The following is a 57671-nucleotide window of genomic DNA, read 5'->3' as shown; positions in this document are numbered from 1 at the left end:
ACGTGCGTGGCGCTGATGCGTTCCGTCGTCATGGACAGGTGGACCAGCGACGACGAGCGGACTCATCGGTCGTGGGCGCGACTGACAGGGTGAGGGCGTGCCCGACCCGATCCGTCGCCTGCTCGAGAACCCGCCGGACCTACCGGTCGCGGCGGGCCTCAGCGAGGTCGCCGCTGCGCTGGGCGAACGCGGCGCGGTCGTGCTGCAGGCACCTCCGGGAAGCGGCAAGACGACGCTCGTTCCGCCGGCCGTCGCGGACGGGGTCGGCGGTCGGGTCGTCGTCACGGCACCGCGTCGCATCGCCGCGCGCGCTGCCGCGTCACGGCTCGCCTCGCTGATGGGTGAGCACGTGGGTGAGACGGTCGGGTACACCGTGCGCGACGACCGTCGCGTCAGTCGTTCCACCCGCATCGAGGTCGTCACCGACGGGATCCTCCTGCGGCGTCTCCAGCATGACCCCGAACTCCCCGGGGTCGACGCGGTCGTGCTCGACGAGGTGCACGAGCGCCACCTCGACGGTGACCTCGCCCTCGCGTTCACCCTCGACGTACGGGCGCACCTGCGCCCCGACCTGCAGGTCGTGGCGATGTCGGCGACGATCGAGGCCGAGCGCACGGCCGCCCTGCTCGGCTCCCCAGCCGACCCCGCGCCGGTGGTCACCGTGCCCGGGTCGCTCCACCCCGTCGAGCGCGTGTGGGCTCCCCCGCCGACCTCGGTGCTGCGGACCGACGAGCGTGGTGTGACGCCGGCGTTCCTGGACCACGTCGCCGTCGTCGTCCGCCGTGCACTCGCCGAGCAGGCCGGCGACGTGCTCGTGTTCGTGCCCGGTATCGGCGAAGTCGGCGGGGTCGTGCACCGGCTCACGGGTCTTCCCGACACCGAGGTGCTCCCGCTGCACGGCCGGCTCAGCTCCACCGAGCAGGACCGGGTGCTGCAACCCGTCCGCGGACGTCGGCGAGTCGTGGTCTCCACCGCCGTCGCCGAGAGCTCGCTGACGGTGCCGGGCGTACGCGTCGTGGTCGACGCCGGGCTCGCTCGGCGACCCGAGACCGATCACCGGCGAGGCCTGTCGGGACTCGTCACCGTGCGCGCCAGCCGGGCCGCCGCTGACCAGCGCGCCGGTCGGGCGGGTCGCGAGGCACCGGGGGCGGCGTACCGGTGCTGGGGGGAGGCCGACCACGCCCACCTGCCCGCCCACCCGGAGCCCGAGGTCGCGACCGCGGACCTGACCGCGTACGCGCTGGAGCTCGCGGCGTGGGGTGAGCCGGACGGCTCCGGACTCGCGCTGCCCGACGCCCCTCCGCCGGCTGCCTTCACCGCCGCGCGGGAGGCACTCGTGGACCTCGGGGCGGTGGACGCCGACGGGGCCCTGACCGACCGTGGGCGGGCGATGGTGGGGATGCCGGTCGACCCGAGGCTCGCGCGTGCGCTGCTCGAGGGCGCACCGCTGGTGGGATCGCGTCGGGCGGCCGAGGTCGTGGCGATGCTCGCCGAGGAGGTGCGGGTGCCGGGTGGGGACCTCGTGGCGGGTCTGCGGAGGTCGCGTGGTGACCGTGCCGGTGGTGCGTGGCGACGGACGAGGGTCCGGCTCGAGCGTATGGTCGGCAACGCGGAGTCGGCAGAGCCGGCAGAGCGGCTGCCCGACGACCTCACGGTCGGTCTCGTCGCGGCGCTCGTCCACCCCGGACGTGTCGCCCGGCGTCGCGCCGGCACGGACTCGACGACCTATCTCATGGCGTCCGGCACCGGGGCGGTGCTTCCGCGAGGGTCGGAGCTGGCGGGTGCCCCGTGGCTGGTCGTCGCCGACGCCGATCGTCGTCCCGGGGCCAGGGACGCGACCATCCGGCTCGCCGCGGCCATCAGCGAGGAAGTCGCCCTCGAGGCCGCGGCGACGCTGTGGACCGAGACCGACGAGGTGACCTGGGCCGACGGTCGCCTGGTGGCGCGCACGGTGGTGCGGCTCGGAGCGATCGAGCTCTCGTCCTCTCCGCTGCCCGACCCACCCGTCGAGGCCGTCACCGCGGCCCTGCGCAGCGGCTTTCGTCGCGACGGGCTCGACGTGCTGCCGTGGTCCTCGGCGGCACGGGCGCTGCGACAGCGGCTCGCGTTCCTCCGCCGCGCGCTCGGCGACCCGTGGCCCGATGTCTCGGACGACGCGCTCCTCGACGACCTGGAGGGATGGCTCGGCCACGAGCTCGGGCGCGTACGCAGCGCCACCGACCTGCGCCGCATCGACGTCCTCGCCGCTCTGCGCGGACTGCTTCCCTGGCCCGAGGCGACCCGGCTGGACGAGCTCGCCCCCGAGCGGCTCACGGTGCCGAGCGGCTCCTCGGTGGCCCTGGACTACGCACCTGACTCCGGCGGCGATCCGGTGCTCGCGGTGCGGGTGCAGGAGGTGTTCGGGCTCTCGGAGACCCCGCGGCTGGCCGACGGGCGGGTGCCGGTGGTGATGCACCTGCTCTCACCGGCACGGCGGCCGGCCGCGGTCACGAGCGACCTGGCGTCGTTCTGGGTCAACGGCTACCCGGGCGTACGCGCCGACCTGCGGGGGCGGTACCCGAAGCACGCCTGGCCCGAGGACCCGACGACGGCCGAGCCGGCCCGGGGCGTACGCCGGCGCGGTTGACGACGCCGTCGTCGTCGGCAGCACCGCCCACGCTCGTGCGCCTCAGGCGACGAAGCCCTTCCACCCCTCGTCGAGGTAGTCGATGAAGCTCTCGCTCACCGCCTCCGCACGCAGGTGCTCGCGAGTGATCGGCGGCTGCTCGGCCACGAAGTCGTCGTCGGCGATGGCGCGCTTGGCGAAGTCGTGGTGGATGATCGCGCCGAACCCGAGGGAGACGAAGTCGGCACCCTCCGCACCCCGCTCGAGGCACCAGGTCGCGGCCTCGGCCGAGCGGACCGAGCCGGTCACCCCGAGCTGCGTCCCACCCCGGGGCAGGTCGAGGAAGTGGTCGATCAGCAGGCCCTCGCCCGCGGGGTCCGCCTCGACCACCTCGGGCACCGCATCGCCGCGGGGCTGCATGAAGACGTCCCAGAGCGAGAGGTCGACGTAGTCGAGGTGACCGTCGTCGAGCACGGTGCGCGTGGTCTCGCGCGCCTCGGCGACGGGGATGCCGAAGCCCTCCGGCGACAGGCGTACGCCCAGCTGGAACTGCGGTCCGGTCGACTCGCGGATACCGGCGAGGATCTCGCGCAGGAACCGCATGCGGTCCTCGAGCGAGCCGCCGTACCCGTCCTCGCGCAGGTTCGATCGACCGTCGAGGAACTGACCCACGAGGTAGCCGTGCGCCCCGTGCACCTCGGCACCGTCGAAGCCCGCCTTCTCCGCTCGGACGGCGGCGTCGACGAAGTCCTCGACGCTCTGCTTCACCTCGTCGGTGCTCAGGGCCACGGCGCCCTTGTCGGGGTCGTACCAGGGGCACCGGTTCGGACCGCCGTGCAGCGCCGGGTCCGAGCGGCGGCCGCCGTGGTGCAGCTGCACCGAGGAGCGGGCGCCCGTGGCGCGCAGGGAGTCCGCGAGGCGTACGAGGCCCTCGTCGTGGCGGTCCGCGGCGACGCCGAGCTGCCCGCTCCACGCCTGGCCGGCCGGCGCGACGTACGCGGCGCAGGTCATCACGAGGCCGAAGCCGCCGTGGCCGCGCGCAACGAGCCAGTCGTGCTCGTCGTCGCTGAGCGTGCCGTCGGCGTGCGACTGCTTGTTGGTCAGCGGTGCGAGCGCGAAGCGGTTGCGCCAGTCGGGGCCGTGGGGGAAGGAGATCGGGTCGGCGAGGGAGGTCATCCGACGATCCTCTCGCGCCACCTCTCAGACCTTCACGCGGCCTTCACGCGGCGTTCGCGACCGGCAACGTGAAGGTGAAGGCGCACCCGCCGAGCGGCGAGTCGGTGACCTCGATGGTGCCGCCGTGCTGCTGCACGATGCGGCGGCACAGGTGGAGGCCGAGGCCCGAGGTGCCGCCGGCGGAGGTGCTGAAGCCGCGCTCGAAGACCGTGGCTCGCGCGTCCTCGGGGATGCCCGGACCGTCGTCGGCGACGCTGACGGTGCAGACGTCCGAGGCCTCGACGACGCTGACCAGGACGTGCGCGGGGTCGGGTCCCGTGCGGTGCTTCGCGGAGTTCTGCACTAGGTTCAGGAGCAGCTGACGCACGGGTTGCTCCGCGACCCGGACGGTCGGCAGGTCGTCCTCGTGGCGCACCACCACGGCGCGCTCGTCGACCATCGACCGGACCCACGCGAGCAGGTCGACCAGGCACACGTCCTGGTGGTTGTCGCGCGCGCGGGTCCTGGCCTCGGTCAGCAGCGTCTCCACCAGCTCCGCGGCGTCCAGGGCCGCCTGTTCTATCCGCCCGAGCATCGCGGCGCTCGCCGGGTCCAGATCGGCGGAGTCGGCGACGAGCTCGGCGAAGCCGGAGATCCTCGCGAGGGGGGACCGCAGGTCGTGTGCGGCGGTCTCGGCGAACTCGCTGAGCGCGGCGTTGGAGCGCTGCAGGCTCAGGACGGTCGTGTTCAGCACGCGACTGAGCTCCTCCTCGACGTCCTGTCGGCGCGCGATCTCGGCGTTGAGCCTGTCGAGGGTGGCCGTGAGCTCCCCGAAGCCCCCGCGCTCGCTGCGTACGCGCAGGAGCACGCGCGCGTCCAGGGCGGACAGACGGGCTCCGGAGACGCCTCCGAGCTGGCCGGTCCTGCCTGTCACCCTCATGGTCAGCGGCACCTGACTGGTCGACCTGCGCGCGTCGGAGAGCAGCGCGGCGACCGGCTCGGCCGGCATGCCGATGACGTCGGACCAGAGCCGGCCCTCGCAGCCCGGGTCGATCAGCTCCAGGGCGGCGGCGTTGGCCCAGACGACGCGGCCTCGTCGGTCCACGAGGACGTGGGGGTCCTCCGACCCCGTCGCCTCGCCGAGGGCGGCAGGAGTCGTCGCGTCCGGCGAGGTGGGGACCGTGCTCACGACTCGAAGTACTCGCGCCCCGGCCGTGCTGCGGCGTCGTGCGGGTCGAGGTGGACCAGGACGCGGCACCGACCGTCACCGCGGGCGATGGTCTCCGCCAGCTCGACCTTGGCGTAGCCGAGGTTGTCGGCGGCGATGGATCCGAAGACGTTGCTCGTCATCATGCACATCGACTCGCGCCCGAGCACCTTGTCCTCGAAGGGGCACCGGGTGTTGAGGTACTCCAGACGGTCGTCGGTCGAGGCGGTCAGCACGAACCGACCGTCGATGCGCGCCTTGAGGTCGACCAGCACCTGTGCCACCTGGTCCCGCGTGAGCCGGTCCGCGTCGAGCACACCGCGGTAGGCGCCATCGATCCAGGTGCCGATGCGGCGGCCCACCACGGAGATGAAGCCCTCGGCGTCACCGATGCCGACCGTGGACTCGAGCACGCCCGCGAGCTCGCGCACGAGCGTACGGAGGAACAGGTCCCGCTCGAGTCCCGGGTCCGGCAGTGCTGCCTCGGGTCCGGCGGGGGCGTCCTCACGCTCGACCGCAGTGCTCATCTCGCTCAGCTCCCTCGTCGCCTCAGCCGAGTATCCGCGTCGCCACGCCCAGGGATCCAGGGTCCGGACGAACTGGTCCAACCGGACCACACCGGGGCCCCGGCCGGGTCCGCAGCGGGTCCCGATCGGGTGAGCCATCACGGGACCTTCGGCCCGGCGCGTCTCACCCGAGAACGGGTCGACGCGCGGCGGTGAGCTCGTCGAGCCGGGCCTGCATCGTGACACCGACCCGTGACGCGAACATCGACACGGACTCGTGCTCGTGCGGCCGCATCGGCGGCAGCACCGCCGTGCTCAGCTTCGTAGGGAGCGGAAGGTAGGGCAGCAGTCCGACCAGGCCGACGTTCAGACCCCACGGCACGGAGAGCGTCACCGGCAGTGTCTCCATGCGGAGTCGTCGCGGCAGGTCCAGCGCCGCAGCCAGCCGACGGCCGTCGCTCAGCACCAGGAGGGACTCCCCGGCTCCGGCGGTCACCACCGGCACGACCGGCACGCCGTGGTCGACGGCCACCTGCGCGAAGCCGTCGCGCCCGTCGAGCTTGATGCGGTGCCGCTCACCCACCGGCTTGGCGGCCTCGACGTCGCCGCCGGGGAAGACCGCGACGTGCCGCCCGGCACCGAACGCCTCGGCAACGGACTCCCGGCTGCCGGGTGCGCAACCCAGGCGTTCGAGCACCGGACCGACGCGCAGGGTCCAGGCGAGGTCGTGCACGAGGAACGTGGTGCGGTCGGCCTCGTCGAGCTCGGTGAGCGTACGCAGCAGCGCGAGCACGTTGAGGTCGAAGACACCACCGAAGCCGTGGTTGGCGACGACCAGGCACGGCTCGCCCGGCATCGCCGCGTCGAGGGCCACGTCGTGGCGGTGCCACCGGCGTACGTACTCCCCCGCCGACCCCGCGATCACGGACCGGGCGAGAAGCGCGAGCGGCCCACGTGCTGCCTGCTCGTGGCTCATCGGGCCTCCGGCTCAGGTGGCGGGCTCGCCGAGGCGTACGGGCAGCGTGGCGTACCCACGGAGGATCCGCGTCGGCCTCCTGGTGGCGCCGGGCAGCACCTCCAGGTCGGGGTAGCGCGCGAGGAGTCGTGAGAGACCGACCTCGCCCTCCATGCGCGCCAACGCCGCACCGAGGCAGTAGTGGCGTCCGCCGGAGAAGGAGAGGTGGTCGCCCGCGTTCTCGCGGGTGACGTCGAACTCCTGCGGCCGGTCGAAGACCTCGGGGTCGCGGTTGGCGGCGGCCAGCACGACGGTGACCATCGTCTGCGCGGGCAGCGACCGGCCGTCGAGCTCGGTGTCCGTCGCCGTCGAGCGGCCGGTGAGCAGCACCGGCGGGTCGAAGCGGAGCACCTCGTCGACGGCGTTGGTCCAGCGCTCCACCGCTGGCTTCGCTCCGCCCCCCTCGTCACCCCCCGGGTCGGCGGCGAGGAGGCCGTCGAGCTGGTCGCGGTGCCGCGTGAGCAGCGCGACGCCGTTGCCGAGCAGATTGACGGTGGTCTCGAACCCGGCGGCGAGCACCAGGCCCGCGGTGGCGCGCAGCTCGTGGTCGTCGAGACCGCGACCGTCCTCGGTGGCCGCGACCAGCTGGCTCATGAGGTCGTCCGACGGATTGGCCCGGAGGCGGGCGATGTGCTCGCCGAGCCACTCCTCGAAGGCCGCGAGCGACGCCTCGACGTCGCGGAACGTCGCCCAGTCCAGGCCGAGGTCGAGGCTCGGCGCGGCGCCCTCGCCGAACTCGAGCACCTTCTGACGCTCCTCGGGCGGCACCCCGAGGATCTCGGCGATCATCGTCATCGGCAGGCGGCTGCAGTAGCGCTCGACCAGGTCCACCTCGCTCTCACCGGCCAGGTCGTCGAGCAGCTCGTCGGCCACGGTGATCGCGCGCTCGCGCAGCTGCTGCACGGCACGGACGGAGAAGACCCGGGTGACGAGCTTCCGGTAGCGGGTGTGGTCCGGCGGCTCCACCGCGAGCAGCGACGGGGGTGTGAGCGGACCGATCGGTCCGCCGGCCTGCGCCCACAGCGCAGCCTTCCCGAGCACGCCGGGCAGCCGTCCCCGGGCGAAGCCGACATGGAAGTCGCCGCCGGCGAGCACCTCCTTGCAGACCTGGTGGGAGGTGGTGACGTAGCCGAGGGAGCCTCGGTAGACGCGGCCCTCGTCGCGGATCTGCTCGAAGATCTCGTGCAGGCGACCGGTTCCGTGCTCCATGAGCATGGTCCCCTGCAGGTCTCCCGTCGCGGCCATGCGGCGCATGACCAGGCGGGGGGCCGCGTGCTGGGCCGACCACCGGGCCGCGGTGCGAGCGGTGCCGGGCAGCTCGCGCAGGGGTGCGGGCACGGTGACGGTCATCGGCTTCCTTCGGCGTGGGCGCAGGGTGGGCACCACTCATCGTGGCCGGGGGCGTACGCGGCTCCAAGCACACATCGCCCCCGACGGCGCCATGGAGTGTGTCACTCTGACACCGTGGCAGCTGACGGTCCGAGCCCTCGCGTACGCCAGCTCATCCGCGACGGCGCCGAGCGGGCGCTCGACCCGCCCGCGCACTGGCACGCCGAGCTGGAGGAGGCCATCTTCCGCGGGCCGGCGGGCGCGCGCATCGCCGCGGACCCCGAGCTCGCGGCCTCGACCCGGCGGGCGATCCTGTCGAACCTGACGAGCTGGATCGCGGCGAACGTACGCGCCCCGGGCGAGCCGGTGCCCGCGGACGTCTCCGACGTGCCGCTGACCCTGGCTCGCGACCTCGTACGCCGGGGGCTCGACGAGACCGCGCTCGACGCCTACCGCGCCGGGCAGGCGGTGGCGTGGCAGCACTGGATGGAGATCGCCTTCGACCTCACCGACGACCCGGCCGAGCTGCGCGCGCTGCTCGCGGTCACCGCCACCTCGATCGCGGACTTCGTCGAGGCGACCGTCGCGGAGGTGGCCGTGCGGATGGCCGCCACCCGGGAGGAGCTGAGCCGCGACCTGCAGGCCGAGCGCCGCACGTTGGTGTCCCTGGTGCTGCGCGGTGCGCCGGTCAGCGCGTCCCGGATCCGTGCGGGACTGGGCTACACGGTCGACGGCGACCACCACGCGTACGTCGTCTGGAGCGACGCCGCCGAGCCCGACGTCGAAGGCATCGACCGGGTCGCCGAGGCGCTCGCACCCGCGACGAGGTCCGGTCGTGCGGTGAGCGTCGTCGCCAGCACCGGTACGCGGTGGGTGTGGACCTCCGACGCCGTCGACCTCGTGACGCTGAAGCGCCTCGTCGGGCCGGGCGTACGCGTCGCCGCGGCCGGACCCCATGCCGGCGTGGAGGGATTCCGGCGGGCGCACCTGGACGCGCTGGCGGTGCAACGGTTGCTCGGTGGCCCGGCGGGCGCCGGTGGCGCACGGGCGGCGGTGCACCACGACGAGGTCGCCGTCGCCCTGCTCGCCTCGGCCGACCGCGAGGTGGCGGCCCGCTTCGTCATCGCGACCCTCGGCGACCTCGTGAGCGCCGACACGGACCTGCAGGAGACCCTGCGCAGCTTCGTGCGGCACCACTGCAACGCCACCGAGGCGTCTGCGGCGACGTACACCCACCGCAACACGTTCCTGCGGCGCCTGCGTCGGGCCGAGGCGCTGCTGCCTGACGGCGCCGTCGATCGTCCCGTCGAGCTGGGGGTGGCGCTGGAGGTGCTGAGGTGGAGAGGGGGTGGCGACCTCCGCTGACCGGGCGTGCCGCTCAGCGCACGACGAGCTCGGGTGGTCGCGCTGCGTGCCCGCCGGCGGGTCCGGTGACGAGTGCTTCCAGCGCCGCGATCTCGGCATGGAACGCCGTCAGGAGGCACTCGGGGTCGATGACGACGTCCGCGTCGGACTTGAAGCCGATCCGCACGGTGCCGGCGTAGGTGAAGATGCAGGTGCCGAACGTCTGGCCACCGGCCCCGGGCACCCAGCCGAGCACGCCGTCGATGCGGGTGCCTGCGAGGTAGCGCGCCTCCCGAGGACCCGGCACGTTGGTGGTCACCCCGGTGACCTTGGCGGCGAAGAAGGAGACGACCAGTCGTCGCAGCCGGCCGCCCAGCAGTCCGATGCCCTGGAGCAGCACGAAGGTGACGGCAGGCTCCGGCGAGGCCTTGACGGCGTCCATGCGTCGCTTGGTCTCGGTGAGGCGCGCGACCGCCGAGCCGGGCCCGGACGGCAGCCCCAGCAGCACCAGGGCGAACCGATTCCCCAGCTCGCGGGGCAACGGCTGGTCGAGCGGGCGCACGTTGACCGGGATCATGGTCGGCAGGTCGATGGGCCGGGAGCCGCGGTCGACCTGGTAGGTCTCCAGCGCCCCGGACAGTGCCGAGAGCAGCACGTCGTTGACAGTGGCGTCGGCGTGCTGGGCGATGTCCTTGATGCGGCGCAGGTCGATCGGCTGCGACCACACCGCACGCTTCGCTGCACCGGCCCGGCCCCTGACCGGCGAGGCGGGGTTGCGGGTCACCAGCAGCTTCAGCAGCACCGCGAGGACGCCGAGGACCGTGCCGCCGGCCCGGGCGAGCCGTACGCCCAGCGGGGTCCTGGTCGGGGGCGCCGGTGGTGTCGAGGACACCGACCGGGGGGCGGTCGCGGCCGCCACCTGGTTGTTGGGGTCGTCGGGATCGAAGGACCCGTCGCGGTCGCCCTCGGGCACCAGGTCCGTCAGCGAGAAGAGCACCTGTGTCAGCGCGATGCCGTCGGCCATCGCGTGGTGGAGCCGCACGAAGATCGCCGACCCCTCGGACAGTCCGTCGACCAGGTGCACCTCCCACAGCGGCCGGTCGCGTGGCAGCGGGGCGGACATGAAGCCGTCGACGTACCGCTGCAGGGTCGCGTCGTCACCCGGCGCGGACAGCGTGACGCTGCGGATGTGGTCGTCGAGGTCGACCTCGACGTCCTGCCACCGCTGGCGCCGACGCAGGCCGCGGGCCGGCACGGGGCGCCGGGAGAAGACGGGATAGAGGTCGAGCAGACGCGTACGCAGGAGGTCCTCGAGCCGCGCCCTGTCGACTGGGGCGTCGAGGAACATCACCGCGTCGATCACCATCAGGTTCTCGGGTCGGTCCATGTTGAGCCAGATGGCGTCGACCGCATCGACCCGATGTTCTCCCATCGAGCGAGACTGTCACCCGGGGAGCGGAAACCCACCCTGGTCCAGCACAGTGCGGTCTGCTGGGCGAACCCTGATGTCACGCGAGCTCGACGCTCAACCCCTCCACCGAGTCGTCGAAGCACAGGTGGGCCTGGGCTCGCAGCACGTCGGGCAGCGGGGTCTCGTAGCTCCAGGCGGCGTCGGTGAGCGGGCCGACGTCCCAGTAGGTCGCCTCACCCTTGTACGGGCAGAGCGTTCGCTTGCCCGACCCAGCGGAGATCGCGCCAGGGCGTACGTCGGCCGGCGGCACGTACACCTTGACCGGCAGCCCGGTCTCGAAGACGAGCACGGGCCGCTCGGACTCGGCGATCACCTCGCCGTCGCGGCGCACCACCGCTCGGCGGGAGCTGGGGTGGGCGTCGACCCGGTGGTACGGGTCGCGCAGGTGCCCGACCACCCGGTCGTCCTCGACGAACCACACGTCGACCTTGCTCGCGTCCAACGCTGCGTGGCCGGCTAGCCACGGCGCGCGCTCCAGCGGGTCGGGATAGCGCCACTGCAGGTCGTGCACCGTGCCGCCGCCTCCGTCGATCTGGAGGCTGCGGTACGCCGCGTCGCCCTTGAACGGGCAGTGCGTGCTCGTGCTCGACTCGACCCACAGCTCGTCGGTGAAGTCCTCCTCGGGGGCGTACACGACCGGCAGCAGGGCGGACTCGTGCAGCAGGTGCGCGCGCGTCGTGTCGAGCACGACGGTGTCTCCCACCAGCGCCCGGATGCGACGCGGGTCCGGCTGGAACACCAGCTTGTGCGCGGGCGCGTCCTCGAGGCTGAAGTTGAGTCGCGCGGTCGAGGAGGAGCCGGGGGCGAGCGGACCGGAGCCGAGGGTCAGGGTCATGCAGCGAGGCTATCCAGCCCTTACAGCGTGGTGTCTGCTCCCGGGTCTTCGTTCGTGCTGCGTCGACCGACCAGCTCCGCCACACCGTCCGCCAGGGCGGTGCCGGCACCGTCGTACAGGCCGAAGACGGAGTCGACGCGTACGCGGAGCTCGGCCGCCTCGTCGTCGTACTGGGCGACCGCCGCGACCATGCCGGCGAACTCCCCCGCCTCGAGCTGCTCGATCGCCTCGAGGTTGCTGCCGTGGAAGGGCATCGCCAGGACGGCGATGTCGACCGTGTGCGCCCGTGTGAGCCGGTGCCACAGGTCGGCATCGGTGGCGTCGCCCTCGACGACGTCGAGGCCCCGCCCGCGCAGCTCGGCGGCCCGCTCCTCACTGCTCTCGATGCCGACCACACGCATGCCGTGGGTGTGGGTCAGCTGGGCGTACGCCGCCTGGCCGACGCGACCCATGCCGAACACCACCGCGTCGGCGTGACCGATGTCGATGGGCCTGTCGTCGGGGTGGAGACGTTCGATGTCCTGTGCCGGCAGCCATCGCTCGGCGAGGGCGACCAGGTGGTCCTTCTGGCGGTCGATGACCACCGAGAGCACGAAGCTCAGCGCGACTGCAGTGGCCAGCACCGGCAGCCACGCGTCGGAGACGAGGCCGGCCGATGCCCCGACGACGACCACGATGAGGCCGAACTCGGAGTAGTTGCCCAGCACCGAGCCGGCGAGCACCGAGGTGCGGTGCCGCATCCCGCGCCACCACAGCAGGGCGACGAACCCCAGGGACTTCAGCGGGATCAGCGCGAGCAGCAGCACGGCGACCAGCAGGTCGCTCGCGGAGGGCAGGCCGGTGTAACCGATCGAGAGGAAGAAGCCGACGAGCAGCAGCTCTTTGATCGAGAACAACGCCCGGGAGAGCTCTCCGGACCGTGGATCCGGGGCGAGGAGCAGCCCCATCACCAGCGCGCCCAGATCGCCCTTGAGGCCGACGGCCTCGAAGAGGGCGTACCCGGGGGCCAGCGCGAGGGCGACGCCGTACAGCGGCATCAGCTCGTCGTGCCCGAGCCGGCCGAGCAGCCGACGCAGCAGCCAGGCCGCCGGGAGCAGGAGGGGGAGGAGGACCGCCCAGGGGCTGGGCGGAGAGCCCTCGGCGAGAGTCAGGAACAGGACGGCAGCGATGTCCTGGATGACCAGGATGCCGACCGCGGTGCGACCGTAGCGTGAACGCGACGAGCTCTGGTCCTCCAGCACCGTGACCACCAGCACGGTGCTCGAGAACGCCAGCGCGAACCCGATCACGAGCAGCGTCCGCCAGTCCTGGCCGCCGAGCAGGCCGATGCCGATCAGGGCGAGCACGGACAGGTACGCCAGAGCCAGCGCCGAGGTGAGGCTCAGGTGCACGACCGCGGTCAGCCACACCTCGCGGCGTACGAGGACCCGCACGTCGAGCTTCAGCCCGATGCCGAAGAGCAGCAGCGCCACGCCCAGGTCGGCGAGCGTGTCGAGCGCGGGCACCTCGGGCACGCCGAGCCCGGAGAGGATGAACCCGGCGGCCAGGAATCCCACCAGCGGTGGGAGGCGTACGGCCGAGGCCGCCAGCCCAGCCGCCAGCGCGACCAGCAGGGCGGGGGCGAGGTCGGTCATGCTCGGCGCACCTTCATCGCGCCTCGGAGCGGAGCGATCACGTGGGCCTCCCGTGCCGGTGGGTCACTGCCTGCGCAGGGCCATTCTGCCCGCTCAGCGCGCCCGGTCGGGCTCGTACGGCTGCCACTCCCCCTCGGGCTGCGCAAGCCGGTCCGCGATGACGCCGAGAGTGCGGCGGTGGTGACCGAAGCCGAGGTGGGTGCTGGTGACCTCGACGTTCTCGGTCTGCGGCGCGAGCAGGCTGGTGCACAGCTCCCAGGCCACGATGCCGTCGTAGCGGCTGTAGATGCAGGTGGTGGGCACCGGCAGCGGCTCGGCGCGGGCGGCCAGCACGTCCGGTGAGAGGTCGACAGCGTTGCGGCCGCGGTTGAGCAGGGAGTACGCCGGCCACGCCGACGTCGCGCGGGGGTTGCCCCGCATGGGCGTGCCCATCGTGATGACGGAGCGGATGCGGTCGGGCTGCTCGCGTGCGATCTCGCGGGCGTAGATGCCGCCGGCGCTCCAGCCGATGATGCTGATCGTGCGGTCGTTGCGCTGGCTGATGTGGTCGAGCCGGGCCGACAGCCGTCCGCGCAACCCCTGGCGTACGCCCATGTTGCGGCCCTGGCCCCAGTCGTAGACCCGGTAGCCCTTGGACCGGAGGAACCCGCGCAGGAACCCGGTCGATCGCGCGCCGGCGAGGAAGCCGGGCAGCACCAGCACCGGGTGGCCGTCACCGTCGGGGAGGCCCGCCAGGTAACCGCGCGAGAGCGCGGAGTGCGCGAGCTCGACGCCGGTCAGGCCTTCTCGTAGCAGCATGTGCGGGCCGGGAGCCGAGGCGTGGTCGGCGTCCGGGAGGTCGCCGGCACCCGGCGAATCGGTCGATCGAGTCATCACACGCCGTTGATCCCACGGTCGACGATGGCGAACACCCGTGCCGGGAAGCCGGAGCCGTCCTGCGGCTTGGGCCAGGTCGCCACGACCAGGGCCCCGGTCGGCGGCACCCGGTCGAGGCCGGCGAGCATCTCGATCTGCCACTTGTCGGCGCCGAGGATGTAGGTCTCGGCGGGCGCGGAGCCGCCGCCCACGACGGCGCCCGCGTCGGTGTCGGTGGTGTCGTGCCCGACCGCGGTGACGTCTCGCTTCTCGACCAGGAAGCGCAGCGCGTCCACGCCCCAGCCGGGGTAGTGGGCGAGCCCGTCGGCGTCCCGGTTGGCCATCGCCTCACCGTCGGGCCAGCGCTCGGCCCACCCGGTGAGCAGGGCGACGAACGTACCGGTCGGGATCGTGCCGTGCTCGGCCTCGTGGGCCTCGAGGTCGGCGACGGTGACGATGTGGTCGACGTCGGCCGCGACCTGGCGGCGTACGTCGACGACCACCAGCGGCAGGATCATGTCGGTGACGGGGAGCTCGTCGAGGAAGCGGCCTCCTCGCGCGAAGTGCGCGGGCGGGTCGACGTGGGTGCCCCACTGCCCGATGTGGGTGAAGCGGTGCGCGAGGAAGCCCGTGCCGGCCGAGCCGACGCCCTCGTCGAAGTGGAACAGCGTCTCGCGCTCCTCGTCGGGGAACGCGAAGTAGTGCGGGATCCCCGGCCCGAACGAATGAGTCAGGTCGATCCACTCGCACGAGCGGAGGCGGGTGAGGACGTCGGCAAGGGATGCGATCTCGGCCATCTCACCAACCTAGATCCAGAAGGGTCGGTCAGGTCACTCCGAGCGCCGACCGAGAGCTTCGATCCTCACGCACCGTGCGGAGAGGTCGCGGGTGCACTGCCTGACCACGTGGGTCCGTCGGTCAACGCCGCCCGCAGTCGTTCAGTGAGAAGACTGCCTCGTCGGTCACGACAGTCTCGGCCTGCGCGACGAGGCGACCCTCGTCGTCACGTTCGAGACGCGCCGACCGCTCACGGGGAGTGATCTGCAGTCCTTCGCCGTTCGCGGATACGTCCACTGTTGATCCAGCCGTCAAGCCCAGGCATCACGCAAGCTGTTCGGCACCAGCAGGCGCCCGGCGGCCGAATCGATGGTCGCCTTCATGGGGGCAGGCTACTTATCAGTTCCGAGATGGACTGCCTCAAGCGGTCGTCTTGTGCACGCCTCACTCAGACGTTGAAGCGGAACGAAAACCGGGTGTTTCGGGTGTTGACGGTCACCGTTGATGGAGGCCGGAAAATGCGGTCTGATCTGCACAAACGCAATCCTGAGAACGTTGGACGTCGTCGGCGAGGATCGGCCTCCGCCGGACTTCTTGCGGACTATTTGCGGACCGCTGGCGTCACTGCCCGACCCCTCGGGCGGCTGCGGCATCGAACAGCGTCCGAGCGACCTGCTCGGCCTTATCGGTGGCCGCCGCACCCACCGGCTTCGCTTCGTACTGGGCTTGGTTGCGCTGGCGTCGCAGGCGGTCGAACTCCCGTGCCGCCTTGTCCGCCGGAGGCTTGTCGAGGACCGCTCGCAGGTAGCGGCCCAGAGCCTCGTGCTGGCCGGGCCCGTTGGCCGTGCGGAAGCCGTAGGCGCGAGCAGCGCCTCGCCGACGTCATGGCACGCGTCGTAGGCGATGCCGTACCGGACGGCAACGCTGGTGAGGAGCGGCAGCTGGCTCAGGCGGTCCTCGGCCTGCCGGAGGAACGAGGCCGCCCGCGCAGGGTCCGCGGGCACCGCGTCGAGTCGTCGCGCCTCGACCAGCGCGATCACTGTCGCTTGCTGGACGCGGGTCAGGGGTGTCAGCGCCACGGCAGCTCCCCGATCACCGCAACCGCCGGACCGTTGCGCACGGTCTCCAGGAAACCGGAGGGCTCGGCGAGCTCGGCTGAGGTCAGGATCGTTGGGTTGATGGGGCGGCGCACTGACTCCTCGACGCGAGTACACGCCTCGTATACCGCGTCGACATCGGGCCGGCCGACCACCATGAGGTCGATGTCGTGCGGCGCCGGCCCGGGTTCCCCCTGCAGCCGCGCGGCGAAGGAGCCGTAGAGGAACGCCGACTCGATGCCATCGACGTCGGCCAGCTCCCGCGCCAGCATCACCACGGGGCCTGTCGCGACCGTGAGGATCTCACGCAGGGGCTCGACCAGGGGGCTCTGATCGTTGGCTCGGATCAGCCTCGTGCGGCCCACCTCTCGCTGGGTGAGGATGCCGGCCTCCAGCAGCCGCGAGACCTCGCGATGTGCAGTCGGATAGGCCAGCCCGGCGTGTTCAGCCAGGTCGGTGATGCTCAGCTCCTCGTCGGTGAGCAAGATCGCCGAGAGTAGGCGCGCCTGACCGTCCGACCTGAAGATCGGAGCGAGGAGCGGCGACTCTGTTCTCATATAATTGACGTTATCCTCTGTTATATCGACAATCAGTCAAGCCGCTCACCAGCCCCCGGGGACGGTCAGGCTAGCCCGAGCGCCGACGCAGAGCTTCGACCTTCGCGCATCGTGCAGAGAGATCGCGGATGCTCTGCCAGACGACTGCTCGGGGCGCGTCGATCTTGAGTGCTCGGAGGTAGTCGTCGAGACGTTGCGGGCGATCTTGGAGGTGGGTGACGGCCTTGTTGAGGCTCTCGTCGATTGTCGTGCCGTACGCATCGACTGCCTTGCGCGCGCCGGCCTTCAGGGCGCTGATGTCGGGTTTCATCATGGCCAGGTCGATCAGGTCGCGGCTGAACGTCGACGTGTCTGCCCAACGGTCGTCGTTGGCGAGCAGCTTGGTTGCGACCTGGTCGGTGCGCGTCAGGATCCGCAACCCACAGATCTCATCGTCCGGGGAGGGAGTGTCGAGGGCGATGCGGCCTTCATGAATGATCTCGAACTTGATCGCCATCCCCGCAACGAGCACCGAAGCCCTGATGCCGTAACCGTCGACAGCGGGTGTCCGACCCAAGTCCAGTTCGCGGGTAGCCAGAGCTGCGAGCCCATGGTCCCTGACGATCTGGCGCAGCTCGCGGTAGGACTTCGGGTCGGAGACCAGGAAGTCGATATCGACCGACTCGCGGAACTCACCGTTGACAAGGACGATCGCGGTGCCGCCTCCGAACCAGCAGTTGTGCTCGGCCAGGAGTGGTGCATTGAGCATCGACAGCACCTCAGCCACCTGTTGGTGATGCAGCCGCCTAAACAAGCAGCCTCCCGTTGCTGTAGGTGTCAGCCAGGTGCTGGATGAACGCCTTCTCCTGGTCGGTCAGCGTCTCCTGGTCGAGGTGTCGCCAGCCGCGCTCGTAGAGGTTGAGGGCCTCCGTCTCGGTGACGGTGGTGCCGGCGTCTGTCTGCCAGGCCAGGGTGCGCAGGCCGGGGTAGTCGCCGACCGTGACCGTCGCGGGTTCTGCTGCGGGCGCGTCGAGGACCGGGACGACGAGGTGAAGTCCGAGCGCGGCGGCAACGTTGCCGTAGGCGCCGATAGTGACCGAGGGGTTGCCTGCCTCGATCCTGTGCAGGGTGACACGCGAAACGCCAGCGGCTTCGGCGCAGGCGATTGCCGTGACACCGAGGGCCTTTCGGCGTTCGCGCAGCCGGGCGCCGAGGCGCTCGAGGTCCGCCTCTTGCTCGGGGCTCGTGTACGGACTAGTGGCTGGCACGTTTCTCATTCTAGTCACTCAATCTGCGCATGCAACAATGAGAAACGTTTCGCCTGACCCCCATTGCGTAGACGGTTGCCGAGGGGCTCGCGGAGCGTCCCGGTTGCCGATCCGCTCGCGGCCGTCGGAGCCAGCTGCCACCGCGGCGTCGTAGGGCCCGCAGGAGGTTGGGCTCGCGGAACCGACTGTGTTCGCTGAGCGTCTGGTTGGTGGCATCGCCGGTCCACGGTTCCTGGAGGCTTCGATGAACACTCTGCGCGGCGTGGTCGTCGGCTGGCTCTACACGCTAGGGGTGCTGATCTCCTGCCTGGCCCTTTCCGGGTGTAGCGGTTCGGGGTCGCGGCCGGATCAGTCCGGGGCCGAGATCCCGCAAGTCGACGAGATGGGCAGGCCCGGCGGTCGCGTCTGTCCTGAGTGGTTAGCGCAGCGTTCCGAGCCGGGGTACGACTTCGGCGTGCAGAGGCCGGCCGATAGCTCCCCAGAACTGTCCGTGCCCGAGGAAGCATGGGGTCTGCCGCTACGCCCCTGTCCCATCTGACTCCGGGCCGGATGGCGACGGCACGCGCCTGCGCTGGCGACTCATCGATCTAGCGCACGAGGTCAGCACCCAGGACCTGCCGGTGTTCGACGCACAGCTCAGCGAACTGGAGCCGGCATCCGACGCCCGTGCATGGCAGGTCAGATTTGGGGCCGCGGTGGATGCTGGTGTACGCCACTGGCCGTGACCTGACGGGCGTTGTTGTCGACGACTTCGGATGTGGCGACGTCAGTTTGACCGACGACCCGTTCACGACACCTCCGGGCGCCGCTACGCAAGACGGCACCGCGGCAGGTGTCCTGACCGGTACGGATGAACTCCTGCCGGCCCTCAAGTCTGCAGGCCGACAGGAGTAGTTCAAGCCGCCTGGTCCCGAAGACCGTGCCGGAGCGGCGTCCGATCCGGAGCCCGTCCCGCGCGACCATGGGCTCGCGGAGCGACCCGATGGGCGATCACGTTCGGCCTGACGATTCGCTTGCGGCGACGGGTGCGGTCGTCGGCTGGCCAACAGGAGACCTTAGTCGGTGCTGTCGAGGATCAGTCGGGTCGCTTCGAGCGGTGCGTCCCACTGTGGGAAGTGACCGCACCGCTCGAACCAGTGCAGCACTGCGTCGGGAAACAGTTCCGTGGCACGTGCGGCCTGTCTCGGCAGGGTGATCAGGTCACGTCGACCCCAACCGATCGTGACCCGGCCGGGCACTGTGCCAGCCGGGGCTCCCTGTTGCTTGGGCCCCTTGGTCAGGGCATCCAGGGCAGCGCCGGTCGCCGGGGAGTCGGCCAACCCACGCACGTCCGGCAGCACGGTCTCACGCGAGAGCGCCCAGGGCCGCGCCGACAGCTGCGCCAGCAGCAGAGTCCTACCCACAGGGCTGCCGAGCAATGTGGGCAGCACGCCTCTCAGCGCTCGGACCAGAGCGACGGACGGTCGCAGCGTGGCGCCGAAGACGGCGAGCTCGCGGTCGCTCCAGAAGCCGCCCGGGTCCAACGCCACGGTGTCGCCGCCGACGCCTCGCCGCGCGAGCTCGAGGACCATCCGACCGCCCATCGACTGGCCGACGGTCGAGACCCCGTCCAAGCCCTGCTCGCGGATGAAGTCCGCGACGGCATCGGTCAGGGTGGCGATCGAGACCTCCCCCGTCAACGGCGGCGTCTCACCGAACCCCGGTAGGTCGACGGCGATGACCTCACGACTCTCAGCCAGCTCGTCGAGGATCGGGGACCAGGATCGCCACCCAGCGCCCAGACCGTGCACCAGCAACAGCGGACTGCCGCTCCCTCGTCTTTCGTAATTTAACGTCACACCCGGGACGCTAGCCCACAAGGGGTTGGGGCGACCCGGTGCGGGATGGGCTGAGTGGTCGTGCCGCCACCAGAGCAGGTGTCCGCCACAGCAGTACACGGTTCTACCTCTTGGCCACCCGCGGGACGACGACTGCCTGGATCTGCGTGCCGGCGTCGGCGATGGGGCAGTCGCACTGCCTCGTGGGCGGTGCGCAGCGCCTCAGCGCGGACCCAGACTCTTCCCGCATGCCGAAGCTCCTACGAGACGCACGCCTGCGCTGCGGCCTGATGTTGGACGCCCGTCCTGTATGCCCTGTCCCGGTGGCGTCTCCGGGAAGGGGGCGTCCTACGGGCCCGGTTTCGCCAACGATCTCGCCTACGCTGCCGACCCGGCATCGCTTCCGAGCGACCTACGAGTCGTTGATCTTCATTGACTATCGCCAGCTCCCAGAATCCCCTCCGGATGCCTGCCTGCCTGGTCCCTCAACCCCTCCATTCCAAGCGGCACGCATGCTACGAAGGTTCGTAGATGGGCCGCCCGAGGACGGGCGGCCCACGCGTCATTTCTAGGGGTCCGTTGGTTGTCGACGGACATCGTGAAGGCGGTGGTCGGCGTGCGTGGCGGCGTGAAGTTCTACCGGGGCGCGGCGAGGGCCGCGCGCGCCTACGTCGAGCGCGACCGCTCCCGGGCCGATGACTACTACCTCGGCGAAGGCATCGGCGTCGCCGAGCGGCTCATTGCTGCCCCGGACAGCGTCGCGAAAGTCGGCTCGATGGACAGCGACGCATACGAGCAGTGGGTCGCCGGGATCGACGTCGACACCGGCCGCAAGAAGGGTCAGGTCCCCGAGGACGCGAACGCGCTGCGGTTCGTCGAGGTCACCGTCAACGGGCCCAAGACCTGGTCGATGGCCGCGGCCCTGGACCCCGACATCTCGGCCACCCTGGACGAGGCACAGGACAGGGCCGCCGCCGAGATCGTCAGCTGGGTCGCCCAGCACGCGACGACCCGGTCGGGCCACGCGGGCGGCAGGTCCAAGTGCCGGTGGATCAGATCGAGGCCGCGGCGATCCGGCACTACACCTCGCGCGCTGGCGACCCGCACCGGCATCTCCACCTGCAGGTCAACGCCCGAGTCTTCGCGGCCGGCGCTTGGCGTGGCCTGCACTCAGTGGGCGTGCGCGACCAGCGTCTCTAGTCGCTTGATGATGGGAGACGGGTAGCCGTCCGCGGCATCTTGAACACGTTGGTTCGATGGCTTCTCAGCTCGCTCCGCCGTGAACTCCCAATCGCCTGCTTCCTTGGACTCGAGTTCGGCGCGGGCGATCGCTTCAAGACATCGGATGTGGACGGCATCTACCTGTTCGAGCACGTCAAGGATGAGCGTTGACTGATCGATAGCGGCATCATCCAGGACCGCCGCCTGGACGACACGCGCTAGGAGCCGGCGCTTGCTTGCTAGCGATGACGCAGCAGCAGCGTTGACAGCTCGCGCAAGCAACACCTCGACCTCAGGTGCTTGAAGAAGGCGACGCTCGAGAACTTCGCCATCAACGGCTTGGGTCACACTGTCCAGTACCTCTTGGCCCCGACTGTTCCAACCCCGTTTCAGGGAGACGGCAAGCTTTGCGTTGGCCCGAATGACTCCGCCGCCGACCCCCAACTCAAGACCGACCGACGCCTCGTTATCAGCCATCGCGGACCCTCCGTTCTCGAATCGATCGCGCGCTGCATGGCAGCCAAGATAGAGATTCGCACGCGGCCGCTCTCGCCGCGTCGCCCGCGCCGGACCCCGAGGAGCTGATCGAGTGAGAGGTGCACGAGGCCGGAAGACCGCAGCTGCTCCGCCGCTCAGTCGCGTACTCCGTCGTCCGCTCCGAACGCCACGGCCTCGTCGCGCATGCCCTCCAGAATCTCGAAGTTGCGCGCACGATGTCAGGGTTGTAGGTGTGGGTCGGCTTCAGCCGGGACATCCGCTCGAGCACCTCCTCGTCGGGCAGGTGGTTCAGCCATGCCGCGATCTGCTCGACGGGATGGAGCGACGCAGGGCCGTTCTTCACGCGACCCTTCGCCCAGGACTCGAAGTCCTCGGCCTTGCGGTTCGCCGGGATCTCGACCACGCGCGCGGTCCGCATCGGGCGCCCAGCCACTGCACGGGGGTCGCATTGTGCTGGCTTACACCGCCACCAAAGGGCCACGTCAACGAGCGGGTCAACTGGCAGCACCAAGGTCAAGAAGTTGGCCTCCGAACGTCCCCATCGAGCCCAACTCGCTGAATTTATTGCGGACTCTGTGCGGACTCAGAGGGGGCACCCCCCTCTGACCTGCGCAAACGCGCCGATTCACACGTTGAAGCGGAACTCCACCACGTCACCGTCGGCCATCACGTAGTCCTTGCCCTCCATGCGCACCTTGCCGGCCTCCTTGGCCTTCGCCATGGAGCCCGCGGCGACGAGGTCGTCGTAGGAGACGATCTCGGCCTTGATGAAGCCCTTCTGGAAGTCGGTGTGGATGACGCCGGCCGCTTCGGGGGCGGTGGCGCCCTTCTTGACCGTCCAGGCGCGGGACTCCTTCGGACCCGCGGTGAGGTAGGTCTGCAGCCCGAGGGTGTCGAAGCCGACCCGGGCGAGCACGTCGAGTCCGGGCTCGTCGACACCGGCCATCTCCAGCATCTCGCGGGCCTCGTCGTCGTCGCCGAGCTCGACCAGCTCGGCCTCGAACTTCGCGTCGAGGAAGATCGCCTCGGCCGGCGCGACGATGTCACGCATCCGGGCCTTGAGGTCCTCGTCGGCGAGCTCGTCGGAGTCGCAGTTGAAGACGTAGATGTAGGGCTTCGCGGTGAGCAGGCTGAGCTCGCGGATCAGGTCGCGGTCGATCGTCGTCGCGCTGACCGGCGTGCCCGCCTCCAGGGCCTCCTTGGCCTCCTTGACGGCCTCGACGGTCGGCACGAGCTCCTTGCGGCCCTTGGCCTCCTTCTCCAGCCGCGGGATCGCCTTCTCGACCGTCTGCAGGTCGGCGAGGATCATCTCGGTCTGGATGGTGGAGATGTCGCTGGCCGGGTCGACGCGTCCGTCGACGTGGGTGACGTCGTCGTCCTCGAACACCCGGGTCACCTGGCAGATCGCGGCGCTCTCGCGGATGTGGGACAGGAACTTGTTGCCCAGCCCCTCCCCTTGGCTGGCGCCCGCGACGATGCCGGCGATGTCGACGAACTCGACCGTCGCCGGCAGCACCTTCGCCGAGCCGTGGATCTTCGCGAGCTCGTCCAGGCGCGGGTCGGGCAGCGGCACGACGCCGACATTGGGCTCGATCGTGGCGAACGGGTAGTTCGCCGCGAGCACCTCGCTCTTGGTGAGCGCGTTGAAGAGGGTGGACTTGCCCGCGTTGGGGAGCCCGACGATGCCGATGGTGAGTGCCACGGGCGGCGAGTCTAGGTCTCAGGTGTGGACGGGGAAGAATCCGTACGCCGCTCTCGTCGGTGGCATGTGCCACGCTCGGTCCCGTGAGTGAGACGTGGACCGAGCAGCAGGCGCCTGACGAGGGGCGCCACGCGTCCGGGCGTACGCCGGAGATGGTGCTGCGCGAGCCCACCGAGCGCGTCTCGCCGCGGGCGAAGACGATGTGGCGCGTCGCCGCGCTGCCCGCCCTGGTGATCTTCTCCGTGGTCGCGGTGGTGCTGTGGCTGATCGACGACGTGCCGGCGTACGTCGCACTCATCGTGACCGCACTGGCGATCGTCCAGGTGGCCTACGTGACCGTCGTGCCCGTCATCCGCTACCGGGTGCACCGGTGGGAGGTCACGCACGAGGCGTTCTACACGCGCTCCGGCTGGCTCAGCCGCTACACCCGCATCGTGCCGTTGGGTCGGGTGCAGACCGTGGACACCTCGCAGGGCGCGCTGGAGCGCGCCTTCGGGCTCGCGTCGGTGCGCGTCACCACGGCGTCGGGGCACGGCACGGCGTACGTCCAGGGGCTCGAGGAGGACCTCGCCAAGCAGGTCGTCGCCGACCTCGTCCGCGACACGGCGGCCACCGAGGGCGACGCGACGTGAGCGGGTCTCACGACGATCCTTTCGCGCCACCGAGTGAGGAGGAGGTGTCGAGACGCTCGCAAGCTCGCTCCTCACCCTCCGACGAGCCCGAGTCGCCGGACGAGCTCGACGCCGTGGACGGCTCCGCCGCGACCTGGCAGCGCACCTCGCCGCTGCAGCTCGTCGTCGCCCCCGCCCGGGCACTCGCGAACCTCGCGCTGCCGTTCGTCGTCGTGCTGTTCCTGGGCAGTGGCGGTGGTGGCCGCAGTCTCATCGGCACGCTCGCCTTCATCGTGCCCGTCGCGATCCTCGTCGTGCTGGGCTCGCTGCTCCCCTGGCTCGGCACCCGGTGGCGCATCGCCGACGGGCGGTTGCAGCAGAAGTACCGCGTGCTCTCGACCAAGCAGACCTCGGTGACGCTCGACCGGGTCCGCAGCGTCGACCTGGAGTCCACGATCTGGCACCGCGCGCTCGGCCTCTCGGTCGTCAAGATCGGCACCGGGGTCGACGACGAGCGCATCACCCTGGACTCCCTGGCGAAGTCCGACGCGCTGGAACTTCAGGAGTTCCTGCTCACCCGGGTCGACCGCTCGGCCGCGTACGCCGACGCCGACCGACCCGAAGGATCCGACGCGCAGCCGTCGACGCCACCGCGACCCGCGGGGCGCGAGGTGCTCACGCGCCTGGACTGGAGCTGGCTGCGGTACGCACCCCTGCAGGTCAGCCAGCTCGTGGTGCTCGCCGCGGCCTTCGGTTTCTTCGCGCAGTTCCTCGACGACCTGCCGATCGACCAGGGTGACGTGGTCGACTCGGTGCAGGGCCAGGTCGACCGCCTCGGCCTCCTGATCGTCATCGGGTTCGTGCTCGTGGTGGTCGTCGTGGGCTACGTGCTCGCTGCCATCGGGGCGTACGCCGTGCGCTGGTACGGCCTCGTCGTCTCGCGCGACCCCGAGAACCTGCGCGTCGAGGCCGGTTTGCTCACCACCCGGTCGGTCACCGTCGAGCGTCGCCGCATCCGGGGACTCGAGATGACCGAGCCCGCGCTCGTACGCCTCGCGACCGGTGCCCAGCTGAGTGCCCTCGCCACCGGTGTCGGGTCCGGTGGGACGACCCAGGTGCTGCCCTCGGTGCCCCGCGCCGTCGCCGTGGACGTCGGTGAGCAGATGCTCGACGCCCGAGAGGCGCTGACGACGGAGCTGACCCAGCACGGACCGGCGGCGCGACGTCGCCGTCACGTGCGCGCGCAGCTCGTCGCCGTGCCGGCCGCCGCAGCACTCGTCGTCGCGACCGTCCTGGCCGACCTGACCCCCGCGCTCTTCGTGCTCGCCGCCCTGCTCCCGGTACTGGGAGTCGGCCTGGCGGAGCTGTCGTACAAACACCTCGGTCACACGCTGACGCCGACCCACCTGGTCTCCCGCACCGGCATCCTCGGCACGACGACACGCGTGCTCGAACGCGACGGTGTCATCGGGTGGACGCTCACCCAGACGTTCTTCCAGCGCCGCGTCGGCCTGTGCCACCTGGTGGCCGCGACCGCGGCGGGACCGGAGCAGGTCGCCGTGGTCGACGTACGCCTCGACGTCGCGACGGCGCTCGCGGCCGAGATCACGCCGCGTCTCGTCAGGCAGTTCGCGGCCTGAGCCCGGTCCTGGCTCACCGGTCGCCGCGGGTAGGTTCGCCGGATGCGTCTGGCCACCTGGAACGTCAACTCCGTCCGCTCCCGCATCGACCGTGTCGAAGCGCTGCTGCAGCGTCACGAGATCGACGTGCTGGCGCTGCAGGAGACCAAGTGCAAGGAGGAGCAGTTCCCGCTGATGGGGCTGGAGTCGCTCGGCTACGAGGTCGCCGCGTTCGGCTACGACCAGTGGAACGGCGTCGCTATCGTCTCCCGCGTCGGCCTCGACGACGTCGAGCGCGGCTTCGAAGGTGCCCCTCACTTCGGCAAGGGCGACGCGGAGCCCCTTCTGGAGGCACGCGCCATCGGGGCGACGTGCGGCGGCGTACGCGTGTGGTCGCTGTACGTCCCCAACGGCCGCAAGCCCGGGGACGAGCACTACCACTACAAGATCGACTGGCTGAGCGCTCTGCAGCAGCAGGCCACCGGCTGGGCGGCCGCCGGGCCGACCGCGCTGGTCGGTGACTGGAACATCGCACCGCTGGACTCCGACGTCTTCGACATCACCCAGTTCGCCCGGTCGACGCACGTGACGCCGCCGGAGCGCAAGGCCTTCGAGGCCTTCGTCCACGGCGGCTACGCCGACGTCGTGCGGCCGATCCTCCCGGGCGAGGACGTCTACACCTACTGGGACTACTACCGGCAGCGGTTCGAGCGAAACCGTGGCATGCGCATCGACTACGTGCTCGGGGGCGGCGGGCTCGCCGACCGCGTCACCGGCGCCTTCATCGACACCGAGGAGCGAGGCGGCGAGGACGGGCACGGGAAGGGTGCGTCCGACCACGCACCGGTCGTCGTCGACATCACCGACTGACCTCCGGCCCTGCCGCGAGCGGTCGGTTGTCGGTCCGTGCCCCGAGGCCTGCGTCCCCGCGAGAAGTGACCTCTCGGCGGTGCTGCGAGAAGTGACCTCTCGCGAGAAGTGACCCCTCGGCGGTGCTGCGAGAAGTGACCTCTCGGGGGTCAGGCGCGTACGCCTCGTGGCTTCGCCTCGATCCCGCGCTGGATCGCCCGGCTCGCCGTGTGCGCCAGCTTCGCGAGGAGGAGCTCGTCGTCCGGGTCCAGGGTGCGTACCTCGGTGTCGAAGAGGCAGAACCTGCCGACCATCTCTCCGCCGGCGGCGTAGATGGGCGCCGAGGCGTAGAAGCGCAGGCTCGCGCGGCGCCCGTCGACGTACGGCAGCTCGGCCATGCGCTCGTCGGCGAGCGTGTCGCGGACCTGGAAGATCCCGGGGACCCCCATCGAGTGCTTGCACATGGCGTCGCCCTCGTCGGTGCAGAAGGGGTCGGTTCCCGATGTGAGCGCGAAGTGGAACTGGTGGCCCTCGAGGACGGTGATGGCCGCCATCGGCACGCCGATGTACTGCCGCGCCACATCGACCAGGGCCGGCAGGTCGAAGTCGGCCCAGTTCTCGAGCGCCTCCCGCGCGGCCGTGGCCGGGTCCCGCGTCTCCTCGTCCCGTGCATCGCCTCCGGTGGCGACCGTCATCCTGAACCTCCCTCGAGCCGGCGTCCAGCCGGTTGCGGCCACCTGTCCGAAGCCGACCATCGACGTTAGCAAGCCTTTACGTCCTCTTGCCCGCCTATCGCACGACCTAGTCATCTCGGCTCGCGGACCTCCCCCAGGACGGCATCAGACTTCTGGTGTGACGGCGACCACCATCAGCCTCGGTGCGTACCTGTCGCCCCCGGCCGACGCCGGGGACCCCCAACTGCGTTTCGAGGCGATGCGCGCCTCGATCGCGCGCACCAGCGCCGACGACCTCGACTACTGCGAGCGCCAGAGCCGCGAGTGAACGATGGACGGTCAGCCGCCGCAGACTGCGCCACCCCCTCGGTCGGGCCGACGATCGCGCCGTGCGAGAGGTGCGCCTCTGGCTGGCGGACTTCCTCGAGCTGGAACCGCGCAGCGCCTAGAGGCGTACGAGCCCCTCGACCTGCATCACCAGGTCGCCCTCGGCGTCCGAGGCGTCGAGGTCGACCACCGCGAGGATGCGCCAGTCGTGGTTGCCCTCCGGATCGGCCACGACCTGCTGCACGCGCCACACCCGCTCCCCCGTCGTCGACGGGAGGTCCAGCCGGTCGGGCCTCTCGTCCACCTGGAACATCCGCGGCCCCCGCGCGTCCCCTGCCGTCAGCACCTCGTCGTGCTCGGCGAAGTAGTCCTCGACGCGGTCCCAGACCGACCCGTCGAGCTCCTCCAGCGCCGCGACGTCCTGCGCACGGCCGCGCGCGAGCAGCTCCAGGCGCCGCCACAGCGCGTTGCGCACCAGCACCCGGAAGCCGCGGGTGTCGCTCGACAGCGTCCGCGGGGTGTCGGGACGCACCGGCTCCGCGGCCGCCACCGAGCCGGAGTCGGCGCCCGCGACCATCGCCTCCCACTCGTCGATGAGACTCGAGTCGGTCTGGCGCACGACGGCCTCGAGCCAGTCGCGGATGTCGTCCATCTCCGGCGTACGCACCGCGTCGGGCACCGTCTGGCGCACGGTCCGCCAGGCGTCGGAGAGGTAGCGCAGCAGCAGACCCTCAGACCGGGCAAGGCCGTAGAAGGAGACGTACTCGGCGAAGGTGAGCCGACGCTCGTACATGTCGCGGGCCACCGTCTTCGGCGAGACCGGTGTCTCCCACAGCCACGGGTGCGCCTGCGCGTACACCTCGAAGGTCGCGGTCAGCAGCTCCTCGAGGGGCTTCGGGTAGGTCACCTCCTCGAGCAGCTCCATGCGCTCCTCGTACTCGATGCCCTCGGCCTTCATCTCCGCCACGGCCTCGCCCTTCGCCCGGTGCTGCTGAGCGAGCAGCACCTGGCGGGGGTCGTCGAGGGTGGACTCGACGACGCTGAGCACGTCGAGCGTGTACGTCTCGGCCTCGGGGTCCAGCGCCTCGAAGGTCGCCAGCGCGTACGTCGAGAGCGGCTGGTTCAGCGCGAACCCGTGCTGCAGGTCCGTGTCCACCCGCGTCCGCGACCCGTCGGCGGCCTGCTCCTCGAGCTGGTGCACCACACCCCCGGCCAGCAGCGAGCGGTAGATCGCCACGGCCCGCCGCACCAGCTGCACCTGGCGCCGTCCGGTCTCGTGGTTCTCCCGCAGCAGCCGCTGAAAGACCGGCAGCGGGTCCTCCTCACGTGCCAGCACGTTCAGCACCATCGCGTGGGTGACCTTCATGCGCGGCGACAGCTGCTCGGGCGCGGCCTCGACGAGCTTGTCGTACGCGGCCTCGGTGTAGGTCGTCTCGCCCTCGGGGGGTTTCTTGCGCTGCACCCGCTTGAGCTTCTTGGGGTCGTCGCCGGCCTTGGCGACCAGCCGGGCGTTCTCTACCTCGTGGTCCGGTGCCTGCACCACGACCGACCCGGCGGTGTCGAAGCCCGCCCGTCCCGCTCGCCCCGCGATCTGGTGGAACTCCCGCGCGGTGAGCAGCCGCTGCCGTCGGCCGTCGTACTTCACCAGGCTCGTCAGCACCACGGTGCGGATCGGCACGTTGATGCCCACCCCGAGGGTGTCGGTGCCGCAGATGACCTTCAGCAGGCCGGCCTGGGCCAGCATCTCCACCAGCCGGCGGTAGCGCGGCAGCATGCCGGCGTGGTGGATGCCGATCCCCATGCGCACCACCCGGGACAGCGTCTTGCCGAAGCCGGGCCCGAAGCGGAAGGCGCCGATCGCCTCGGCGATCGCGTCGCGCTCGGCGCGTGAGGCGACGCCGGCCGAGGTCAGGGCCTGCGCGCGCTCCTGCGCGGCCGCCTGCGTGAAGTGCACGACGTAGACCGGGGCCTGGTTGGTCTCCAGGAGCTCCTCGATCGCCGCGTGCATCGGGTCGGTCGACCAGCCGAACGTCAGGGGCACCGGTCGCTCGGCGTGCTCGACCAGCGCCGTGTCGCGTCCGGTGCGCGCGGTGAGGTCCTCGCGGATGCGCTCGGTGTCACCGAGCGTGCCGCTCATCAGCAGGAACTGCGCCTGCGGGAGCTCCAGCAGCGGCACCTGCCAGGCCCACCCGCGGTCACGGTCGCCGTAGAAGTGGAACTCGTCCATCACGACCTGGCCGATGTCGGCGGCGGGGCCCTCGCGCAGCGCCTGCTGCGCGAGGATCTCCGCGGTGCAGCAGATCACGGGTGCGCCGGCATTGACCGCGGCGTCGCCGGTGAGCATCCCGACGTTGTCGGCCCCGAGCCGCTCGCACAGGTCGAAGAACTTCTCGCTGACCAGCGCCTTGATCGGGGCCGTGTAGTACGTACGCCTCCCCTGCGCCAGCGCGACCGTGTGGGCCGCGAGGGCGACCAGCGACTTGCCGGACCCGGTCGGCGTCGCCAGCACCACGTTGGCGCCGGTGACCAGCTCGAGCAGCGCCTCCTCCTGGGCCGGGTAGAGGCTGAGGCCCCGGTCCTCGACATAGGTGGTGAAGCGGTCGACGACCTCGTCGGGGTCGTACGCGTCGCTCCAGCCCGCTCCGGGCCAGTCGGTCAGGTCGACGCCCGCAGCAGGGCTCACACCGGGCCCGGTGGCGTCAGGGTGAGGTCGATCATCAGCTCGCCCGCGACCTCCTCGAGGGCGGCGCGTACGTCCTCGGCGTCGGCGGCGTCGCCGGCAGGCGGGAGCGACAGGGTCGCGTCGATCTCGAAGAGCATCCCGCCGGCCATCGGCGCCTCACGGACGTCGGTCTCCATCTCGTCGATGCCGACACCGCGGGCGGCCAGGACCGCGGAGATCTCGGCGACGATGCCAGGACGGTCGTCGCCGAGCAGCTGCAGCCGCAGCGTCGCACCCCGGGGTTCGCCGGCGGATCCACGGTGGGCCTCTGATCCCCCGGCGGGCTCGGCGCGCACCTCGAGCCCCTGCTCGGCGAGGCGCGGCAGCGCCGCCTCCAGCTCGCCGACCCGGTCGTCGGGCACCGACACCAGGACCACACCCGCGAACTTGCCGGCCAGCCTGGTCAGCTGGCTGCGCTGCCAGGAGCCGCCGCACGCCTCGACCGGGGCGGAGACCGCCTGGACGAGCCCGGGACGGTCCTCGCCGAGGACGGTGAGAACGAGATCGGCCATGACGGCAGGCTACGGCGCGCGGGGGCACAGAAGTGTCGGTGGTCTGCGGCATCGTGCCGTGCATGCCCGACTCGACCCTGCCGGTCCTGCTGCTCGTCGCAGTCCTCGCCTTCGCGCTCGGGGCGCTCTCGGGTGCCGTGTGGGCGCTCCTGCGTCGCCGCGACACCGCCCGCGACGACACGCTGCGCAGCGACCTGCTGGACCGCGCCGAGGGCCAGGCCCGGCTCGCCGAGGGTCTCGCCCGCCTCGACGCCTCGGTCCGTGAGCTGGGCGAGCAGCGGGTGTCGTGGCAGTCGCAGCTGCGCTCGCAGGTCGAGGAGGTGCGCCGCTCGACCGACTCCCTGCGCCGGGAGACCACGGCGCTCTCCACGGCACTGCGCAAGCCGCAGGTGCGGGGGCGCTGGGGCGAGATGCACCTGCGGCGCACCGTGGAGGCAGCCGGCATGTCGGCCCACTGCGACTTCTCCGAGCAGGCCACGCTCGGCGGTGCAGCCGAGGGCGACGGGGCAGGTGCGGGAGCCCTGCGGCCCGACCTCGTCGTCCACCTCGCGGGGGGCAAGCACGTCGTGATCGACTCCAAGGTGCCGTTGGACGCCTTCCTCGACGCGGGTGCCGCCGACGACGAGGAGGAGATCGCGGCGCACCTGCGCCGCCACGCGCGACAGCTGCGCACCCACGTCGACCAGCTCTCGAGCAAGACGTACTGGAAGGCCCAGCCGACCACGCCCGAGTTCGTCGTGCTCTTCGTGCCCGGTGAGTCCTTCCTCGCCGCCGCGCTCGAGGTCGAGCCGCAGCTGCTCGAGGAGGCGGCGCAGCGCAAGGTCGTGCTGGCGACCCCGACGACGCTGATCGCGCTGCTGCGGACGGTCGCCCACGCCTGGACCACGGAGGTCCTGGCCGAGCAGGCCCACGAGGTGCAGCGCCTCGGCCAGGAGCTGCACGACCGCCTCGGCACCGCCGCCGGGCACCTCGACAAGCTCGGCCGGTCCCTGGGTGCCGCGGTCACGGCCTACAACGCGCACGTGGGGGCGCTGGAGTCGCGGGTGCTCGTCACCGCCCGCCGCTTCAGCGAGCTCGGGGCCGTCGGTCAGGACGCCGAGCTGCCTGCCGTCCGCACGCTCGAGGACGCCCCCCGGCCCCTGGCCGCACACGAGCTGCTCGCGGCCGTCGCCCCCGCCGAGGAGGATCTCGAGGAGCTGTCGCGTCGATCCGGCGGCCTGCCCTCACGGCGCGGCGCCGAGGCCGACGGGCCGGGCGACTCTACGGTGAGCGCGTGACCAGCACCGTGCCGGGAGCCCCCGCGTGGCAGCACGTCGCGTCGCCGCGGACCCCACCCGGGCCGGACCACCCGCCGACGTTGTGGTCCGAGGGCCGCATGAAGGGCCGCGACGTGGTCCTCGCCACGATCGCCGTCACGCTGCTGGTGGTGGCCCTCGACCTCCTGATGACCGGCCGCCTGTCGTTCTTCTTCGACGTCTGCCTGGTCCCCATCAGCCTCGTCGCCGCACTGGCCGTCCGCCCCCGCGAGTTCTTCTGGGTCGCCGTGCTGCCGCCGCTGCTCGTCCTCAGCACGACGCTCGAGGTGGCCCTGCTCGCACCGCAGGCGCTCTCGGGCGCCGACGACAACGTGCTGCAGGCCGCGATCGTCGGTCTCGCCGACCGCGGTGAGGCCACGCTGTGGGCACAAGGGCTGACGCTGGTCGTGCTCGCCGTCCGCCGTCGCGTGCTGGCCCTGCCCGCGCTGATGCCGCCCGCCGGCAAGCTCCCTCCGCCGGTCGACGTGCAGGGCGACCTCGTCGCGGCGTACGACGACGCGGTCGAGGCCGTCGGCGCCGAGACGCTCGCCGCAGTCGACCAGGCGAACGAGGCCGACGCTCAGGCGAACCTGTCGGGGTCCCCGGCCCCCACCCGCAGCACCTCGGCGTAGCCGTCGGAGAAGTCGACCACGGTCGTCGGCTCCCGCCCGGTCTCGCCGGCGTCGATGACCGCGTCGACCTGGTGGTCGAGCCGTTCCTTGATCTCCCAGCCGTCAACCAGGGGCTCCTCGTCCCCGGGCAGCAGCAGGGTGGAGGACAGCAGCGGCTCCCCCAGCGCGTCCAGCAGTGCGTGGACGACGGTGTGCTCGGGGATGCGTACGCCCACCGTGCGCTTCTTGGGGTGCATCAGGCGCTTCGGCACCTCACCGGTGGCGGGCAGGATGAACGTGTACGGCCCCGGCGTGGCCGCCTTCACCGCGCGGAAGACCGCGTTGTCGACGTGCACCAGCTGGCCCAGCTGGGCGAAGTCGCGGCAGACCAGCGTGAAGTGGTGCTTGTCGTCGAGGTCGCGGATGCGCTTGAGACGCTCCAGGCCGTCCCGGTTGCCCAGCTGCATGCCCAGCGCGTAGCAGGAGTCGGTGGGATAGGCGATCAGTGCGTCGTCCCGCAGCAACCCCACGACCTGGTCGATGGTGCGGCGCTGCGGGTTGTCGGGGTGCACGTCGAGATAGCGCGCCATCGCCGTGGTCCCTACTCCTTGCCCGCGGCGCGCAGGTCGCGGCGCAGCTCCGGCGGGAGCGCGAAGATCAGCGACTCCTCGGCGGCCTGCACCGCTCTGGCGTCGGGGTAGCCGCGCTCGGCGAGGTAGGCGAGCACACCCTCGACGAGGTCCTCGGGCACCGAGGCGCCGGAGGTCACGCTGACCACGTCGACGCCCTCGAGCCAGCCCTCGTCGATCTCGCTCGCGTCGTCCACGCGGTAGGCGGCCTTCGCTCCCGCCTCCAGCGCGACCTCGACGAGGCGTACGGAGTTCGAGGAGTTGCCCGAGCCCACCACGATCACCAGGTCGGCGTCGGCGGAGATCTGCTTGATGGCGAGCTGCCGGTTCTGCGTCGCGTAGCAGATGTCGTCGCTGGGCGGGTCGAGCAGGTCGGGGAAACGCTCGCGGATCGCCCGCACCGTCTCCATCGTCTCGTCGACGCTGAGCGTGGTCTGCGAGAGCCACGCGACCCGCGTCGGGTCCTTCACCTCGATGCCGGGCACGTCCTCGGGGCCCTGCACCAGCTGGATCGCGACCGGCGCCTCGCCCCAGGTGCCCTCGACCTCCTCGTGGCCCTCGTGACCGATCAGCAGGATGTCGTAGCCGTCCTTGTCGAAACGACGCGCCTCGTGGTGCACCTTGGTGACCAGCGGGCAGGTCGCGTCGATGGTCTTCAGCTCGCGCTCCTGCGCCTGCGCGTGCACCGCGGGAGAGACACCGTGGGCGGAGAAGACGACCGTCTCGCCCGCGGGCACCTCGTCGAGCTCCTCGACGAAGATCGCGCCGCGCTCCTCGAGATTCGCCACCACGTGCTTGTTGTGGACGATCTGCTTGCGGACGTAGACGGGCGCGCCGTAGAGGTCGAGCGCCTTCTCCACCGTGATCACCGCACGGTCGACACCGGCGCAGTAGCCGCGCGGGGCGGCGAGCCGCACGGCGCGGTCCGCCTCGTCGGCCTGCAGGACGGGAGGCATGCCCAGGTCGGTCGTCATGTCCCTATCGTAGGAGGCCCGCGTGGGGCGTCCCAGCCGCTCATCGGGCGACGTCTGTCGGAGGGGGCGCCTAAGGTGCGGGACGTGCCGAACCAGACCTCCGCCGACGCCCCGATGCCGGTGCGCTCGGTCGCGCTGGCCGTGCAGGGATGGATCGACCGCCTGGGAGTCGTGTGGGTCGAGGGCCAGGTCGCGCAGATCAGTCGACGGGCGGCGGCGCAGACGGTCTTCCTGACGCTGCGCGACTCCGTGGCTGACGTCTCGGTGCAGGTGACGGCCTCCCGCGGCGTCGTCGACTCGCTCGCGACGCCGCTCGTGGAGGGCGCCTCGGTGGTGGTGCAGGCCAAGCCCAGCTACTACGCGCCGCGGGGCAGCTTCTCGCTGCAGGCGCGCGAGATCCGCATGGTCGGTGTCGGGGAGCTGCTGGCGAGGCTCGAGCGACGCCGTCAGCTGCTCGCCGCCGAGGGTCTCTTCGACCTGGCCCGCAAGCGCCGGCTGCCCTTCCTGCCCCGCCGGGTCGGGCTGGTCACCGCCAGCGGCAGCGCCGCGGAGAAGGACGTGGTCGAGGTCGCGCGGCGCCGCTGGCCGGGCGTGAGCATCCAGGCGGCGTACGCACCCATGCAGGGCCCCGGCTGCGCACCCGGCGTGATCGCCTCGATCGAGCGGCTCGACGCCGACGCGACCGTCGACGTCATCGTGGTCGCGAGGGGTGGCGGCTCCATGGAGGACCTGCTGGCGTTCTCCGACGAGGCCGTCGTCCGCGCCGCCGCCGCGTGCCGTACGCCCCTGGTCTCGGCTATCGGGCACGAGTCCGACAACCCCCTGCTCGACCTGGTCGCCGACCTGCGCGCCGCCACCCCCACCGACGCCGCCAAGCGGGTGGTGCCCGACGTCGCCGAGCAGCTCGACCTCGTGGCGGGACTGCGCGACCGTGCCCGTCGCAGCGTCCTCGCGCACGTCGACGCGGAGCGACGTCGGCTCGTCGACATCAGGTCGCGGCCGGTCCTCGCCGACCCGCGCGACGGTCTGACCGAGCGGCTCGAGGGCGTCCACGGTCTGCGCGACCGGGCGCGCCGCGTGTTGCGCCACGGGCTCGACCGCGCCGAGAGCGACCTCGCGCACGGTCTCGCGCGCGTCCGCGCCCTCTCACCGCTGGCGACGCTCGAGCGCGGCTACGCCGTCGTCCAGCGCCCCGGGGGTGAGGTCGTGCTCGACGCGGCCGACGTGCCGGTCGACGCCCCCCTCGACATCCGACTCGCCCGGGGCCGCCTGGACGCCACGACCACGCGCGTACGCCCTGACGAGACCTCCCCCTCCGCAGCCGACGAAAGGCCCGCCGATGACTGACGCCGAGACGACCGCGACCACAGGGGCCGAGGCCGAGGCCGAGCAGTCTGCGGAGCAGCTGCCGAGCTACGAGGCCGCCCGCGAGGAGCTGGTGGAGACCGTCCGTGCGCTCGAGGCGGGCGGCACGACGCTGGAGCAGAGCCTCGCCCTGTGGGAGCAGGGCGAGCGGCTCGCCCGCATCTGCCAGGACCACCTCGACGGGGCCCGCCGCCGACTCGATGCCGTGCTCGACACCGACGACTGACCGACCACGACTGAGCGCCCGTCGGCAGGTCAGTCCGTCAACCGGTCAGCCGCAGCGAGTCCACGACGCTGCGCAGCTGCTCCTCGGTGCCCGTCGTGACCACGAGCAGGGTCTGCTCACCGACCCGGGTCGTCACCGCGACGTCCCCGTCCGACCCCGTCCAACGCTGCCACTGCGTCGTCGCCGCGCCGGGCGAGTCCCCCGTCGACCCGAGGGTGTCCTGGGGCTCCGTGAGCTCGACGCTGCCCGATCGCTGTGCGTCCTCGCCGACGAACTCCTCCACCATCGCATCGGTGGTCGAGGCGCTCTGCTCGATACCCACGTACTCCTCGTCGGAGGTGAGCAGCCCGAGGTGCCAGTTGGCTCCCGCCGGCGGTTCCCACCGCACCGACGTGGCGATCCAGCCCTGCGGCAGCGATGCGGGGGCGGCCACGGGCCAGCCGGTCTGCTCGGCGGCAGGCTGCAGCACCTGGCCGTAGGCGATCGCGCGCAGCGGCGGCGCGTCCGGGTTGTCACGCACGATGCCGCGGAAGCCGATGAACACCAGCACCGCCAGCACCAGGATGATCATGGCGCCGACGAGCCCGCTGACACTGCGCTGGTAGCGGCCGGGGCGGCCGGTCGGCTCGTTCCCCGCTCCGGATTGGGTGCTGCTCACGCCACCATCGTCGCAAACGATGCGCCGCGGCCCCAGTGACGTGCCGGACACGATCCGTCACTTGTCCGCGAATGCGTCGCCTTTGATTGTCACGGGGCGCAGATGCGGCAATAGTTGCCCCATGCGCGCCGACACCACGTTCAGAGTCTCCGAGGCCGCCCGCCTGCTGGGCGTCAGCGACGACACCGTCCGCCGCTGGATCGACGGCGGCCGGCTGCCGTCGGCGGAGGACGCGGCGGGACGGACCGTGGTCCCCGGCCCCGACCTGGCCGCCCTGGCCCTCGAGCGCGGCCGATCCGCCACGGGCACCCCCGAGGAGGTCCGCGCCGACGCGGTCAGCGCCCGCAACCGCTTCGAGGGACTCGTCGCGAAAGTCACCAGCGACGCCGTGATGTCGCAGGTCGAGCTCGTGTGCGGCCCCTACCGCGTGGTGTCGTTGATGAGCACCGAGGCCGTCGAGCAGCTGGGCCTGCGGCCGGGGGTGCGCGCGGTCGCGTCGGTCAAGTCGACGTCCGTGGTGGTGGAGGTCCCGTGAGGCGCGTACGCACCGCGCTGGCCGTCGCCCTGCTCGCCGCCGCTCCGGCCCTGACCGCCTGCGGCGGGCCGACCGACGCCTCCGGCGCCTCGGAGCCCGCAAGCGGGTCGCAGGAGCTGACCGTGCTGGCCGCCGCCTCCCTGACCGAGGTGTTCGACGCACTCGGTGAGCAGTTCGAGGCCGACAACCCCGGCGTCACCGTGACGTTCGCGTTCGACTCCTCGGCGACGCTCGCGACCCAGGCCGCCGAGGGCGCGCCGGCCGACGTGCTCGCCACCGCCGACGAGCGCACCATGGAGGACGCCGTCGCCGCCGACGCCGTCACGGGGACGCCGACGGTCTTCGCCGAGAACCGGCTCGTGCTGGTCACCCCGGCGGACAACCCGGGCGGGGTCCGCGGTGTCGAGGACCTGGCTCGCGAGGACGTCGACTACGTCGTGTGCGTCCCCAGCGCTCCCTGTGGCGACCTCGCCGCACGGGCCCTGGAGGTCGCCGGCGTCGACGCCGACGCCGCGAGCCAGGAGGTCGATGTGAAGGCCGTGCTCGCCAAGGTCACCGCGGACGAGGCCGACGCCGGCATCGTGTACGCCACCGACGCCCTCGCCGCCGGCGACCAGGTGCAGGTCCTCGACCTCGCGGGTGCGGAGTCGTTGATCACGAGCTACCCGGTGGCCGTGCTGGCCCAGGCCGAGGCGAACGACCTCGCCGCACGGTGGATCGAGCTGCTGCAGTCCGCCCCCGGCCGGGACGTGCTCCGCGACGCGGGCTTCGACACCCCGTGACCGCGCGCCTCGGACGTCCGCCCGGCGTCCTGCTCGCGGTCGCCGTCCTGGCCTCGGCCTTTCTGGTGGTCCCCCTGGTCGCACTCGTGGCGGACTCGCCGTGGCAGGACCTGCCGGACCTGCTGACCGACCCGCTGACGTTGGCAGCACTGCGGCTGTCGGTGGTCACCTCACTCGTCGCCTCGGGTCTGTGCCTGGTGCTCGGACTGCCGCTGGCGTGGGTGCTGGCCCGGGTCGACTTCCCGGGCCGTCGACTGCTGCGGGCGCTGGTGCTCGTCCCCCTCGTGCTCCCACCGGTGGTCGCGGGAGTCGCCCTGCTGACGGCGTTCGGACGCACGGGGCTGCTGGGTGACCCGCTGCGCGAGGCCAGCGGGCTGACGATCCCGTACACCTCGGTGGCCGTGGTGCTGGCCCACACCTTCGTCGCGCTGCCGTTCTTCGTGCTCAGCGTCGAGGGGGCGTTGCGCGCCCGGGGGCCCGCGTACGACGTGGTGGCCGCCTCGCTCGGCGCCTCCCGCCTGCGTACGTTCACCGCGGTCACCGTGCCCATGGTCGGACCCGGCATCGGCGCGGGACTGGTGCTCGCCTGGGCCCGCTCCCTCGGCGAGTTCGGCGCGACCATCACCTTCGCCGGCAACTTCCCGCGCACCACCCAGACGATGCCGTCGCTGATCTACACGGCGCTGCAGGCCGACCCCGCCGCCGCGAGGGCTCTCAGCCTGCTGCTGCTGGCGGTGTCGATCGGTGTCCTCGCGGCGCTGCGTACGCGCTGGCTGGGCGCCCCGTGACCGCCGACGGAGCGCCCGGTATCGAGCTCGGCGTCGAGGTCGCGGGACGGCTGCGCGCCCAGCTCGCGTTCGCACCCGGTGAGACCGTCGCCGTCGTCGGACCCAACGGCGCCGGCAAGTCCACCCTCCTCCATGTCGTCGCCGGCCTCGTCCGCGCCGAGGGCACCGTGCGCGTCGACGGTGAGGACTGGACGGACCGTCCCGTGCAGCAGCGATCCATCGGGATGCTGTTCCAGGACCGCCTGCTCTTCCCCCACCTCAGCGCCCTCGACAACGTCGCCTTCGGGCTGCGCAGCCGCGGCGTCGCGAGGGGGGCGGCGCGCGAGCAGGCGTACGCGTGGCTCGAGCGCGTCGACCTCGCCGACCTCGCGGCCCGGCGTCCCGACGCCCTCTCGGGCGGCCAGGCGCAGCGGGTGGCGCTGGCCCGCTCCATGGTGACCGACCCGCGCGTGCTGCTGCTGGACGAACCGATGGGCGCCCTCGACGTGGGCGCGGCCGCCGGCCTGCGACTGGAGCTCGCCCGACGGCTGCGGGAGTTCACCGGCGTCACCCTGCTGGTGACCCACGACGCCGTCGACGCGCTCACCCTCGCCGACTCCGTGGTGGTCCTCGACGAGGGCGCCGTGCACCAGGTCGGCAGCCCGCACGAGGTCGCCACCCGCCCGCGTACGCCCCACGTGGCCCGCCTGGTGGGCCTGAACGTCATGCGCGGAGTCGCCGAGGGCACCGTCGTACGCCTCGAGGGCGGTGGCGAGGTCGCCACGGCGACCCCGGCACGGGGCCCCTCGATCGTGGCGTTCGCCGCCGCGTCGGTGGCCCTCTCCCCCGCCGAGCCGGTCGGCTCCTCCGTGCGCAACCGCTGGCCCGGGCGCGTACGCGGGCTGACCGCGCAGGAGGCGCGCGTCCGCGTCGTGGTCGACCTCGAGGGTCTCGCGACCACCGTCGTCGCCGACGTCACCACCGCGGCCGCCGCGGACCTCGGCCTCGCACCGGGCACGCCGGTGTGGGCGTCGGTCAAGGCCACCGAGACCACCGTGTACGCCTGAGCGACCCCCCGCGGACCGCTCCGCACCACCCGCGCGGAGGCAGCAGGGCCCGCCCGCGCTCGGATAGGGTCCGCGGCATGACCGACCACGCGCACGACTCCGCCATGCCGCCCTCCCTCGAGGTGCCCTCGGTCAGCCCCGACCGCAACCTCGCCATGGAGCTGGTGCGCGTCACCGAGGCCGCCGCGCTGGCGTCGGGCCGCTGGTCCGGTCGCGGCGACAAGAACGGCGCCGACGAGGTCGCGGTCAACGCGATGCGCACGATGATCTCGACCGTCGGCATGCGCGGCGTCGTCGTCATCGGCGAGGGCGAGAAGGACGAGGCCCCCATGCTGTTCAACGGTGAGGAGGTCGGCGACGGCACCGGCCCCGACTGCGACGTCGCGGTCGACCCCATCGACGGCACCACCCTCGCTGCCAAGGGCATGAACAACGCCATCGCCGTGCTCGCCGTGTCGCCCCGCGGCTCGATGTACGACCCCAGCGCCGTGTTCTACATGGAGAAGCTCGCCGCCGGCCCCGAGGCCGCCGGTGTCGTCGACATCCGCCACCCGGTCGGCGTCAACGTCGAGGCCGTGGCGCGGGCCAAGGGCAAGCGCAAGGAGGACGTCGTGGTCGTCATGCTCGACCGTCCCCGGCACGAGAAGCTCGCCGCCGAGGTGCGCGAGGCCGGCGGCCGCATCAAGTTCATCAGCGACGGCGACGTCGCCGGCGCGATCATGGCCGCACGCGAGGGCACCGGTGTCGACCTGCTGCTCGGCATCGGAGGCACCCCCGAGGGCATCATCACCGCCTGCGCGATGAAGTGCATGGGCGGCGTCATTCAGGGTCGGCTGTGGCCCAAGGACGACGAGGAGCGCCAGCGGGCCCTGGACGCGGGCCACGACCTGGACCCCGACCACGTGCTCGGCACCGACGACCTCGTCGCGGGCGACGACTGCTTCTTCGTCGCCACCGGCATCACCGACGGCGAGCTGATGGAGGGCGTCCGCTACCACGGCGCCGGCGCCTCCACCCACTCCCTGGTCATGCGCTCGCGCAGCGGCACGATCCGCTCCATCCGCTCCCAGCACCAGCTGGGCAAGCTCCAGGCGTACGCCGCGGACCGGCCGTGAGCCTGCTGGTCGTCGGCGAGGCGCTGGTCGACGTCCTGCACACCGCCGACGGCGAGCACTCCGAGCGGGCCGGCGGCTCGTGCCTGAACGTGGCCGTCGCGGCCGCCCGCCTGGGTGTCACCACGACGCTGGTGACCCAGCTGGCGGAGGACGGCCGCGGTCAGCTGCTGCGGAGTCACGCCGTGGCGTCCGACGTGGACGTACGAGCCTCCGCCCCGGCGTCCGGACGCACGTCCAGCGCGGTCGCCACGGTCGGTCCCGACGGCGCCGCGACCTACGACTTCGACCTCGACTGGTCGTTGGAGCCGACGACTCTGCCCGACGTCGCAGCGCTGCACGTCGGCTCTCTCGGCACGACGCTCGCGCCGGGCCGGGACGCCGTGCGGGCACTGGTCGAGGAGGCCTCCGCCCGCTCCGACGTGCTCGTCTCCTACGACCCGAACGTGCGCCCCACGTTCGTCACCGACCGCGACGCGGCCCTCGCGGACGTACGCTCCTGGGCCGCCCGCGCCGACCTGGTCAAGCTCAGCGACGAGGACTGCGAGCACCTCGCGCCCGGCCGTGATCCCGGTGAGCTCGCCGCCTCCCTGGTCGGCGGTCGTACGCGCCTGGCCGTGCTCACCCGGGGCGGGGACGGCGCGACCGCGTACGCCGCCGACCTCACCGTCTCGGTGCCGGCGCCGCCGGCCACCGTGGCCGACACCGTGGGCGCCGGCGACACGTTCAGCGCGGCCCTGGTCTGCGCCCTGCTGGCCGAGGACAGGCTCGGCACCGACGCCTGGCACCGCGAGGAGCAGACCGTACGCCGGGTGCTCACCTCCGCGGCGACCGCCGCCGCGGTGACCGTCACCCGGCCCGGTGCCGATCCGCCGCGTCTCAGCGAGCTCGGCGAGTGGCCGTGCGGCTGAGCGTGTCCGCGGGACTATCGAGCAGGCTCAGCCCGCGGTGGCGTGCTGTGCGGGAAGGGCGGTGCGCCGACGCCGGGCGTGCTCGGCCAGCGCTGCCTCGACCATCCTCATGACCTGCGGCTCGACGGCCATGCCGATGTGGCTGCAGGTGGCCTCCACGGTGTGGTCGCTGTCGCCGAGGCACGCGCGCCAGTCCACGACCCCGTCACGCTTGGAGTAGATGGCGGTGAAGCCCTGGTCGTCGGCCAGCGGCACCTGGGAGAGGCGGTAGGACTCCTTCGCGCACTCACCACGGAGGCAGTCGGCGCTCATCACCGCGCGCAGGCCCGCGGCGGACAGGCCGCTGAAGACGCCGGTGGCCATCTGCAGCACGGTGTGGGCGGCTCCCGGCGCGACCATCGGGCTGCCCATCGTCACGATGCCCTCGACGAGGTCGGGACGGCGCGCGGCCAGTCCGCGGGCCAGCATGCCTCCCAGGGAGTGACCCACGATCGTCACGCGCTGCTCACGCCGCAGCGCGATGGCCTCCAGGCGCCGCTCGAGGCGGTCCGCCGAGGCCAGGGTGCATCCCACGTTGGCGTGGATCTGCGCCCGGTAGGTGCGGTAGCCCCGACGCCGCAGGTGGTGGCTCATGGCGGTCAGGCTCGAGTCGCCGGCCAGGAAGCCCGGGATGAGGAGGACCGGTGCGTTGCTGCGGCTGCGGTCGGGCCCGACGTACGGGCGGGAGCGGTCGTTCCAGCGCTCGGCGGCGGTCTGCCGCGCCCAGCGGCCGGCCTCGGGCAGCACGGAGGCCTCGCGGCCCAGCGTGCGCAGGCCCCGGGGGGCCTCGAAGCCCTCCGGCAGCAGGAACTCACCAATTGCCATGTACGTCACACTAGGTCGGCGGACGCTGTGTCAAACGTCATATGCGCACAGTTGTGGTCACGATCGGGGTACGAGCCCCGCGACCCAGAAGCGCGACATCCGTACGTCCAGAGGAGCCTGCCGGATGACCGAGGACACCGACGGCGGCGCCACTCTCGCCGAGGTGCCGCGGTCCGCCCAGCTCCTCGCGCCGCTGAGCACCTCGATGGAGCTGTGCTACCAGACGTTCGGCGACCCCGAGGACGAGCCGCTGGTGCTGGTGATGGGACTCGGCGGCCCGATGCTGTGGTGGCACGAGGACTTCTGCGCGCAGCTCGCCACGGCCGGTTTCTTCGTGGTGCGGTTCGACAACCGCGACATCGGCGGGTCCACGCGGATGCGCGGCCGGGTCACGCGGTCGAAGATGATCGCGGCCTTCCTCGGCCGCCCGGTGAGCACGCCGTACACGCTGGACGACATGGCCGGCGACACCCTCGGGCTGATGGACCACCTCGGCTTCGCCTCCGCCCACGTCGTCGGCGTCTCGATGGGCGGCATGATCGCCCAGACCCTCGCGCTCCGCGCCCCCGAGCGGGTCCGCTCGCTGACCTCGATCTCCTCCTCCACCGGCAGACGCACCGTGGGCTGGCAGCACCCGCGACTGCTGCCCATGTTCCTGAGCAACCGGGGCAGCGACCGCGAGGCGTACGTCGAGGGCTCGGTGCCGATGTGGCGCCTGATCATGAGCCCCGGCTTCCCCCAGGACGAGCAGGAGGTGCGGGCGCGCGCCGGGGACACCTGGGACCACGGCTGGTCCGCCGGCGGCATGCTGCGCCAGATGATGGCGGTGCTCACCCAGCCCGACCGCACCGTCGAGCTGCGCTCCCTGCGCATGCCGGCCCTCGTCGTGCACGGGCTGCAGGACCCGATGGTGCACATCAGCGGCGGTCGTGCCACCGCCTCGGCCGTCCACGGCGCCGAGCTGCTCACCGTCGACGGCATGGGTCACGACAACCCGCGGCCGCTGTGGCCGCGCTTCGTCGAGGCGATCCGCCGCACGGCCGACCGTGCGGCCTGACCAGGCTTGACCAGGCCTGACCAGGCCTGACGCCGGCTGGTCAGTCGAGGGTGTCCAGCAGCTCCTGCAGCGCCTCGCGCAGGTAGTCGATGGCCTGCCACACGTCCGGCATCCGGGACCGGTCGGCGATGAGCCCGAAGTCGATCGCGCCGTCGTAGCTGAACAGCGTCACGTTCAGCGCGCCGGACAGGTCGCTGATGGCGGAGACCGGGTAGATCCCCTGCACCTGGGCACCGGCCACGAACAGCTCGGCCTGCGGCCCCGGCACGTTGGAGACGAAGAGGTTGAACGGCAGGCCGGTCAGCTGCATGCCCAGCCTGAAGACGGTGCGCGCGGCCAGTCCGTTGAGCGCCGTCGGGAGCGTCTGGGCGAGATCGGTGAGGACCGAGGCCGGCATCGGCTCGAAGCTCGCCTTCGCCTCCTCCATCGCGGTGCGCATGAACTCCAGCCGCTCGCGCGGGTCGCGCAGGTGGGTGGGCAGCCGCGCCAGCATCACCGAGACCTGGTTGCCGCCGTCCGCCCCGCCCTCGTCGTCCCCGCGCACCGAGACCGGCACCGCGGCCACCAGCGGGACCCGCGGCAGCGCATCGTGGTCGAGCAGCCAGCGCCGCAGCGCGGCAGCGGTCATCGTCATCACCACGTCGTTGACCGTCGCGCCGTACGCGTCCTTCACGCGCTTGACGTCGGCCAGGCTCACCGAGCCGAACGCGAAACGCCGGTGCGGGGTGATCGGGCCGTTGAGCGGGGTGTCGGGCACCTGCACCGACCCCCGGGTCGGCAGCGGGTCGGCGCCGAGGACCCGACCGACGACACCGGCCACGCCCGAGAACGCCCTGACGCCGGGCACCTGCTGCAGGCCCGGGATGCTCGCGAGATACGGCAGCTCCCGCGGCAGCGTCAGCGCGAGGTCCAGCGGACGTGTCGCCAGCGACCACAGGCCCTTGCGCAGCAGCCGGGGCGCGCCCGGGCGGCGCTCCCCCGCGGCCGGCTCGACCTCGACCTCTCGAGGCTCCACCGTCACGTCGAAGATCTGCTCGAGCAGCTCCTCGCCCGAGACGCCGTCGATCGCCGCGTGGTGGATCTTGCAGTAGAAGGCGGCGCGACCGTCCTCGAGGCCGGTGATGACGTACGCCTCCCACAGCGGCCGGCGCCGGTCCAGCGGCCGGGCGTGGATGCGGGAGACCTGCTCGGCCAGCATGCGGTCCGTGCCCGGCGAAGGTAGTGCGACGGCGCGGAGGTGGTACTCGATGTCGAACTGGTCGTCCTCGATCCAGTACGGGCGCCCCAGCCCGAGCGGCACCTCCGCCAGCTTCTGCCGGAAGGGCGCGGCCAGCGGGAGGCGCGGCTCCAGCACGTCGCGGACGACATCGAGCCCCCAGCCCTCGGGATCCGCCGCCGTCGCCGGGTCGACGATCGTGAGGGTCGCGACGTGGCCGGTGGTCACCGCGTCCTCGACGTTGAGGAACTGCGCGTCCAGGGCCGAGAGCTGCTGCATGCAGGGACCGTGCCCGTGACGAGGGACACGTACGCGTGCGCAGCCCCGCTCAGCGGCCGAGCAGCATCCTCCGGAGCTCCCCCGGCATGCCGCGCCGCTTCACCGTGACCGAGCCGAGCACCGCACGCCCGGTGACGACGACCACCGGGGAGTCCCCGCGCAGGCGCGCCGCGACCGTCGCGCGGCCCTCGGTGAAGTCACCGAGCACACCACGCCCCACGATCTCCACCCGCGTCGAGGAGTTCACCAGCACCGTGACGTCGCCGAGGGTGGCCTGGGCCTCGATCTCCGTGCGCCGGCCCAGCTCGGCCTCGCGCAGGTCGATCGTCACCGACCCCATCACCGACCGCGCCCAGATGCGGGCGGGCACGACCCAGACCCCCCGACGCGAGCAGTCGCCCATGACCGTACGCAGCACGAGCGCTCCGTCACGCCAGCGTTCGTCGGCGTCGAGCACACCCGGGTTCGACCGGTTCGCCACGTCCGCGCCGGGCGCACGCTCCACGGCGCCCGGCATCGCCGGCGCGGGCGGGAGATCGACCACCAGCCGCGCGAGGTCGGCCCGGGTGCGGGCCGCGTGCGCAGCCTCCAGCCGTTCCTCGAGCTCCTCGAGGTCGAGCATGCCGTCACCGGCGGCCAGCCGCAGCTGCTCGGCCACCTCGTCGCGCTCCGCGTGACCGACGCGCAGCTGTGAGTCGTCCCGGTCCGCCACGACGACCACCCTAGGCGTCCGAGGGCCCGGGGTCGTGCGCGGTCGCGGCTCAGCCGCCGACCCAGACGTAGCCCCAGGCGGGCAGCACGAGGGCACCCGTGGCGTCCCGCGGAAGCGGCTCCTCGCGGTCGCGACGACGCAGCGCGTCGTCTCCCCCGACACCGGCCTCGGCGAGCACCGAGCCCTCGACACTGCTCGGGGCGTCGGAGAAGTTGGCCAGCACCAGCAGCGGGCGCGACCGGGGATGGCGGCGGACGAAGGCGAGCACGTGGCGGTCGGCGACCTCGAGCACCCGCGTACGCCCGTCGGAGCGGCACGCCTCGGTGGCTGCCCGGGCCCGGGCGAGCCGCTGCAACGAGGCGAAGAGCCGGGTCTCGGCGGTGCCCGGCTCGTGTCGTCGGGCCGCGGCCTCCCAGTCCATGGACGGACGGTGCAGCCACCGGTTGTCGTCGGCGTGGTCGGGGTCCTCGGCCCAGTGCGGGTCGCCGACCGAGGCCAGCTCGTCGCCCATGTAGAGCAGCGGGATGCCGCCGTGGGCGTACGCGACCGCGTACAACAGCTCGATGCGGTCCAGCGCCGCGGCCTCGGCGGCGGTGTCGCCGGTCTCGCAGGCGTCGACCAGGCCCGCGAGGGCGGCGGCGGAGCCTGACGTACGCACGTCCCCCGAGGTCGGGTTGCTGCCGAAATCGACCCCTCGCGCGAAGCCGCCCGGGTGCCGGCCGCCGTAGTAGGCCGCCAGGAACGCCCGGTGTGCGGCCGGGTCCAGGCCGACGGCCGAGGCGTCCGCGTCGGCGACCGCCCAGCCGATGTCGTCGTGGCAGCGCACGTAGGTCACCCATCCCGTGCCCGCCGGGACGTCGCGCCGTCGGCGCAGCGCCTGGCGTGCCAGCGCGGTGTCGCGCGTGGCCAGGCAGCTCCACAGCATCACCATCAGCTGGTTGTCGTAGGCCAGGTGGCACTCGGGACGCTCGACCTCGTGACCGCCGAGGTACGGCACGAGCTCGTCGGGCCCGACGATCGCCTCCGCCTTGAGCACCAGGCCCGGCGCGGCCAGGCGGACGGCCGCGCGCAGCGCCTGCAGGATGCGGTGCGCCTCGGGCTGGTTCTGGCAGTCGGTGCCCAGCCGCTTCCACAGGAACGGCACCGCGTCGAGGCGTACGACGTCCACCCCGTGACCGGCCAGCCCCAGGAGCACGCCGAGCATCGCGCGGAACACCGCGGGGTTCTCCCAGTTCAGGTCCCACTGGAACTCGTGGAAGGTCGTCCAGACCCACTCGTCGGTCTCGGGCAGGTGGGTGAAGCTGCCGGGTGCCATGTCGGGGAACACGTCGGGCACGGTCGCCTCGACCGCGTCCGGCACGGTGCGGTCGGGAAAGAAGCGGTAGTAGGCGCGGTACGTCGGGTCGCCGGCCAGCGCCGCCCGGGCCCAGGCGTGCTCACGGGCGGTGTGGTTCAGCACGAGATCGACGCACAGGGCCATGCCGCGCTCGTGCAGGTCGGCGGCCAGTGCCTCCAGGTCGGCCATGTCACCGAGGCGGGGGTCGACGGCGTCGTAGTCGACGACCGCGTACCCGCCGTCGTTCTCCCCCTCGCGCGGCCGCAGCAAGGGCATCAGGTGCAGGTAGCGCACGCCGAGCTCCTCGAGGTAGCCCAGCCGCTCCCGGACACCCCTCAGCCCGCCGGCGAACCGGTCGGCGTAGCAGACGTAGCCGACCACGTCCTGCGCCAGGAACCAGGTCGGATCGATCTCGCGGCGGCGGTCGAGCCGCCGCAGTGCCTGCGAGCGCGACGCCATCGCCGAGCGCGCGTCGCCGACGACGGCCTCGACGAGGCCCGGGTCCTCGCCGTAGACCGCCGTCAGCGCCTCGGTGAGGTCCGCCCGGACCAGGTCGAGTCGCGCCTCGAAGGCGTCCGCGTCAGTCGCTGAGCCGCTCACCGGTGTCGGTGTCGAAGACGTGGACGTGGTCGGTGTCGGTGGTGACCCAGATCGTCTCGCCCTTGGCCGGGGTGTGCCGGCCCTGCGTGCGCACGATGATGTTGCTGGGGACGCCCTCGACGTCGTTGGAGCCGTAGACGTAGGCGTCGGCGCCGAGCTCCTCGACGACGGTGACCTTGACCGGCAGGCCCTCGCCCTCGGAGACCACGCGCCAGTTCTCGGGGCGTACGCCGACCGTCACCGCGCCGCTCATCTTCTTCGCCGCCGTGGGGTCGACGGGCACGCGGTACTCGCCGAACATGACCTCACCGTCGGCCGCCTTGCCCTCGAGCAGGTTCATCTGCGGGGAGCCGATGAAGCCGGCGACGAACAGGTTGCACGGCCGGTCGTAGAGCTTGAGCGGCGTGTCGACCTGCTGCAGCCCGCCGAGCTTCATCACCGCGACGCGGTCGCCCATGGTCATGGCCTCGACCTGGTCGTGGGTGACGTAGACCGTGGTGATGCCGAGGTCGGACTGCAGCTTGGCGATGTCGGTGCGGGTCTGCACGCGCATCTTGGCGTCGAGGTTCGAGAGGGGCTCGTCCATGCAGAAGACCTGCGGCTCGCGCACGATCGCGCGGCCCATCGCGACGCGCTGGCGCTGGCCGCCGGAGAGGGCCTTGGGCTTGCGGTCGAGGAAGTCCGTGAGGCCCAGCAGCTCCGCGGCGTGCTTGACCTTCTTCTCCCGCTCGTCGGTCGGCACCTTGGCCATCTTCAGCGCGAAGCCCATGTTGTCGGCGACGCTCATGTGCGGGTAGAGCGCGTAGTTCTGGAACACCATCGCGATGTCGCGGTCCTTGGGAGGCAGCCGGGTGACCTCACGGTCGCCGATGTGGATCGAGCCGTCGGTCACCTCCTCCAGCCCCGCGAGCATGCGCAGGGTCGTGGACTTGCCGCAGCCGGACGGGCCGACGAGCACCATGAACTCGCCGTCGGCGATCTCCAGGTCGATCCCCGGCACCGCCGGGGTGTCCGCGCCGGGGTACCAGCGCTGGGCCTTCGTGAACGTGATCGACGCCATCTGCGTCACTTCCCTCCACCGGCAGGAACGTGCCGGACGATCCGTCGTAGAGATTCGTCGTGAAGCTGCTCGAGCGTACGTGAGCGGGGTCACTGTAGATCGTGCGTCGGCGCCTGACCAGGGCCGGATCAGACGGAGGGCCGTGTCGTGTCTCGATTTCGTCGCATGTAATGGAACCGTTGCCTTGTGCCTTGCATCACAGCCGCGCTGGCACTAGAAACAGTCTTTCGTCACGCATGACGAGTCCGATCCGATCAGGAAGGCATCCCCTACCTATGCGCTCTGCACGCTCCCGCCGCGGCCTCACCGGCATCGCGGCGCTCGCTGTCTCCGCGATCGCCCTCACCGGCTGCGCGTCGGAGGAGACCGGCGGCACCCAGACCGCCTCCGGCACCTCTCCCGGCGAGGGCCGGGCCGAGTGCTCCCAGCTCACCCAGTTCGGTGACCTCACCGGCACCGAGGTGCGTGTCTTCACCTCGATCGTGCAGCCCGAGTCCGACGCCCAGCAGGCGTCGTACGAGCTGTTCACCGAGTGCACCGGCGCGGAGGTCGCCTACGAGGGCAGCCAGGAGTTCGAGACCCAGCTCTCCGTCCGCGTCCGCGGCGGCAACGCCCCCGACATCGCCTACGTGCCGCAGCCCGGCCTTGTGAACACGATGGTCGCCACCGGCCAGACCGTGCCGGCACCGCAGCCGGTCTCCGACAACGTCGACGAGTTCTTCCCCGAGATCTGGCGGGAGTACGGCACGGTCGACGGCACCTTCTACGCCGCTCCGCTCGGCGCGAACGTCAAGTCGTTCGTGTGGTACTCGCCGTCGTTCTTCGAGGAGAACGGCTACGAGATCCCCGAGACCTGGGACGAGATGACCGCGCTGAGCGAGGAGATCGCCCAGTCCGGCACCAAGCCGTGGTGCGCGGGCATCGAGTCCGGCACGGCCACCGGCTGGACGGTCACCGACTGGCTCGAGGACGCGATCCTCCGCGACCAGGGCGCCGACTTCTACGACCAGTGGGTCAACCACGAGGTCCCCTTCGACGACCAGGCCGTGGCCGACTCCCTGGACCGTGTCGGCGGCATCCTGAAGAACGGCGACTTCGTCAACGGCGGCTTCGGCGACGTGCGCTCGATCGCGTCCACGTCCTTCCAGGACGCCGGCTACCCGATCCTGTCCGACAACTGCGCGATGATGCGTCAGGCGTCGTTCTACGCCGCGCAGTGGGCCTCGGCCCCGAGCGCCGAGGGCGGCAACGCCCCGGTCGTCGCCGAGGACGGCGACGTGTTCGCGTTCTACCTCCCGGTGACGCAGGACAACGGCGAGCGTCCGGTGCTCGGCGGCGGCGAGTTCGTCCTCGCCTTCGACGACCGTCCCGAGGTGCAGGCGTTCCAGACCTACCTGTCCTCGGACATCTGGGCCAACGAGAAGGCCGAGGCCACCCCGGACGGCGGCTGGGTCAGCGCCAACACCGGCCTCGACATCAACCTGCTGAACAGCCCGATCGACGTGCTGAGCGCCGAGACGCTGCAGGACCCGAACGCGGTGTTCCGCTTCGACGGGTCCGACCAGATGCCCAGCGCCGTCGGCGCCGGCTCGTTCTGGACGCAGATGACCGACTGGATCACCGGCAAGAGCACCGGTGACGCCCTCACCCAGATCGAGGAGTCGTGGCCGACCAGCTGACCGACGGCTGACTCCTCCACGGACGCGGTGCCGGGGCCCGGCACACCGCCGGCCCCGGCACCGCGTACGTCAGCACCCCTCACTACCGGCTCTCCCGTGAAAGCGAGACGATGAGCACTCCCGAGAAGTTCCTGCAGATGGGCATCGCGATCGCGCTCTTCATCGCGCTGATGAGTGCCATCCTGCTGCTGAGCAGCCGTTTCAAGAACCGTTCCGGCGAGCGGCTGCAGGCCGCCGCCTTCCTGCTGCCCGCCGTGCTCCTGGTGGCCTTCGGGTTGCTCTACCCGGCGCTGAAGACGATCTACCAGTCGTTGTTCGACTCCTTCGGCACCAACTTCGTGGGCACCGAGAACTACCAGACGATCATCACCAACCCCGACCTGCTGGTGGTGCTCCGCAACACGCTGTTCTGGGTGCTGCTGACACCGCTGCTGGCGACTTTCATCGGTCTGATCTACGCCGTGCTCGTCGACGGCTCCCGCTTCGAGAAGCAGGCGAAGGCGCTGGTCTTCCTGCCGATGGCGATCTCGCTCGTCGGCGCCACCATCATCTGGAAGTTCGTCTACGCCTACCGCGACAACGACGTGACGCTGGCCGACGGCAGCAACCCGGCGCAGATCGGTCTGCTCAACGCGATGCTCGACGGCGTCGGACTCCCCACCTTCCAGTTCCTGACCTCACCACCGTGGAACACGTTCTTCCTGATCGTCATCCTGATCTGGATCCAGGCCGGGTTCGCCATGGTGATCCTCTCGGCGTCCATCAAGGCGATCCCCGAGGACATCATCGAGGCCGCGCGCCTCGACGGCGTCTCCGGCGTGAAGATGTTCCGCCACATCACCGTGCCGAGCATCCGTCCGGCTCTCATCGTCGTGCTCACCACGATCAGCATCGCGACACTGAAGGTGTTCGACATCGTGCAGACCGTCGGCGGCCAGTTCGACACCTCGGTGCTGGCGTACGAGTTCTACCGCCAGTTCTTCGTCGCCAACAACCAGGGACTGGCCACCGCTCTGGCGACCGTCATCTTCGTCCTGGTGATCCCGATCATCTTCTACAACGTCCGGCAGTTCCGCCGACTGGAGGCACGATGAGCACCAGCACCCCCACCGCCGCACCGCTGGGCGACGAGCAGCAGCTGCAGGACGACGCCGACGGTGGCAGCGGCAACGGCAAGCCCCCCGCCGGTCCGAGCGGCTTCGCCCAGGCCCAGCGGTCGCTCACGGGCAGGGTCGGGTCGATCCTGGCCATCCTCATCGCGATCCTGTGGACGCTGCCGACCGCGGGTCTGCTGATCACGTCGTTCCGGCCCGCGTCCGACATCAACAGCTCGGGCTGGTGGACCTTCTTCACCGACCCGAACGTCACCCTCGACAACTACCGCCAGGTGCTGTCCTCGGGTGGCGACTTCAACCTGTCGACGTACTTCGTGAACTCGTTCATCATCACGATCCCCGCGGTGATCATCCCGATCACGCTGGCCACGATGGCGGCGTACGCGTTCGCGTGGATGGACTTCAAGGGCAAGAGCGCGCTGTTCGTGGCGGTCTTCGCGCTGCAGATCGTGCCGATCCAGGTCACGCTGATCCCGCTGCAGCAGTTCTACGTCAACCCGCCCGGCAACCTCGCCCCCCTGGGCGGCAACGACGCCCTCGGTGGCGGCTTCTACGCGATCTGGCTCTCCCACGCGATCTTCGCGATGCCGCTGGCGATCTACCTGCTGCACAACTTCATGCGGGAGATCCCCGGCGAGCTGATCGAGTCGGCCCGTGTCGACGGCGCGGGCCACGTGCAGATCTTCACCCGCATGATGCTGCCGCTGATGGCGCCCGCCATCGCCGCGTTCGGCATCTTCCAGTTCCTGTGGGTGTGGAACGACCTGCTCGTCGCACTCGTGTTCTCCGGCGGCAACCAGGCCGTCGCACCGCTGACCGTGCCGCTGTCGAGCCTGGCGGGTCAGCGCGGTGAGGACTACTTCCTGCTGAGCGCGGGCGCGTTCGTCTCCCTGATCGTGCCGCTGATCGTGTTCCTCAGCCTGCAGCGCTACTTCGTGCGCGGCCTGCTCGCCGGCTCGGTCAAGGGCTGACCACCCCGACTCAGCTGCCGCTGGTGCGCCGGGCGATGTGCTCGGCGTACCAGCGGTAGGAGTCCTTCGGCGTACGCCGCAGCTCCTCGTCGGAGCGGTCGACGTGGACGATGCCGAACGTCTTGGTGTAGCCCTCGGCCCACTCGAAGTTGTCGAGCAGGGTCCACAGCAGGTACGCGCGGACGTCGGCACCGGCCTCGATCGCCTCGTCCACCGCGGCGACGTGGTCTCGGAGGTAGTCGATGCGGTCCTCGTCGTGCACGACGCCGTCCTCACCGACCGGGTCGGCGCACGCCGCACCGTTCTCGCTGACGACCAGCGGCAGGCCGGAGAGCTCGTGCGCCTCGAGAAGCACGTCGCGCAGACCGGTCGCGTCGATCTCCCAACCGATGTCGGTGACCGGCGCGGGCTCGGGCAGCAGCAGCGGCGGCGCACCGGGGAACGGCGAGGGGTCGGTGCTCCCGGCGTCGGCCGAGTCCTGGTCCTCGGCGGCGGCGACCCGGACAGGTGTGTAGTAGTTGATCCCCATCCAGTCCGCCGACCCGTGCAGCAGGGCGAGGTCGCCGTCGCGCACCACGGCCGGATCGGTCAGCTCGGGGGCCACCCGCAGCAGTCCCTCGTCGTACGCGCCGTGCACCAGAGGATGAGTCCACACCCGGTTGCGGATCGCGTCGACCGCGTCGCCGGCCGCGACCGTCGCGTCGGAGCCGTCCTCGGGCCGGACCGGCGCGAGGTTGTGCACCACCCCGACGCGCCCCTCGGCCCGTTCCCCCAGGCCGGCCCGCAGTGCCTGGGCCCCCAGACCGTGCGCCAGGTTGAGGTGGTGGGCCGCGACGTGGGCCCGGCCGTGGAGCGTACGCCCGGGTGCGTGCACGCCGGCGGCGTAGCCGAGGTAGGCCGAGCACCACGGCTCGTTCAACGTGGCCCAGGCCTCGACCCGGTCACCGAGCCGCTCCGCGACCAGGGACGCGTACGCCGCGAACGCCTCGGCCGTGTCGCGCGCGAGCCAGCCGCCGGCGTCCTCGAGCGCCTGGGGCAGGTCCCAGTGGTAGAGCGTGACCATCGGCGCGATGCCGCGGGCGAGGCAGCCGTCGACGAGGGCGTCGTAGTAGTCCAGGCCCGCAGCCAGGGCCTGACCGGTGCCGTCGGGCTGGATGCGGGGCCAGGCGACGGAGAAGCGGTAGAGCGCCGCACCCAGCCCGGCGACGAGGTCGAGGTCGTCCTCGGGGCGGAACCATGACGCGCAGGCGGTCGACCCGTCGCTGCCGTCGACGACCGCGCCGGGGCGTGCGGCGAAGGTGTCCCAGATGGACGGACCCCGGCCGCCGGTATCGAGACCGCCCTCGACTTGGTAGGAAGCGGTTGCCGTGCCGTACGCGGGGCGGTTTGATGGCGCAAGCGGTGACATGACCGCACGCTAGCGCGCGTCCACCCACGCGCAGGAGGTCAGACTCGGTGAACGACCAGCCCACCACCGCTTCGATGTACGACGTCGCCCGTGCCGCGAAGGTCTCCATCGCCACCGTCTCGCGCACCCTCTCCGGGCGCCCCGGGGTCAGCGACGCGACGCGCCAACGCGTCCGTGAGGTGGCCGAGAGGCTCAACTACGTCGTCTCCCCCGAGGCCTCGGGATTGGCCCGCAAGTCCACCGGCCGCGTCGCGGTGGTGGTGACCTCGGCCGACCTGTGGTTCTACTCCACGCTCCTCGCGGCCATCGAGCACGAGCTGCGCGCCAACCAGCTCGACGTGCTGCTCTACCAGATCGACGGCAGCGACGCCCGCCACGAGTTCTTCGCCGACCTGCCCGCGCGCCGCAAGGCCGACGCGGTCCTCGTGGTGACCCAGCCGATGCTGCCGGCGGAGGCCGAGCGTCTCGCTCTGCTCGGGATGCACGTGGTCACCGCCGGCAACCGTCTCCTGGACTACCCCTCGGTCAGCATCGACGACCGCGAGGTCGGCCGGCTGGCGACACAGCACCTGATCGACCTGGGCCACCGGCGCATCGGACAGATCGCCACGCTCGACGCCGAGGGACAGATCTGGCAGGCCGACCGCGAACGTCGCGAGGGCTACCGGCAGGCCCTGGAGTCGGCCGGGCTCGAGATCGACCCCGGCATCGAGATCGACGTGCCCTTCGGGCTCGAGGGCGGCAAGGAGGCGGTGCTCCGCCTGCTCGACGCGCCCGCCCCGCCCACCGGCACCTTCGTGCACTCCGACGAGGTGGCGTTCGGCTGCTTCCTCGGGCTGCGGTCGCGCAACCAGACGTTCCCGTACACGATGTCGCTCGTCGGCGTCGACGACCACCCGTTCGCCGGGGTCGCGTCGCTGAGCACCGTGCGCCAGGACGTCGCGGCGCAGGGCACGCTCGCCGCGCGGCAGGTCGTACGCCTCCTCCGGGGCGAGGAGCTGCCCGAGCGGCACGTCACGGTGCCGGTCGAGCTGGTGCCGCGAGCGTCCTCCTTCTCACCGGAATCACCGGAGGCCTGAGGGGCCGCCGCGTGGCACTACGGTGTGCGCGTGAGCGCTGCACCCGAGGCCCCTGAGTTCCGCTACTCCGACCTGCTCCCCCTGGGGCCCGACCAGACGCCGTACCGGCTGCTGACGACCGAGGGCGTCCGGACGCTCGAGGTCGACGGCCGCACCTTCCTGCAGGTCGACCCCGAGGCGATCCGGCTGCTCACCGCCGAGGCGATGCACGACATCGCCCACTACCTGCGGCCCGCGCACCTCGCGCAGCTGCGCCGGATCATCGACGACCCCGAGGCCAGCGGCAACGACCGGTTCGTCGCCACCGACCTGCTGAAGAACGTCAACATCTCCGCCGGCGGCGTGCTCCCGATGTGCCAGGACACCGGCACCGCCATCGTCATGGGCAAGAAGAGCGAGGGCGTGCTGACCGGGGTCGACGACGGTGAGGCGATCAGCCGCGGGGTGCACGACGCGTACACGAAGCTGAACCTGCGTTACTCCCAGCTCGCGCCGATCACGACGTGGGAGGAGAAGAACACCGGCACCAACCTGCCGGCGCAGATCGAGCTGTACGCGACGCCCGGGACCGCGGGGTCCGACCCGGAGTACAAGTTCCTCTTCATGGCCAAGGGTGGCGGCTCGGCGAACAAGTCCTTCCTCTACCAGGAGACGAAGGCGGTGCTGAACGAGAAGCGCATGCTGGAGTTCCTCGACTCGACGGTCCGGTCGCTCGGCACGGCCGCGTGCCCGCCGTACCACCTGGCGATCGTCATCGGCGGCACGAGCGCGGAGTTCGCGCTGAAGACCGCGAAGTACGCCTCGGCCCACTACCTCGACGCCCTGCCGACGTCGGGGTCGATGAGCGCGCACGGCTTCCGCGACGTCGACCTCGAGGAGAAGGTGCACCGGCTGACCCAGGAGTTCGGCATCGGGGCGCAGTTCGGCGGCAAGTACTTCTGCCACGACGTGCGCGTCGTGCGCCTCCCCCGCCACGGCGCCTCCTGCCCGGTCGCGATCGCGGTGTCGTGCTCGGCGGACCGGCAGGCGCTCGGCAAGATCACCAAGGACGGCGTCTTCCTCGAGCAGCTGGAGACCGACCCGGCGCAGTACCTGCCGGAGGCCGCCGACGAGCGGCTCTCCGACGACGTCGTCGAGATCGACCTGAACCGGCCGATGAGCGAGATCCTGGCGACGCTGACCGAGCTGCCGGTGAAGACGAGGCTGTCGCTCACCGGGCCGCTGGTCGTGGCACGCGACATCGCGCACGCGAAGATCAAGGAGCGGCTGGACGCCGGCGAGGAGATGCCGGAGTACCTGCGCGAGAACGCCGTCTACTACGCCGGGCCGGCCAAGACCCCGGAGGGCATGGCGTCGGGCTCGTTCGGGCCGACGACGGCGGGGCGCATGGACTCCTATGTCGCGCAGTTCCAGGCCGCGGGCGGGTCGATGGTGATGCTGGCCAAGGGCAACCGGTCGAAGGTCGTGACCGAGTCGTGCGAGGCCCACGGCGGCTTCTACCTCGGCTCGATCGGCGGGCCGGCGGCGCGGCTCGCGCAGGACTGCATCAAGAGCGTCGAGGTGCTGGAGTACCCCGAGCTCGGCATGGAGGCGATCTGGAAGATCGAGGTCGAGGACTTCCCCGCCTTCGTGGTCGTCGACGACAAGGGCAACGACTTCTTCACCGACCCCTCCGGTGCGGTGACCGTGCCGCTCAGCGGCATCCGGGTGCGGTCGAAGGAGTGAGGGTCGACGGGCTCGCCGTGTCGTCGACCCGATCGTCTGAGAACGACAGGCATCACCGGCGCGGCTGACCGAGGCCGAGCGTGGCCGGGGCTGCCGTGGCGCGTGACGCCTGTTGGTCTGGGACGGTGGACGCATGGACGAGCCGGAGCTGCTGGGTCGGGCGACCTCGCCGCGCGGCGAGGTGCTGCTGCGTCGGGTCCATCGTGGCGGGCGACTCGTGCTCGAGCTGCGGGTCAACGGGATCTTCGTGATGGACGACGCCGAGACGACTTCGGAGCGCGCCCTGGCGGCGGAGTCGCTGTCACGGTGTGTGTCGCCGCGACGGATGCTGGTCGGCGGGTTGGGACTCGGCTTCACCCTCGCGGAGGTGCTGGGGGACGGCCGGGTGGAGCGCGTACGCGTCGTCGAGATCGAGCCTGCGGTCGTCGACTGGATGCGAGAGGGGACGGTGCCCCACGGGTCGAGGCTGGTCTCCGACCCGCGGGTCGAGGTGGTCGTCGGGGACGTCGCCGATGTCATCGCGGGGAGCGACGAGGCGGCGTACGACCTGGTGCTCCTCGACGTCGACAACGGCCCGGCGTACCTCGTGCACGAGGACAACGCCCGCCTCTACCGGACGGACTTCCTGCGGCGCTGCCGCGACGCCCTCTCCCCGGGCGGCCTCCTCGTCATCTGGTCGATGACCCGCGAGGACGGCCTGCTCGACGCGCTGCGGGCCACCTTCGCCGAGAGGGCACAAAGTGCCGCCGAGAGGGCAGGAAATCACCGCGAGAGGGCAGAGAATCGCGTGTCCGCGGTCAGCTACGACGTACGCCTCGGCGCACGCGACGAGCAGTACTGGCTGCACCTGGCCCACAGAGCGTGATTGTGTGCCCTCTCGGCCGAACTTTGTGCCCTCTCGGCGTGATTGTGTGCCCTCTCAGCGGGCGTAGCGGGAACTCTCGGGGATCGGGGCGCCGGTGCCGGCCGGGTCGGGGGGCTCGTGCTCGTCGATCGCCTCGTGCTCACGTTCGCGGACGGCCTGGCGGATCTGCTGCACGTTGTTGCGCAGGGCGTCGCGCACGAGCTCGTCCGTACGCGGGTCCGCGAGCATCTGGATCGTCACCCGCAGCACCATCTCGGTCGCCTCGGAGACGATCGCGTCGTAGCCGGGCAGCCGCTGCACGAGCTTGGTGTTGCGGTCCTCGGCGACCTTCTCGGCCACCAGCCCCTTGATCTCGTCGTAGTTCTCGATGAGCGCGTCGGAGATGTTCTGGGTGTAGTGACCCGTCTGGATCACCGCTGTCACCTCGTCCAGCACCACGATCGTCAGCGGCCGACGCACCGCGAGAAATGCCTTCTCGGCGATCTTGCTCCACAGCCGCAGCACCTTGGGGCTGCGTCGCCCTCGCCGTACCAGCAGCGCTCCGACGACGGTGGCGATGATCGAGCCGCCGAAGACGACGGCGACGA

53 protein-coding genes and 1 pseudogene (2 of these 54 only partly in view) are annotated in these 57671 nt (G+C 71.6%); 24 read left to right on the top strand and 30 right to left on the bottom strand.

What is annotated here, in order from left to right; genetic code table 11:
* Positions 1-32, bottom strand: partial view of an SRPBCC family protein gene (locus KLP28_12175; GenBank protein ID QWC84330.1) — the beginning only. Its footprint begins 457 nt before the window's first position; 32 of the gene's 489 nt are visible here — the first part of the coding sequence; the start codon lies at positions 30-32; its stop codon lies beyond the left edge, outside the window.
* 65 nt (positions 33-97) lie between these two features.
* Between KLP28_12175 and hrpB the strand changes: the two genes are divergently transcribed.
* Positions 98-2626: an ATP-dependent helicase HrpB gene (hrpB, locus tag KLP28_12170; GenBank protein ID QWC84329.1), complete on the top strand. Its 2529-nt coding sequence runs from the start codon at positions 98-100 to the stop codon at positions 2624-2626.
* 42 nt (positions 2627-2668) lie between these two features.
* Here hrpB and KLP28_12165 read toward each other — a convergent pair whose 3' ends face one another.
* The 5 genes from KLP28_12165 to KLP28_12145 form a co-directional block, all read right to left on the bottom strand.
* Complete coding sequence (locus KLP28_12165; GenBank protein ID QWC84328.1) at positions 2669-3781, bottom strand: NADH:flavin oxidoreductase; 1113 nt, start codon at positions 3779-3781, stop codon at positions 2669-2671.
* Between the two features lie 43 nt (positions 3782-3824).
* Positions 3825-4949 (bottom strand): HAMP domain-containing histidine kinase, encoded by a 1125-nt coding sequence (locus KLP28_12160; GenBank protein QWC84327.1) that lies wholly within the window; start codon positions 4947-4949, stop codon positions 3825-3827.
* Entirely contained in the window at positions 4946-5494 is a 549-nt protein-coding gene (locus KLP28_12155; protein QWC84326.1) for a hypothetical protein, read from the bottom strand. Before KLP28_12155 ends, KLP28_12160 begins: the two co-directional genes overlap by 4 nt.
* Positions 5495-5657: 163 nt before the next feature.
* Positions 5658-6449, bottom strand: a complete 792-nt coding sequence (locus tag KLP28_12150; GenBank protein QWC84325.1) for a 1-acyl-sn-glycerol-3-phosphate acyltransferase — start codon at positions 6447-6449, stop codon at positions 5658-5660.
* A 12-nt stretch (positions 6450-6461) separates the two neighbouring features.
* The gene (locus KLP28_12145) at positions 6462-7838 is read right to left on the bottom strand and encodes a cytochrome P450 (GenBank protein ID QWC84324.1); all 1377 of its coding nucleotides are present in this window, start codon (positions 7836-7838) and stop codon (positions 6462-6464) included.
* Positions 7839-7952: 114 nt separating this feature from the next.
* Here KLP28_12145 and KLP28_12140 point away from each other — a divergent pair, with 114 nt between their 5' ends.
* Positions 7953-9182 (top strand): PucR family transcriptional regulator, encoded by a 1230-nt coding sequence (locus KLP28_12140; GenBank protein ID QWC84323.1) that lies wholly within the window; start codon positions 7953-7955, stop codon positions 9180-9182.
* Between the two features lie 13 nt (positions 9183-9195).
* Here the strand turns inward: KLP28_12140 and KLP28_12135 are convergent, their stop codons facing one another.
* The 9 genes from KLP28_12135 to KLP28_12095 all read right to left on the bottom strand — a co-directional run bounded on the left by KLP28_12135 (position 9196) and on the right by KLP28_12095 (position 19424).
* Positions 9196-10593 (bottom strand): wax ester/triacylglycerol synthase family O-acyltransferase, encoded by a 1398-nt coding sequence (locus KLP28_12135; protein QWC84322.1) that lies wholly within the window; start codon positions 10591-10593, stop codon positions 9196-9198.
* A 76-nt stretch (positions 10594-10669) separates the two neighbouring features.
* A complete protein-coding gene (locus KLP28_12130) occupies positions 10670-11467 on the bottom strand; it encodes a DUF427 domain-containing protein (protein QWC84321.1) in 798 nt (265 codons plus the stop codon).
* Positions 11468-11487: 20 nt separating this feature from the next.
* Complete coding sequence (locus tag KLP28_12125; GenBank protein QWC84320.1) at positions 11488-13101, bottom strand: cation:proton antiporter; 1614 nt, start codon at positions 13099-13101, stop codon at positions 11488-11490.
* Positions 13102-13194: 93 nt separating this feature from the next.
* A complete protein-coding gene (locus KLP28_12120; protein QWC84319.1) occupies positions 13195-13974 on the bottom strand; it encodes an alpha/beta hydrolase in 780 nt (259 codons plus the stop codon).
* Positions 13974-14753, bottom strand: coding sequence for a cyclase family protein (locus tag KLP28_12115; GenBank protein QWC84318.1), 780 nt, complete (start codon positions 14751-14753; stop codon positions 13974-13976). Before KLP28_12115 ends, KLP28_12120 begins: the two co-directional genes overlap by 1 nt.
* A 1049-nt stretch (positions 14754-15802) precedes the next feature.
* Complete coding sequence (locus KLP28_12110; GenBank protein ID QWC84317.1) at positions 15803-16315, bottom strand: ArsR family transcriptional regulator; 513 nt, start codon at positions 16313-16315, stop codon at positions 15803-15805.
* 142 nt (positions 16316-16457) lie between these two features.
* Positions 16458-17153 carry a nucleotidyl transferase AbiEii/AbiGii toxin family protein gene (locus KLP28_12105; protein QWC84316.1) on the bottom strand — a complete coding sequence of 232 codons (696 nt, stop codon included), beginning with the start codon at positions 17151-17153 and terminating at the stop codon, positions 16458-16460.
* A 19-nt stretch (positions 17154-17172) separates the two neighbouring features.
* Entirely contained in the window at positions 17173-17634 is a 462-nt protein-coding gene (locus KLP28_12100) for a helix-turn-helix domain-containing protein (protein QWC84315.1), read from the bottom strand.
* Positions 17635-18689: 1055 nt separating this feature from the next.
* Positions 18690-19424 carry an alpha/beta fold hydrolase gene (locus KLP28_12095; GenBank protein QWC84314.1) on the bottom strand — a complete coding sequence of 245 codons (735 nt, stop codon included), beginning with the start codon at positions 19422-19424 and terminating at the stop codon, positions 18690-18692.
* A gap of 655 nt (positions 19425-20079) precedes the next feature.
* Here KLP28_12095 and KLP28_12090 point away from each other — a divergent pair.
* Positions 20080-20639, top strand: a pseudogene (locus KLP28_12090) (relaxase domain-containing protein).
* Here the strand turns inward: KLP28_12090 and KLP28_12085 are convergent.
* Positions 20622-21149, bottom strand: coding sequence for a hypothetical protein (locus tag KLP28_12085; GenBank protein ID QWC84313.1), 528 nt, complete (start codon positions 21147-21149; stop codon positions 20622-20624). The pseudogene KLP28_12090 and the gene KLP28_12085 sit on opposite strands and share 18 nt — an antisense overlap.
* Before the next feature lie 646 nt (positions 21150-21795).
* Positions 21796-22872, bottom strand: a complete 1077-nt coding sequence (ychF, locus tag KLP28_12080) for a redox-regulated ATPase YchF (protein QWC84312.1) — start codon at positions 22870-22872, stop codon at positions 21796-21798.
* A 152-nt stretch (positions 22873-23024) separates the two neighbouring features.
* Here ychF and KLP28_12075 point away from each other — a divergent pair, with 152 nt between their 5' ends.
* The 3 genes from KLP28_12075 to xth are packed head-to-tail and all read left to right on the top strand — an operon-like array spanning position 23025 to position 25972.
* Complete coding sequence (locus KLP28_12075) at positions 23025-23504, top strand: PH domain-containing protein (GenBank protein ID QWC86962.1); 480 nt, start codon at positions 23025-23027, stop codon at positions 23502-23504.
* Positions 23505-23548: 44 nt separating this feature from the next.
* Positions 23549-25123 (top strand): PH domain-containing protein, encoded by a 1575-nt coding sequence (locus KLP28_12070; protein QWC84311.1) that lies wholly within the window; start codon positions 23549-23551, stop codon positions 25121-25123.
* A gap of 42 nt (positions 25124-25165) precedes the next feature.
* Complete coding sequence (xth, locus tag KLP28_12065) at positions 25166-25972, top strand: exodeoxyribonuclease III (protein QWC84310.1); 807 nt, start codon at positions 25166-25168, stop codon at positions 25970-25972.
* Between the two features lie 149 nt (positions 25973-26121).
* Here xth and KLP28_12060 read toward each other — a convergent pair whose 3' ends face one another.
* The gene (locus KLP28_12060; protein ID QWC84309.1) at positions 26122-26646 is read right to left on the bottom strand and encodes a GAF domain-containing protein; all 525 of its coding nucleotides are present in this window, start codon (positions 26644-26646) and stop codon (positions 26122-26124) included.
* Between the two features lie 157 nt (positions 26647-26803).
* On the opposite strand from KLP28_12060, the gene KLP28_12055 reads away from it, so the two are divergent.
* A complete protein-coding gene (locus tag KLP28_12055) occupies positions 26804-26953 on the top strand; it encodes a hypothetical protein (protein QWC84308.1) in 150 nt (49 codons plus the stop codon).
* A gap of 117 nt (positions 26954-27070) precedes the next feature.
* Here KLP28_12055 and KLP28_12050 read toward each other — a convergent pair whose 3' ends face one another.
* Together KLP28_12050 and KLP28_12045 are read right to left on the bottom strand one after the other, a co-directional pair.
* A complete protein-coding gene (locus tag KLP28_12050) occupies positions 27071-29611 on the bottom strand; it encodes a DUF3516 domain-containing protein (GenBank protein QWC86961.1) in 2541 nt (846 codons plus the stop codon).
* A 20-nt stretch (positions 29612-29631) separates the two neighbouring features.
* Entirely contained in the window at positions 29632-30186 is a 555-nt protein-coding gene (locus KLP28_12045; GenBank protein QWC84307.1) for an amino acid-binding ACT protein, read from the bottom strand.
* A 62-nt stretch (positions 30187-30248) separates the two neighbouring features.
* On the opposite strand from KLP28_12045, the gene KLP28_12040 reads away from it, so the two are divergent.
* Positions 30249-31463 carry a DNA recombination protein RmuC gene (locus tag KLP28_12040; protein ID QWC84306.1) on the top strand — a complete coding sequence of 405 codons (1215 nt, stop codon included), beginning with the start codon at positions 30249-30251 and terminating at the stop codon, positions 31461-31463.
* Entirely contained in the window at positions 31460-32113 is a 654-nt protein-coding gene (locus KLP28_12035; protein ID QWC84305.1) for a hypothetical protein, read from the top strand. Before KLP28_12040 ends, KLP28_12035 begins: the two co-directional genes overlap by 4 nt.
* Here KLP28_12035 and KLP28_12030 read toward each other — a convergent pair.
* Together KLP28_12030 and KLP28_12025 are read right to left on the bottom strand one after the other, a co-directional pair.
* Positions 32062-32682: a threonylcarbamoyl-AMP synthase gene (locus tag KLP28_12030; GenBank protein ID QWC84304.1), complete on the bottom strand. Its 621-nt coding sequence runs from the start codon at positions 32680-32682 to the stop codon at positions 32062-32064. The two genes, KLP28_12035 and KLP28_12030, sit on opposite strands and share 52 nt — an antisense overlap.
* An 11-nt stretch (positions 32683-32693) precedes the next feature.
* Positions 32694-33695, bottom strand: coding sequence for a 4-hydroxy-3-methylbut-2-enyl diphosphate reductase (locus KLP28_12025; GenBank protein QWC84303.1), 1002 nt, complete (start codon positions 33693-33695; stop codon positions 32694-32696).
* 84 nt (positions 33696-33779) lie between these two features.
* On the opposite strand from KLP28_12025, the gene KLP28_12020 reads away from it, so the two are divergent.
* Both KLP28_12020 and KLP28_12015 read left to right on the top strand, forming a co-directional pair.
* The gene (locus KLP28_12020; protein QWC84302.1) at positions 33780-35042 is read left to right on the top strand and encodes an exodeoxyribonuclease VII large subunit; all 1263 of its coding nucleotides are present in this window, start codon (positions 33780-33782) and stop codon (positions 35040-35042) included.
* The gene (locus KLP28_12015; GenBank protein ID QWC84301.1) at positions 35035-35286 is read left to right on the top strand and encodes an exodeoxyribonuclease VII small subunit; all 252 of its coding nucleotides are present in this window, start codon (positions 35035-35037) and stop codon (positions 35284-35286) included. Before KLP28_12020 ends, KLP28_12015 begins: the two co-directional genes overlap by 8 nt.
* A gap of 37 nt (positions 35287-35323) precedes the next feature.
* Here KLP28_12015 and KLP28_12010 read toward each other — a convergent pair whose 3' ends face one another.
* Positions 35324-35944 carry a DUF4245 domain-containing protein gene (locus tag KLP28_12010; GenBank protein ID QWC84300.1) on the bottom strand — a complete coding sequence of 207 codons (621 nt, stop codon included), beginning with the start codon at positions 35942-35944 and terminating at the stop codon, positions 35324-35326.
* 121 nt (positions 35945-36065) lie between these two features.
* Here KLP28_12010 and KLP28_12005 point away from each other — a divergent pair, with 121 nt between their 5' ends.
* The 6 genes from KLP28_12005 (at position 36066) to KLP28_11980 (ending at position 41118) form a co-directional block, all read left to right on the top strand.
* Positions 36066-36479 carry a TOBE domain-containing protein gene (locus tag KLP28_12005; GenBank protein ID QWC84299.1) on the top strand — a complete coding sequence of 138 codons (414 nt, stop codon included), beginning with the start codon at positions 36066-36068 and terminating at the stop codon, positions 36477-36479.
* Positions 36476-37261, top strand: coding sequence for a molybdate ABC transporter substrate-binding protein (gene modA, locus KLP28_12000; GenBank protein ID QWC84298.1), 786 nt, complete (start codon positions 36476-36478; stop codon positions 37259-37261). The genes KLP28_12005 and modA overlap by 4 nt, the downstream gene beginning before the upstream one ends.
* Positions 37258-38049, top strand: a complete 792-nt coding sequence (locus KLP28_11995; GenBank protein ID QWC84297.1) for an ABC transporter permease — start codon at positions 37258-37260, stop codon at positions 38047-38049. Before modA ends, KLP28_11995 begins: the two co-directional genes overlap by 4 nt.
* Before the next feature lie 20 nt (positions 38050-38069).
* Complete coding sequence (locus KLP28_11990) at positions 38070-39095, top strand: ABC transporter ATP-binding protein (GenBank protein ID QWC86960.1); 1026 nt, start codon at positions 38070-38072, stop codon at positions 39093-39095.
* 77 nt (positions 39096-39172) lie between these two features.
* Entirely contained in the window at positions 39173-40210 is a 1038-nt protein-coding gene (gene glpX / locus KLP28_11985; GenBank protein QWC84296.1) for a class II fructose-bisphosphatase, read from the top strand.
* Between the two features lie 2 nt (positions 40211-40212).
* Positions 40213-41118, top strand: a complete 906-nt coding sequence (locus KLP28_11980; protein QWC86959.1) for a carbohydrate kinase — start codon at positions 40213-40215, stop codon at positions 41116-41118.
* A 27-nt stretch (positions 41119-41145) separates the two neighbouring features.
* Here the strand turns inward: KLP28_11980 and KLP28_11975 are convergent, their stop codons facing one another.
* Positions 41146-41982, bottom strand: coding sequence for an alpha/beta hydrolase (locus KLP28_11975; protein QWC84295.1), 837 nt, complete (start codon positions 41980-41982; stop codon positions 41146-41148).
* 124 nt (positions 41983-42106) lie between these two features.
* Here KLP28_11975 and KLP28_11970 point away from each other — a divergent pair, with 124 nt between their 5' ends.
* Positions 42107-43039: an alpha/beta fold hydrolase gene (locus KLP28_11970; GenBank protein ID QWC84294.1), complete on the top strand. Its 933-nt coding sequence runs from the start codon at positions 42107-42109 to the stop codon at positions 43037-43039.
* A gap of 40 nt (positions 43040-43079) precedes the next feature.
* Here the strand turns inward: KLP28_11970 and KLP28_11965 are convergent, their stop codons facing one another.
* Genes KLP28_11965 through ugpC form a run of 4 tightly spaced genes read right to left on the bottom strand, consistent with a single transcriptional unit; the run spans position 43080 to position 48242 of the window.
* Complete coding sequence (locus tag KLP28_11965) at positions 43080-44534, bottom strand: wax ester/triacylglycerol synthase family O-acyltransferase (protein ID QWC84293.1); 1455 nt, start codon at positions 44532-44534, stop codon at positions 43080-43082.
* A 49-nt stretch (positions 44535-44583) separates the two neighbouring features.
* Positions 44584-45246, bottom strand: a complete 663-nt coding sequence (locus KLP28_11960) for a DUF1707 domain-containing protein (protein QWC84292.1) — start codon at positions 45244-45246, stop codon at positions 44584-44586.
* Between the two features lie 49 nt (positions 45247-45295).
* The gene (locus KLP28_11955) at positions 45296-47182 is read right to left on the bottom strand and encodes an alpha-amylase (GenBank protein ID QWC84291.1); all 1887 of its coding nucleotides are present in this window, start codon (positions 47180-47182) and stop codon (positions 45296-45298) included.
* On the bottom strand, positions 47163-48242 hold the full coding sequence (gene ugpC / locus KLP28_11950; protein QWC84290.1) for a sn-glycerol-3-phosphate ABC transporter ATP-binding protein UgpC: 1080 nt from the start codon (positions 48240-48242) through the stop codon (positions 47163-47165). The genes KLP28_11955 and ugpC overlap by 20 nt, the downstream gene beginning before the upstream one ends.
* A 275-nt stretch (positions 48243-48517) precedes the next feature.
* On the opposite strand from ugpC, the gene KLP28_11945 reads away from it, so the two are divergent.
* The 3 genes from KLP28_11945 to KLP28_11935 all read left to right on the top strand — a co-directional run bounded on the left by KLP28_11945 (position 48518) and on the right by KLP28_11935 (position 52007).
* Complete coding sequence (locus KLP28_11945) at positions 48518-49921, top strand: ABC transporter substrate-binding protein (GenBank protein ID QWC84289.1); 1404 nt, start codon at positions 48518-48520, stop codon at positions 49919-49921.
* A gap of 110 nt (positions 49922-50031) precedes the next feature.
* On the top strand, positions 50032-51015 hold the full coding sequence (locus KLP28_11940) for a sugar ABC transporter permease (GenBank protein QWC84288.1): 984 nt from the start codon (positions 50032-50034) through the stop codon (positions 51013-51015).
* Positions 51012-52007, top strand: a complete 996-nt coding sequence (locus tag KLP28_11935) for a carbohydrate ABC transporter permease (GenBank protein ID QWC84287.1) — start codon at positions 51012-51014, stop codon at positions 52005-52007. Before KLP28_11940 ends, KLP28_11935 begins: the two co-directional genes overlap by 4 nt.
* Positions 52008-52017: 10 nt before the next feature.
* Here KLP28_11935 and KLP28_11930 read toward each other — a convergent pair whose 3' ends face one another.
* Positions 52018-53415: a beta-glucosidase gene (locus KLP28_11930; GenBank protein ID QWC84286.1), complete on the bottom strand. Its 1398-nt coding sequence runs from the start codon at positions 53413-53415 to the stop codon at positions 52018-52020.
* A gap of 47 nt (positions 53416-53462) precedes the next feature.
* Here KLP28_11930 and KLP28_11925 point away from each other — a divergent pair, with 47 nt between their 5' ends.
* The 3 genes from KLP28_11925 (at position 53463) to KLP28_11915 (ending at position 57084) form a co-directional block, all read left to right on the top strand.
* Positions 53463-54494 (top strand): LacI family transcriptional regulator, encoded by a 1032-nt coding sequence (locus KLP28_11925; protein ID QWC84285.1) that lies wholly within the window; start codon positions 53463-53465, stop codon positions 54492-54494.
* Positions 54495-54566: 72 nt separating this feature from the next.
* Positions 54567-56219, top strand: coding sequence for a fumarate hydratase (locus KLP28_11920; protein QWC86958.1), 1653 nt, complete (start codon positions 54567-54569; stop codon positions 56217-56219).
* 133 nt (positions 56220-56352) lie between these two features.
* Positions 56353-57084, top strand: a complete 732-nt coding sequence (locus KLP28_11915; GenBank protein ID QWC84284.1) for a hypothetical protein — start codon at positions 56353-56355, stop codon at positions 57082-57084.
* Positions 57085-57138: 54 nt separating this feature from the next.
* Here the strand turns inward: KLP28_11915 and KLP28_11910 are convergent, their stop codons facing one another.
* A protein-coding gene (locus tag KLP28_11910; protein QWC84283.1) for a hypothetical protein crosses the window boundary here: on the bottom strand, positions 57139-57671 show its 3' portion. 49 nt of this gene lie beyond the right edge of the window; 533 of the gene's 582 nt are visible here — the last part of the coding sequence; its start codon lies beyond the right edge, outside the window — the gene reads right to left on this strand; its stop codon occupies positions 57139-57141.

The organism is Nocardioidaceae bacterium (genome assembly GCA_018672315.1).
GTDB lineage: Bacteria > Actinomycetota > Actinomycetes > Propionibacteriales > Nocardioidaceae > TYQ2.
Note: the sequence above shows the minus strand (reverse complement) of the source record. Positions and strands in the feature narration are given on the sequence as shown.

Bases quoted from the DNA above. Each gene is read 5' to 3' on its own strand.
- KLP28_12165 (QWC84328.1), bottom strand. From the start codon at position 3,781: ATGACCTCCCTCGCCGACCCGATCTCCTTCCCCCACGGCCCCGACTGG.
- KLP28_12155 (QWC84326.1), bottom strand. From the start codon at position 5,494: ATGAGCACTGCGGTCGAGCGTGAGGACGCCCCCGCCGGACCCGAGGCA.
- KLP28_12150 (QWC84325.1), bottom strand. From the start codon at position 6,449: ATGAGCCACGAGCAGGCAGCACGTGGGCCGCTCGCGCTTCTCGCCCGG.
- KLP28_12145 (QWC84324.1), bottom strand. From the start codon at position 7,838: ATGACCGTCACCGTGCCCGCACCCCTGCGCGAGCTGCCCGGCACCGCT.
- KLP28_12135 (QWC84322.1), bottom strand. From the start codon at position 10,593: ATGGGAGAACATCGGGTCGATGCGGTCGACGCCATCTGGCTCAACATG.
- KLP28_12130 (QWC84321.1), bottom strand. From the start codon at position 11,467: ATGACCCTGACCCTCGGCTCCGGTCCGCTCGCCCCCGGCTCCTCCTCG.
- KLP28_12125 (QWC84320.1), bottom strand. From the start codon at position 13,101: ATGACCGACCTCGCCCCCGCCCTGCTGGTCGCGCTGGCGGCTGGGCTG.
- KLP28_12120 (QWC84319.1), bottom strand. From the start codon at position 13,974: ATGACTCGATCGACCGATTCGCCGGGTGCCGGCGACCTCCCGGACGCC.
- KLP28_12115 (QWC84318.1), bottom strand. From the start codon at position 14,753: ATGGCCGAGATCGCATCCCTTGCCGACGTCCTCACCCGCCTCCGCTCG.
- KLP28_12085 (QWC84313.1), bottom strand. From the start codon at position 21,149: ATGGCTGATAACGAGGCGTCGGTCGGTCTTGAGTTGGGGGTCGGCGGC.
- KLP28_12075 (QWC86962.1), top strand. From the start codon at position 23,025: ATGGTGCTGCGCGAGCCCACCGAGCGCGTCTCGCCGCGGGCGAAGACG.
- xth (QWC84310.1), top strand. From the start codon at position 25,166: ATGCGTCTGGCCACCTGGAACGTCAACTCCGTCCGCTCCCGCATCGAC.
- KLP28_12060 (QWC84309.1), bottom strand. From the start codon at position 26,646: ATGACGGTCGCCACCGGAGGCGATGCACGGGACGAGGAGACGCGGGAC.
- KLP28_12045 (QWC84307.1), bottom strand. From the start codon at position 30,186: ATGGCCGATCTCGTTCTCACCGTCCTCGGCGAGGACCGTCCCGGGCTC.
- KLP28_12040 (QWC84306.1), top strand. From the start codon at position 30,249: ATGCCCGACTCGACCCTGCCGGTCCTGCTGCTCGTCGCAGTCCTCGCC.
- KLP28_12030 (QWC84304.1), bottom strand. From the start codon at position 32,682: ATGGCGCGCTATCTCGACGTGCACCCCGACAACCCGCAGCGCCGCACC.
- KLP28_12025 (QWC84303.1), bottom strand. From the start codon at position 33,695: ATGACGACCGACCTGGGCATGCCTCCCGTCCTGCAGGCCGACGAGGCG.
- KLP28_12015 (QWC84301.1), top strand. From the start codon at position 35,035: ATGACTGACGCCGAGACGACCGCGACCACAGGGGCCGAGGCCGAGGCC.
- KLP28_12005 (QWC84299.1), top strand. From the start codon at position 36,066: ATGCGCGCCGACACCACGTTCAGAGTCTCCGAGGCCGCCCGCCTGCTG.
- glpX (QWC84296.1), top strand. From the start codon at position 39,173: ATGACCGACCACGCGCACGACTCCGCCATGCCGCCCTCCCTCGAGGTG.
- KLP28_11975 (QWC84295.1), bottom strand. From the start codon at position 41,982: ATGGCAATTGGTGAGTTCCTGCTGCCGGAGGGCTTCGAGGCCCCCCGG.
- KLP28_11970 (QWC84294.1), top strand. From the start codon at position 42,107: ATGACCGAGGACACCGACGGCGGCGCCACTCTCGCCGAGGTGCCGCGG.
- KLP28_11965 (QWC84293.1), bottom strand. From the start codon at position 44,534: ATGCAGCAGCTCTCGGCCCTGGACGCGCAGTTCCTCAACGTCGAGGAC.
- ugpC (QWC84290.1), bottom strand. From the start codon at position 48,242: ATGGCGTCGATCACGTTCACGAAGGCCCAGCGCTGGTACCCCGGCGCG.
- KLP28_11945 (QWC84289.1), top strand. From the start codon at position 48,518: ATGCGCTCTGCACGCTCCCGCCGCGGCCTCACCGGCATCGCGGCGCTC.
- KLP28_11940 (QWC84288.1), top strand. From the start codon at position 50,032: ATGAGCACTCCCGAGAAGTTCCTGCAGATGGGCATCGCGATCGCGCTC.
- KLP28_11935 (QWC84287.1), top strand. From the start codon at position 51,012: ATGAGCACCAGCACCCCCACCGCCGCACCGCTGGGCGACGAGCAGCAG.
- KLP28_11930 (QWC84286.1), bottom strand. From the start codon at position 53,415: ATGTCACCGCTTGCGCCATCAAACCGCCCCGCGTACGGCACGGCAACC.
- KLP28_11915 (QWC84284.1), top strand. From the start codon at position 56,353: ATGGACGAGCCGGAGCTGCTGGGTCGGGCGACCTCGCCGCGCGGCGAG.